The sequence below is a fragment of the Pseudomonas sp. FG35 genome (assembly GCF_057809295.1).
Genome location: NZ_JBMDJR010000005.1, coordinates 114082 through 171752, shown reverse-complemented (window position 1 = coordinate 171752; position 57671 = coordinate 114082). Strand labels below are relative to the sequence as shown.

Here is a 57671-nt window from a genome sequence, read left to right as displayed (position 1 = left end):
TGGAAACCGGAGCAACCAATGGCCCGGCAGAAGCGCACGATGGTCGGCTCGCTGATGCCGACGCTGTGGGCCAGGTCGGCCATGGAACTGTGCATCACCGCCGCAGGGTCAAGCAGCACGTGGTCGGCGACCTTGAGCTCCGACTTGCGTAACAGGTGACGTGACTGGGCGATGTGTTGCAGCAGATTCAAGGGGCTGGACTCTTGTTATGGAAAGATGTGCTTTGGCCAGATGCCGGGGATGTAGCAAGCTTGTAGTTATACTACATGAATCGGCTTTTTGCCTGCTCAATGCGTAACTGGATCCCCCCGGATCAGGCGACATGCGCTGCATGTAGCCCTTTACAGCGGTTTTTCCTGTTCACGCAGCAACGCGGCAAGGCCGACCGCCTCCACCGGACGGCTGATCAGATAGCCCTGCACCTCGTCGCAACCTTCAGCTTTCAGAAACGCCAGTTGCTCGGAACGCTCGACACCTTCGGCGACAACTTTCAGTGACAACCCGTGAGCCATCGCAATGATCGCCCGGGTGATCGCCGCGTCTTCGCTGCCCTCGCCCAATCCACGGATAAAGGCCTGATCGATCTTCACGTAGTCCACCGGAATCCGTTTCAGATAGCTCAGCGATGAATAGCCGGTACCGAAATCGTCGATGGCCAGCTTCACCCCCAGATCCCGCAACTGCTGGAACGTGGCGATGATGTGTTCGACGCTGTCGAGCAACTGGCTTTCGGTCAGCTCCAGTTCGAGGTAGTGCGGCGCCAGCCCGGTTTCCTCCAGCACCTGGCGCACCAGACTGACCAGTTTGCCCTGACGCAGTTGATGCACCGACAGGTTCACCGAAACCCGGATCGGCGCCAGCCCCTGACGCTGCCATTCGCACGCCTGCCAGCAGGCCTGGCGCAGCACGAACTCACCGATCGGCCCGATCAGCCCTGTCTCCTCCGCCAGACCGATGAAATCCCCCGGCGGTACCCGGCCCATGGTCGGGTGATCCCAACGCACCAGCGCTTCCGCCGCGTTGAGACGGCCGGTCGCCAGACACAGTTTCGGTTGATAGAAGACGTTGAGCTGCTTGTCCTCGATGGCTTTGCGCAGCTGGTTTTCCAGTTGCAGGCGCTCCAGCGTGCTGGCCTGCAGGCTGTCGGTGTAGAACTGGAAGTTGTTGCCGCCCAGGTGCTTGGCATGTTGCATGGCCATGTTCGACTGGCTGACCAGCGCGGAAATCTCCCGCGCATTGTCCGGCAGCATGCTGATGCCCATCGAGGCGCTGACCACCAGTTCATGCCCTTCGACCGTCAACGGCAGTCGCAGCTTGCTCGACAACCGGGTAGCGACCCGCGCCAGGCTCGACAGGTTGCCGTAGGCGTCGAACAGTACCGCGAACTCATCGCCGGACAGCCGGGCGATGGTGTCGGCTTCCGGAAGAGCATTGACCAGACGCCGGGACATCTTTTGCAGCAACTGGTCGGCGATCTCGTGACCGAGGCTGTCGTTGAGCAGCTTGAAGCGATCCAGATTGATGTGCAGCAACGCCAGACTCCGACGCCCGCCCTGTCGCACGCGCTGATGGGCTTCGTGCAGGCGTTCGCGAAACAGCGAGCGATTGGCAAGGCCAGTGAGCTCGTCGTAGTGGGTCAGGTAGCGCATGCGCTCTTCGGATTCGCGGCGCGCCGACAGATCGGCGAAGAAGCCGACGATATGGCTCACATTGCCCCGACTGTCGCGCACGGCATTCAGCTGCAGCCACTGCGGATACAGCTCGCCGTTCTTGCGGGTTTCCACCAGTTCGCCCTGCCAGCTGCCGTGCTGCTCCAGCGCGTGGCGGATCGCGACGTAGTGCCGACGGGCGTCGCGACTGCAAGGCAATTCGACGACGTTGCGCCCGAGCATGTCGCCGATGTCATAGCCGGTGACCCGACTGAAGGCCTGATTGATGGCGATCAGCGAATAATTCGGGTCGAGGATCACGATGCCTTCGCTGGCGGCCTCGAACACCGTCGCAGCCAGCTGCTGCTGGGCTTCCAGGCTTTTGCTGACGCTGATGTCGCGGCGGGTGCCGACCATGCGGATGACCCGACCGTTCTCGTCGCGCTCTACCGCCCGCCCACGGTCTTCGATCCAGACCCAGTGGCCGTCGCCGTGGCGCACGCGGTACTCGATCTGATAGTCCTCGGTGCGCCCCTTCAAGTGCTCGATCAACGCTCGCTTGAGCGGCGGCACGTCTTCCGGGTGCAGGCGTGGCCGCAGGTGCCTGAGCAGCCCGGTGACGTATTCCGGATCAATACCGAACAGTTCCTGAATCTGCGTGTGGTGAACTTCGTCGGTTTGCAGGTTCCAGTCCCACAGCCCCAGCTCACTGGCCTTCAACGCCAGGGCCAGGCGCGCCTCGCTCTTGCTCAGGGCCTGGTTGGCGACGTCCAGTTCCCGGCTGCGCTGGGCGACCCGGTCTTCCAGTTCGACCTGGGCTTCGCGCAGCTTGCTCTCGGCGCAGCGCCGGTGTTCGATTTCCTTCGCCAGCTCCTGATTGAGCTGTTCGCTGCGGGTTTGCGCTTGTTGCAGGTGTTCGATCAGGTGCTGGTTCTGGAAGCGCCGCAGCAAACCGCGATCGATCAGCCGATTGACCTGCCACGCCACCACGCTCAGCGAGCCGAGCAGGATCAGCCCGAGCCAGCCCCAGCCGCGCGCCAGTTCGTCACCGCCCCAGAACAGATAGCCGATGGCCGGCAACAGGCACGGCAAGGTAAAGGAAAGAAAGGCCGGAATGCTCACGGCGTAGGCCACGCTGGCCGACAGGGTCGCGGCGCCGATCAGGCCGAACACCCAGGCCTGCTGCATGAAGTTGTCGGCCGGAACCAAAGCGATGCCGGCACCGGCCAGGGTCAGACCGGTCATGGTCGAGCCGAGCAGGAACATCCGCCCCCAGATCGGCTGGGCCTGGCGATCGGGAATCGCCGAGTCGAACGCAGCGACCTGAATCACCCGCAACGCCACCAGCGACAACAGCCACACCAGCCAGACGCTGACCACAAAGTAACGCTGCGGGCTCCAGAGCAGGCCGGCGCAGACCAGACCATTGATCAACATGAACAGGGTGGGCAACAGCGAACCCTGATAAAGAAGGCGCGTGCGCTCGACCGCCATCTGGGTGGCGTAAAGCTTGCGGATCACCCGAGGCTCCAAGGAGGGGCCCGACAGGTCGAAGCTGAGGGTCATAGGCAACGTTCTTGTTCTTATAAGTGTGAGCATGCGCCCGGAAACGTGGACGGAGCATACACAAGCCGAACCACTTGCCAAACTGCCCCAGATCATAATTTCACCGAAACTTTTCCACCGCTCGTCACCCGCCAAAGCCCCGATGCCAGGCGGGCCAACGCCTGTAGCCGGTGACCGACCGGTCGTCATCGGCAGCACTTTCATCGGCTAATGCAAAGCTCGGTTTGCCCGGGCCTGCGGCGCACCCTAGAATGCCCCGATGCGCGATGATCTCTCCCTTCTGCTGAACTCCCTCAACGATGCCCAACGCCAGGCCGTAGCGGCTCCCGTTGGTCGTCAATTGGTCCTGGCCGGTGCCGGCTCCGGCAAAACCCGAGTGCTGGTGCACCGTATCGCCTGGTTGATCCAGGTCGAGAACGCCTCGCCCCACTCGATTCTGTCGGTGACCTTCACCAACAAGGCCGCTGCCGAGATGCGTCACCGCATCGAACAATTGCTGGGCATCAATCCGGCCGGCATGTGGGTCGGCACCTTCCACGGCCTGGCGCACCGCCTGCTGCGGGCGCACTGGCAGGAAGCCGGGCTGAGCCAGACCTTCCAGATTCTCGACAGCGACGACCAGCAACGCTTGGTCAAGCGGGTGATCCGCGAGCTGGGGCTGGACGAGCAACGCTGGCCGGCCCGTCAGGCCCAATGGTTCATCAACGGGCAGAAAGACGAAGGTCTGCGTCCGCAACACATTCAAGCCAGCGGCGATCTGTTCCTGGCCACCATGCGCGGCATTTATGAAGCGTACGAGGCCGCATGCCAGCGTGCCGGCGTCATCGATTTCTCCGAACTGCTGCTGCGCGCCCTCGACCTGTGGCGCGACCACCCGGGCCTGCTGGCGCACTACCAGAAGCGCTTCCGACACATTCTGGTGGACGAATTCCAGGACACCAACGCCGTGCAGTACGCCTGGTTGCGTCTGCTGGGCAAGGGCGGCGACAGCCTGATGGTGGTCGGCGACGACGACCAGTCGATCTACGGCTGGCGCGGCGCGAAAATCGAGAACATCCACCAGTATTCTTCGGACTTCCCGGACTCGGTGACCATCCGTCTGGAGCAGAACTACCGCTCCACGGCCGGCATCCTCAAGGCCGCCAACGCCCTGATCGCCAACAACACCGGGCGTCTGGGCAAAGAGCTGTGGACCGATGGCGGCGATGGCGAAGCGATCAATCTTTACGCCGCCTTCAACGAGCACGATGAAGCACGCTACGTTGTCGAAACCATCGAAAGCGCGCTGAAAACCGGCTTGGCCCGCAGCGATATCGCGATTCTCTACCGCTCCAACGCCCAATCGCGCGTTCTGGAAGAAGCCTTGCTGCGTGAACGCATTCCGTACCGCATCTATGGCGGCCAGCGCTTCTTCGAGCGGGCGGAAATCAAGAACGCCATGGCTTACCTGCGTTTGCTGGAAGGTCGCGGCAATGATGCGGCCCTGGAGCGGGTGATCAACGTCCCGGCGCGCGGCATCGGCGAGAAAACCGTCGAAGCGATCCGCGACCATGCCCGTCACAGCGATGTGTCGATGTGGGAAGCCATGGGCCAGCTGGTGGCCAACAAAGGCCTGACCGGTCGCGCCGCCGGTGCGCTGGGCGCGTTTATCGAACTGATCGAAAACCTGGCTGCCAAGTGCGCCGAGATGCCGTTGCACCTGATGACCCAGACCGTCATCGAGCAATCCGGACTGATCGCCTACCACGAAGCGGAAAAAGGCGAGAAAGGCCAGGCCCGGGTGGAAAACCTTGAGGAACTGGTCAGCGCTGCGCGCAACTTCGAGAACACCGAAGAAGACGAAGAACTGACGCCACTGGCGGCATTTCTCGGCCACGCTTCACTGGAGGCCGGTGACACCCAGGCCGACGAGCACGAAGACAGCATTCAGTTGATGACCCTGCACAGCGCCAAGGGCCTGGAATTCCCTTACGTGTTCCTGGTGGGCATGGAAGAAGGCTTGTTCCCGCACAAGATGAGCCTGGAAGAGCCGGGACGCCTTGAGGAAGAACGGCGCCTGGCCTATGTCGGCATTACCCGGGCGATGCAGAATCTGGTGATGACCTATGCTGAAACCCGACGCCTGTACGGCAGCGAAACCTACAACAAGGTGTCGCGTTTCGTACGGGAAGTACCGAAAGGCCTGATTCAGGAAGTACGCCTGTCCAACAGCGTCAGCCGGCCGTTCGGCGGTAACCAGTCGATGGGCGGCAGCAACCTGTTCAGCGGCAGCGAGATTCCGGAAACCGGCCTGAGCCTTGGCCAGGCTGTCCGTCACTCGATCTTCGGCGACGGCGTGATCCTCAACTTCGAAGGCGCCGGCGCCCAGGCCCGGGTGCAGGTGAATTTCGCCGAAGGCAGCAAGTGGCTGATGCTCGGGTACGCGAAGCTGGAAGCCATATAAGTCACCGTTCGTTCCCGCCCCCGGCGCGGGAACGAACACTGGAGGCAACGTCGATGGGCACTGGCTTCTTTTCCTCCTGGACATTCTGGGCCCTGCTCTCGGCCACCTTCGCCGCACTGACGGCCATCTTCGCCAAGATCGGCATCGAAAACGTCAACTCCGACTTCGCCACCCTGCTGCGCACAATCGTCGTATTGGTCAGTCTGGCCTTGATTTTGTACGCCACGGGCCAATATCAGTCCCTGGGATCGATCTCCGCCAAGAGCTACCTGTTCCTGCTGTTGTCGGGCCTGGGCACCGGCGCTTCATGGTTGTGCTACTTCCGGGCGTTGAAAGTCGGCCCGGCATCGCTGGTCGCCCCGGTGGACAAGCTCAGTGTGGTCTTCGTGGCGGTGCTCGGTGTGATCCTGCTGGGCGAGAAACTCGACCTGCGCCAGTGGGGCGGCATCGGCTTGATCACCGCCGGTGTGGTGATGCTGGCCTTGCGGCGCTGATCCATTTCCTGCTGAACCTATCTCCTTTTCCTACAGACAAAAGTACATGGCCTTATTGTCCTGACCGAGCTGAACGTAACCTGTCAGGCAAAAGCCCGAAACACTCTCTCGCTAGCCAGTAACACTTCACCTGTGCAACATGGCGCGCGTGTCTCCACAAACGGGAATTCCCTTTATGAAACGTTTTCTTAGCATCGCCATGGCGTTGTGCATCGGCCTGACGATGAGCCTCGACGCCAACGCCAAGCGCTTTGGTGGTGGCAAAAGCGCCGGCGCTGCGCCGACGCACCAGACCAGCCAGATGGCTCCTTCTTCCCCAGGCATGGGCGGCGCTGCGGCGACCGCTGGTGCTGCCGGTGCCGCGGGCGCTGCGGCCAAGGCCGGCGGTGCTTCGAAATGGCTCGGCCCTCTGGCCGGCATCGCGGCCGGTGGCCTGCTCGCTTCCATGTTCATGGGCGGCGGCTTCGAAGGCATGCAGTTCTTCGATATCCTGATCATGGCCGTGATCGCGTTCGTGATCTTCCGCTTCATCGCCGCCCGTCGCCGCAAGCAACAGGAGCAGTTCGCTCCGGCCGGCGCGCCGATGCAGCGTGAAGTGTTCGAACAGAAACCGGCAGCCATGGGTTCGATCTTCGGTGGTTCGGCCGCGCCTGCTGCCGCCCGTCCGGTGATCAACGCGCCGGCCTGGTTCAACGAACAGCGCTTCCTCGAAGCTGCCCGCAGCCACTTCCAGGCGCTGCAGCAGCACTGGGACGCCAACGAAATGGACAAGATCGCCGAGTTCGTGACTCCGCAGATGTTCGAGTTCCTCAAGCGCGAACGCGCGGAGCTGGGTGACGCCTTCCAGTCCACCTACATCGACAATCTCCAGGTGCAACTGGATGGCGTGGATGACCGTGCGGACAAGACCATCGCCACCCTGACCTTCAACGGCGTGTCGAAGACCTCGCGTTTCGACCAGCAGGGCGAAGTGTTCAGCGAAAGCTGGAACATGGAACGTCCACAGGGCGACAACCAGCCTTGGCTGGTCGCCGGTATCCGCCAGAACGGCTGATCACCTACGACGTTTTACGTGCAGCAATGAAAACCCCGGCCTCGGCCGGGGTTTTCTATTTCGCGGTTGCATCTATAGCGAGCTACTGTATAAACCGCCCCATATAAACCGCGCCATTCAAGCAAGAGGATCCCGGACGTGGAAGAAATCATCGAACAACTGCGCGAAGCCAACGAACCCGTACCGGTTCCTTTGGAGTTGCCCGACGAAGACCAGTTGGTGGAAATCGAAGAAGAACTCTTCATCAACATCCCGTTCGTCTTCAAAGAGTTTCTGCTGACCGTCAGCGACGTGGTTTACGGCAGCCTGGAGCCAGTGACCGTCACCGACCCGCAATCCCACACCTACCTGCCGGACGTCGCTGCCAACGCCTGGGATGCCGGCGTGCCGCGGGACCTGATCCCGATCTGCCAGGACGGTGACGACTACTACTGCGTCGAAGAAGACGGCACCGTGGTGCTGTGGTCGGGCGAAGAAGAACTGATCACCGAAGAGTCCTGGGAATCGGTCTGGCACTGGGCGCGGGACGTCTGGCTGGAAAGCTGACACGCCCGCCTTGATGGGTGGTCAGTGCCCCGACGACTCCTTGTGGTTGTCGAGGGTTTCCAGCAGGGCCACCTGCATCCGCGTGTGCACCCGGATGAACCAGCGCCAGAGCAGCGCCGCCACGGCGGCCGCGACCACGGCGATCAGCACCAGCAACTTGTTGGTCGGCAAGATACTGGCCGACAAGGCTGCCAACAGCAGGAAAATCACCAGCAGCGAGATGATCGGGATCACTTCGGCGATCACTCGGCGCACTCGCTGTGTGTGACGCCCGGCCATTTCCGGCTTCACACCCATCTCCGCCAGCAACATCGACAGCGCCTTGAGCTTGCGATAGGCCGCGATCAGGAACGGCAACGACACCAGCAACGCCCCGCCCCAGATCAACGCCTTCTGCCAGCTTGGGTCGCTGATCCATTCCTGCATCCAGATCGAGAGGCGCCCGGCAAAGAAAGCGCCGGCAAAGAAGATCGCGATCACCAGCGCCAGATTGACCCCGACCTGCAGCAGGATCCGCCGGATCATCGACGCCAGCATCGCGCCCTCACCCTGCGGCTGAATGCTACGCAGCCATTCGCCGTACATTCCGAACACTCGACCGAGGCGCTGCGGCATCGCGGCTGACAGCTTGATCGACAGCGGATCGGCAGCCCGGATCAGGTACGGCGTCAGCAACGTAGTAATCACCGAAACCGCCACGGCCACCGGATACAGGAAGTTGCTGGTGACCTGCAGGGTCATCCCCAGCGCCGCGATGATGAAGGAGAATTCGCCAATCTGCGAAAGCCCCATCCCGACCCGCAGTGAGGTGCGTCCGTCATTACCCGCGATAAAGGCACCCAGACCGCAGGACAGCATCTTGCCCAGCACCACGGCCACAGTGATCACCGCGATCGGCCACGCGTACTGCAGAAGAATCATTGGGTCGAGCATCAGGCCGATGGCGACGAAGAAGATCGCACTGAACAGGTCGCGAACCGGCTCGATCAGGCGCTCGATTTTCAGCAGTTGCCGCGACTCGGCCATGATCGCGCCGATCAGGAACGCCCCGAGCACCATGCTGTACTCGAGTTTGACCACCAGCAGGCAGAAACCGAAACACAGGCCCAGCACGGTGATCAGCAGCATCTCGTTGCTTTCGAACCTGGCGACGTAAGCCAACAGACGCGGCACCAGCAGAATGCCGACTACCAGGGCGACGATCATGAACAGCGAGAGCTTGCCGACCGTGGAAAACACTTCGCCGGAGCTCACCGTGCCGCTGACCGCAATGCTCGACAGCAAGGCGATGATGCCGATGCCAAGAATATCCTCGACGATCAGCACGCCGAAGATCAGCTGCGCGAAGCGCTCGTTTTTCATCTTCAGGTCGTTGAGCGCCTTGACGATGATGGTGGTCGAGGAAATCGCCAGGATCGCGCCGAGGAACAGCGAATCCATGGTGTTCCAGTCGAACCAGCGGCCGATTTCGTAGCCGATCCAGATCATCAGGACAATTTCCAGGAACGCCGCGATGAAGGCCGTGGCGCCGACCTTGAACAGCTTGCGCAGGCTGAACTCCAGGCCCAGGCAGAACATCAGGAAAATCACCCCCAGCTCGGCGAGGGTCTTGATGGTTTCTTCGTCGTGGATCAGGCCGAACGGCGGTGTGTGCGGGCCGATGATGAAGCCGGCGACGATGTAACCGAGCACTACCGGCTGCTTGAAGCGGTGGAACAGCACGGTCACCACACCTGCGACCAGCATGATCACCGCCAGATCCTGAATAAAGCTGATGGCATGCATGGTGTGGGCTCCTTGAATGACGAGGCTCACGCAGGCATGGGAAATGTCTGGGCGAGCTGAGTAAAAATCCGCTTTGGGTGTAGGAATCGCCCTTGGGGAGGCGCTTTTGCAGGGTAACACCGCGACTTCCGGCTGAAAGGCGGTGCAATATATGGAAACAGATCGCTTCGGGCGTGACGGCGACCAGCTGCCTGGCGTCCCGATATCGGTGCTTTTGAAAAGCGACCAGGCACCCGCAGAGGTGTTTCTTCCAGCAACCCTGCCTTGACCCGTGAGAACGTTATGGAACCCGGAAACGCCCAGCTGTCGATGACGGTACTGATGACCCCTGACATGGCCAACTTCTCTGGCAATGTCCACGGCGGCACCCTGCTCAAATACCTCGACGAAGTGGCCTATGCCTGTGCCAGCCGTTATGCCGGCCGCTACGTGGTGACCCTGTCGGTGGATCAGGTGATTTTCCGCGAGCCGATCCATGTCGGCGAACTCGTGACCTTCCTCGCGTCGGTCAACTACACCGGCAACACCTCGATGGAAGTCGGCATCAAAGTGGTGACCGAAAACATCCGCGAGCGCTCGGTGCGCCACACCAACAGCTGCTTCTTCACCATGGTCGCGGTGGACGATCAACGCAAACCCGCCGCCGTACCGCCGCTGCAACCGCAGAACAGCGAAGACAAGCGCCGCTACATGCAGGCACAACAACGCCGGCAGATCCGTCAGGAGCTGGAAAAGCGCTATCAGGAAATCAAGGGCGACGCCTGAGTGAAAGCACGCTCGCGGACGTGGTCCGCGAGCGCTGCAATGATCAGAGGCTGATCGGCGTAGCCTCGAACTTCACCCGCGGGTGCGCAATCCGGTCTTGCGCCCGCACCAGTTGCAGTTCGTAACTGGCGCAGGCCTGGGTTTCCAGCAGCACTTCATGCACCGCTGCTGCGGTGAATTCAAACGCCGCCACCAGGCTATCCCCGAGCAGCACGCGCGCCAGAAACAGTCCGGACGTCAGATCGCCCACTCCCACCGGCTGACGCGGAAACGCCAGCAGCGGACGCCGCAGATGCCAGCTGCCCTCGGCGGTCACCAGCAACATTTCAAAGCCATCCGCCGGTTTGCCCGGATAATCCAGATGTTTGACCAGCACCGCTTTCGGCCCACGAGCCAGCAGCGCCCGCGCCATCGCCAGGCAATCGAACAGCGACTGCGGCTTGCGCCCGGAGAAGCTGTCCAGCTCCAACTGGTTCGGGCACATGAAATCCGCAACGGCAGCGGCTTCTTCCAGCAGGAAGTCACTGACCTCGGCGGGAACGCTGCAACCCTTTTCCGGATGCCCCATCACCGGGTCGCACAGATAAAGGGCTTTCGGGTTGACTGCCTTGATCCGCTCGATGCCACTGAGAATCGCCCGGCCCTGCGCCGCGCTACCGAGATAACCTGACAGCACCGCATCGCAATTACCGAGCTCACCGATGGCGGCAATGCCTTCGACCAGTTCGGGGATCCGGTGCGGCGCCAGCACTTCGCCGGCCCACTGACCGTACTGCGTATGGTTGGAAAACTGCACCGTATTGAGCGGCCAGACATTCACCCCGACCCGCTGCATCGGAAAAACCGCAGCGCTGTTGCCGGCGTGGCCGAACACCACATGGGACTGGATGGCGAGCAGATGAGGCGTACGTTTCATTCGGGTTTTTCCGTAAAACGATTGAAATTCAAGCCGCGCAGTATGCGACGAAACGCAGCCTGTACGACAGACCGGCGACGCAGTTAAGCTGACGCCATCATTTGGAGTTTCGTGTTGATGCTCACCCTGGAAAACATTTTCGTGCTGATGCTGTTCGCCGTCGCCGGTGCGTGGCTCTGGCACAACCACGGCTTGCGCGAGCGGGCACTGGAGCGGGTCAAACAACATTGCGCGAATGTCGGCGTCGAGTTGCTCGACGGTAACGTGGCGCTGAAGAAGATCGGCCTGATCAAGGACGCCAGCGGTCGGCGACGCCTGGCCCGGGTCTACAATTTCGAATTTACCGTGACCGGAGAAACCCGGCACAACGGCACCATCACCCAGTTCGGTGCGCACAGCGCGCAGATCGAACTGGCGCCCTACCCGGCACCGTTCGATGACACACCGCCCGTGGTGGAAGTGACCAAGCCACGTGGTGAAGTGATCGAGCTGAGCCAGTGGCGCCAGGAACACACCAAGTGGAAGCCTTGAATCAGCCTGTGTGAAGCCGACACCTGGCAAGACCGGCCTGTAATTCACTGACCGCCTGCGGTTCGTCGAAAATCAGCTCGATCCGGGAATCCTTGCGCCATTCACTGGGCAGCCAGCTGAGCTCGGCATTATCCAGCGCATTGGCTGACTGCCAGCCGTCCGGTTGGTGAATCACCAGTTTGGCCCGGCGCCAGTTCAGGCTTTTCAGCCATTGGGTAATCCCCGATACATCGAATACCTGGCTCGGATGCCAGCGCCAACCGATGCTCCAGCCACTCTCCTGCGCCTGGCTCAGGCAGATCGGCAATGCCGGATCGCTCCAGATGGCCGGCATCTGCGCCAGCCCTTGGGGCACGATCAACTTATCCACACCGGCCTGCGCCTGCACCGTCAAACCCGGCAACTCGCTGAGCGGCAACATCGCCTGCTGCGTCCAGATCAGGCGGACAGGCGGCAACTGTCGGGTGATTCGCTCACGCGCGGGCTCGTCGAGGTTTTCTGCCTTGTTCAACAGCAGCAAGCCTGCACTGGACAAGGCTTCCTGCTGCGCGTCCGGCAGCGGTTTGCCCGCGGCGAGGGCCTGGGCGTCCAGCACCAGCACGCAAGGTTGTACGGCGAGTACGCCTTGCCACAGCGCCTCGTTCAGTTGCTTCAGCAACTGCGCCGGATGCCCGAGCCCCGAGGGCTCGATGAACAGGCGATCCGGCTGCGCCTTGCGCAACAAACGCCCCAGACCAATCTGGAACGGCGCACCGTTCACGCAACACAAACAGCCCCCGGCCACTTCGCCCAGTGCGATACCATCGGCTTCGCAGGTCAACAGCGCAGCGTCGAGACCGATCTGGCCAAACTCGTTGATCAGCACCGCCCAGCGTTCGCCCTCCGGTCTCTGGGCCATGAGCTGGCGGATCAGGCTGGTCTTGCCCGCGCCCAAGGGGCCGGCGATGACGTGGGTGGGAATGTTCTGCAACATGATCAAGGTTTCTGGAGGTCAAAGATGCGGTGGATGGGATGGTCGTTGCTGCTGACGCTGGTATCTGGCCAGGCATTGGCACAGGCCTGCGTGGTGCACAGCCAGGCGGAGCGGCTCGACGTGAAGGTCTGCCAGCAGAACCGCAACATCCCGGAAAAACTGTTCAGCGACGGCTTCTGCCAGCCGACCCTGGCCGGGCAGAAAGTCGAGGTTCAATACGTCGAGCAGTGCCCCGCCGGCGCGTTCGGCGTGTGCAGCAACGCGCAAGTCGCCAATATGCCTTATCGCCAAGATATCCACTATTACGGCGTGGCCACCGATGCGGCGTATTTGCAGCCCTATTGCGAGACTCAGAGCCAGGGGAAATGGCTCAAGCCCTGAGGCGCTATCCGAGCCAGTCGAGGGTCAGCATCAGCCGCCGCTCACCCGGCGCCGGTTGCGGCGAGCGATGGATCAGGCCGAAACCTTCGTTGCCGTGCCATTTCTCGCCCTTTAGCAACGCCACTTCGCCCCGATTCAATTGCTGAATCCGTGAAGTTTCCTGCGGCTCGGCTTGCGGCTGTCCCAGTTGCCGACGGTCCATTTCCCCTTCCCTGAGCCATTCGCTGCCAACGCCTGAATAGGTCGTGATCAACCGCACCGGCACATGATCGACGTGAAAACGCGGACACATGGCCTTGTCCAGCACACGCAGGCGCAAGCCGATCCGCCGCGCGCCGAGCAAGCAGGCGAAGGCACTGACCAGCCATTTCAAGTCGCTGATAAACCCTTCGTAGCCTTCCAGATCGCGAAAGCCGCTGGCCAGCCCCGTGAGATCCGGTTCGGCGTCTTCGTCCGGCAATTCCAGGCAAAGCGCCTCGGCGTAAGGCTCGTTCAGAGACAACAACAAATCAGCGAACTCGGCAATGTGCAGCGGAATCTGGCGCTGCCAGACCGCGAGGTTGGTCTCGTCGTCGAGAATGTTCGCCAGTGCCTGCGGGGTCTGGCCGAAAGACTGATGACGAATGCTGCCTGGCAGCGATTTCAGGGCGAGCATCAGGCGACCTCGTCGTGCCATGAGCCAAACGGATCGCGTAGTTGTAGCCAGCCTTGAGTACCGAGCGCCATTTCGTCATCGGTCAGCAGGCAATCATCCAGTTCCGACGACAGCTGTGCGAAATCGATGTTCTGTCCGATAAACACCAGCTCCTGGCGACAATCGCCTACGCTGGCGATCCAGTTTTCCATGATCGCGGCGGTACTTTCCTGATCCTGCGGCCACTGTTCCTTTGGCACGAAGCGCCACCAGCGCCCGGCGAAACCGTGGCGCATCAGGCCACCTGCCTGAGACCAGCTACCGGCGTCGGTGGGTTTGCTGGCCAGCCAGAAGAAGCCTTTGGAGCGCAGCAATTTGCCGTTTACCCAAGGACGATCGATGAAGTCGAAGAAACGCTGCGGATGAAAGGGCCGGCGCGCCCGATAGGCCGTGGATGCGATGCCGTACTCATCGGTTTCCGGCACATGTTCGCCACGCAATTCCTGCAACCAGCCTGGGGCCTGGGCGGCCTTTTCAAAATCGAAACGACCGGTGTTGAGAATTTTCTCCAGCGGTACCTCACCCATGACCATCGGGATGATCTCGGCCTGAGCGTTGAGGCGTCTGAGAATGGCCATCAGCTCTTCCCGCTCGCGGCTGCTGATCAGGTCGATCTTGCTGATCAACAGGACGTCGGCGAATTCGATCTGCTCGATCAGCAGATCGGTGATCGAGCGCTCATCTTCTTCACCAAGAAATTCGCCACGGGAGGCGAGGTTTTCGGCGGCCTGGTAGTCCGGCAGGAAATTCATACCGTCGACTACAGTGACCATGGTGTCGAGGCGAGCGATGTCGGTAAGGCTTTGCCCCTGTTCATCACGGAAAGTGAACGTCTCGGCGACTGGCAACGGCTCGGAGATTCCCGTGGATTCGATCAGCAAGTAATCGAAGCGGCCTTCGCGGGCCAACTGACTGACCTCTTCAAGCAGGTCTTCGCGTAACGTACAGCAGATACAGCCGTTGCTCATTTCCACGAGCTTCTCTTCGGCACGGTTCAGACTGACATCACGCTGGACTTCGCTGCCATCGATATTGATTTCGCTCATATCGTTGACGATAACGGCGACGCGCAAATCATCTCTGTTACGTAGTACGTAATTCAAAAGTGTACTTTTTCCGGCACCGAGAAAGCCGGACAAAACGGTCACGGGAAGTCGGGAAGACATTGGATAAACCTCATCAGACGGTCGCTAAACAGCGCTGGAGGCTCTCGAGGCGAGCGTTCTTGGGCTTCGATGGGGTCACCAGGGAAACGGACGCTTGAAATGGAAGCCACGGAAAGCCTTGTCCGACTAATGTTATAGTATAACAACAAAATCAATCCACTCTCTTCTTGCTCAAAGTGACAAAGGGCTGGAAGCTGCAATCAATTCATCGCCGAGTCACATCATGAAAACCGCGCTGAAATACTCGTTTATCTGCCTGGCATTACTGACGCTGAAAGCCGAAGCACAAGTGCCGGGACTCGCCAATTGCACGCGCAGCGCAAACCTGTTGGCGTGCATTGATGGCAACGGCAACGCTTATAGCGTCAACACCGTCGGCAGCACGATTTACCTGCGCGGATTCGAGAAAGCGGGAAACCGCTATTGGGCGCAAACCAACAGCCGCTACGGGCAACTGACCTTTTTCACCGGCATCGCTTCCGATGGTGAAGCCTGGGTTGGCTACAACCGCCGCGTGGGCTGGACGACGATCAATCGGTTCTCCAGCTCAGGCGGCAGCAGTGCAAAGTTCACCTGCAGCCGGATCACTGGCTGCTAAACCGGCGATCCTTCCTGCTCTTGTTGCCATGCCATATAGCTGTCGACAGGTGGATTCTTCTGGAAATAACGCTGCAACCCCTCAAACAAACCGTCTGCCACGGCTTGCTGATGACGCGCCGTCCCCAGACGCTGACTGTCCCGTGCGTTGGAAATGAACCCGGTTTCCACCAAGATTGACGGCACATCCGGCGATTTCAGAACGGCAAATCCAGCCTGTTCCACGCGCTTTTGGTGCAGCGTGGTGATGCCAGCCAGGCTGCCCAGCACTGTGTTTCCGAGTTGCAAGCTGGCGGCGATGGTTGCGTTCATCGACATGTCGAGGATCACGCCAGCGAGCATCGGATCCTTGTCTTTGAAATTGAGCAGGCTGGTTGCACCGAGCAGATCCACACCGTTCTCACGCTGCGCCATGAACCGCGCGGTGGCGGACGTCGCGCCGCCTTCCGACAGGCAATACACCGACGCCCCGGAAGCGGTCAGACGCGGCGCAGCATCGGCGTGCACCGAGATGAACATGTCAGCCTTGTGCTGACGCGCGATTTCCACACGCTTGCGTAACGGGACGAAGAAATCTTCGTTACGAACCAGCTTCACATCAAAGCCTTTCTCACGTTTAAGCCGACGTGCGAGCAGTTGCGCGATGGACAGCACCACATCCTTTTCTCGCTCGCCTTTGGCGCCGATTGCACCCGGATCTTTCCCGCCATGACCTGGGTCGACCACCACCATGATGTCGCGCTTGGGGTGAGATTTTTCCTGGAGTGTTTCACGTGGAACGCTCGCCGGGACTCCTGCTGATGCGCTCATCAAGTCCAAAACCAGGCGATGTCCTTGCCCATCCTGAGGCGCCAACAAGAATGAATTGAGCTGAACCGGACTGCTTAAATCCAGCACGATCCGTGTGTTCCCTTGGCCAAAATGGCCGGAGCGGATCGAATGAATAGGGGTGCCGGATAACGTCAATTGGCTGAAGTCCCCAATCAGGCTGGCGCCGTTCAAATCGATGATCAACCGCTCTGGTGCACTCAAGGTAAACGTCTTGTAGCTCACGGAACCACTCAGATCGAACACCAGCCGAAGCTTGTCATCCGAACGCCAAAGACGCGCATTGCGTATCTGCGTGGCGGACACCGAAAAAGGCAAAACAAAGGCCGCGCTGGCCAGCATCAGGTTGAGCAAGTGGCGTCTGTGCATATGAAAGCCTGTTCATGAAAAAGGCATCGTGGTTTGAATTGTTATAATGTAACATCAAATTCAATTACCATGATGGAACTGCTCATGAACACGCTGACTTTGCCGGATGTCGCGGCTCAAGCCGCCCGCCAGGCCCTGCCTCTCGAATGGGTGGGGATGTGCGGCATCGCATTACCTGTGTTTATCGAAGGCCAACGCTTGGCTGCCAAAGCGGATGCAGGCGTCAGCCTGGATGATGGAGACGCACGCGGCATTCACATGTCGCGGCTCTATCTGGGGCTGGAAGCGATGGAGCAGCAGAACCTTTCTCCTGCCCTTTTACGACAAGTTTTGCAGCGCTTTCTCGACAGCCACGAAGATCTGTCCGAAGCCGCCTATCTTAATATCCATATTGATTTGCTCCTCAGAAGGCCCGCGTTGGTCAGCCCTTTGGCAGGATGGAAAACCTACCCCGTCACTGTTTCAGCCCACCTGAAAAGCAAAATGTTCCACGTGGAACTGAAAATGGAGGTGGCTTACTCGTCGACTTGCCCGTGTTCTGCAGCGTTGGCGAGGCAACTGATCCAGCAACAATTCATCGACGACTTTGCCAACAAACCGCTGCAGCACGCCGACGTGTTGGCGTGGTTGGGTTCGACCCAAGGCATCGTGGCCACACCTCACAGCCAACGCAGTACCGCCCAGTTGCATCTGCATCTGGACGAATTCGTCGACGAACTACCGCTGACGTCCATCATCAACGACGCCGAAGCAGCCCTCGGCACCGCCGTGCAAACCGCTGTGAAACGCGCCGACGAACAGGCCTTCGCCCTCGCCAACGGCCAGAACCTGATGTTCTGCGAAGACGCTGCTCGACGCCTGAATCTGGCCCTGCGTCGTTCACCTGGTATCAGCGAGTTTCACGTACGAGTCATCCACGCCGAAAGCCTTCATGCTCACGACGCCGTCGCCGAGAGTCATTGGCGCCGGGAGCAGCCATGATTCGCTGCCACAACCTGAGCTGGGGAATACCCGGCCAACCGCTCACTGCACCGCTCAGCCTAAGGCTGGAAAGCGGCAGCATGACGGCAATCATCGGCATCAACGGCAGTGGCAAAAGCAGCCTGCTCAAAGTCATCGCAGGTTTGCAGCGACCGTTGGCCGGCAAGGTCGAGTTGGGTGTCCCACGCCAAAGCGGTTTGTCCTTCCTGCCTCAGCAACAGCATCTGGATCGACAGTTCCCGATCAGTCTTCAAGAGTTGGTGGCAGCCGGTTTCTGGGGACGCCGACTGTCGTCGCAACTGAGAGCCCAACGTCTCGAATCCGCACTGGAAGACTGGCACCTGAGCGGACTGGAACATCGTCCCCTGATGGCCCTCTCCGGCGGGGAACTGCAACGCGCCCTACTCGCCCGATTGAGTCTGGCCGACACACCGTTGCTGCTGCTCGACGAACCCCACGCCGCGCTCGACGAACTGGGTCAGACATTGTTGTGGCAACACCTGCACGCCTGGCATGAACAAGGACGAACCCTGGTCGTGGTTTGCCATGACCTCGCCGCCGTGCGCCAACACATTCCACAGACCTTGCTGATCAAACCGAGCGGCTGCGCATACGGCAGCAGCATCAATCTCATCCAGCAAACGCCTCACACGCAGGTGGCCTGATGCTCACGCTGAGCCATTTATGGCAACCGTTCCACGAGTTCGTCTTCATGCGTCGCGCCCTGCTCGGCGGTCTGGTATTGGCGTGCAGCACGGCACCACTGGGCGTGTTTCTGATCCTGCGCCGGATGAGCCTGATCGGCGACGCCGTCGCCCACGGCATCCTCCCCGGCGCCGCGTTGGGGTTCTGGTTCGCCGGGTTGAGTCTGCCGGCGCTGACCCTCGGCGGACTCGGTGCCGGTCTGAGCATGGCCGGACTCGCCGCGTGGATTACCCGACGCACCGGCCTGCGCGAAGACGCCAGCCTCGCCGCGATCTATCCCATCTCGTTGGCCAGCGGTGTGCTGATTCTGGGGATCGCCGGCAAGCGACTCGATTTGCTGCACCTGCTGTTCGGCTCCGCACTGGCGGTGGACGGCGCGACCCTCCACGGCATGTTGTGGGTATCGGCGCTCAGCCTGATGGCCATGGCGCTGATCTATAAACCGTTGCTGCTCGACACGCTCGATCCGTTTTTCCTGCGCACGGTCAGCCGACTCGGCCCCGTCGCCCATGGCGTGTTCCTGACGCTGGTGGTGCTCAATCTGGTAATCGGTTTCCAGGCGATCGGTGCCTTGATGGTGGTCGGCCTGATGATGCTGCCCGCCGCCGCGTCTCGCTTCTGGAGCCGACGCCTGCCGATCCTGATCGCCATCGCCGCGCTCATCGGTTGCGCCTCGGTATGGCTTGGACTGTTGCTGTCGTTCTACTACTCGCTGCCCAGTGGCCCGGCCATCGTGCTGGTCGCCGGTGCCGGCTACTTGTTGTCCGTGGTGTTCGGACCGGTTCACGGTCTGTTGCGCCGCCCGCCTTTGCTCACATCCCAATGAGGTGTTTCCCGATGCGCGCTCTACTCGTGCTGTTCAGCCTGATGCTGTCGATGTCGTTATCGGCGGCGGAAAAACTGCCGGTGGTCACCAGTTTCAGTATCCTTGCCGACATGGTGCATCAGGTCGGCGGCGAGCATATCCAGATCACCAACATGGTCGGCCCTGACGCCGATGCCCACACTTACGAACCGACGCCGGATGACGCCAAGGCCCTGCTCAAGGCGAAACTGATCGTAAAGAACGGGCTGGGTTTCGAGCCCTGGCTGGATCGGCTGGTCGCCAGCACCGACACCAGAGCCCCGGTGATCAGCGCCAGTCGCGGCGTGATTCCGCGCTCGCTGGATGAGGACGGCGAAACCGTCCCCGACCCTCACGCGTGGCACAACCTGGCGAATGCCGAGCTGTACGTCGCCAACATCACCAAAGCGCTGATCGCTGCTGACCCGGCCAACAAAGCTGACTACGAGCGCAACAGCCAGGCTTACCTGAAACAGATCTACGCCCTCCTCGCCCAAGCGAAAGCCAAGCTCGGTTCACTGCCGCCGGGCAACCGCAAGATCGTTACCAGCCACGACGCCTTCGGTTATCTCGGTCAGGCCTACGGCATCGACTTCATGGCGCCACAAGGTCTGTCCACCGAACGCGAACCCTCCGCTGCCGAAGTCGCCGCGCTGATCACCCAGATTCGCCAGGCCAAGGTCAAAGCGGTGTTCATGGAAAACATCAAGGACGCGCGCCTGCTGAAACAGATTGCCGACGAAAGCGGCGCACACATCGGCGGCACGCTGTACTCCGACGCCCTCGCCGCCAGCGGCCCGGCCAGCACCTTCACCGGGCTGTTCGAATACAACCTCAACACCCTTTACCAAGCCCTGAGCCAACCATGATCCGTAAAAATCCTTCCGGTGATTTGCCACAGATTGCCGAGTCTGCCTACGTCGATAAAACCGCGATCATCTGCGGCAAAGTGGTGATCGGCGAAAACGTGTTCGTCGGCCCGTACGCGGTGATCCGCGCTGATGAAGTGGACGCCACGGGCGAGATGGAACCGATCACCATCGGCGCCAATTCGAACATCCAGGACGGCGTGGTGATCCACTCCAAATCCGGCGCGGCGGTGACCATCGGCGAATTCAGCTCGATCGCCCACCGCTCGATCGTGCATGGCCCGTGCACGGTCGGCGACCGGGTGTTCATCGGTTTCAACAGCGTTCTGTTCAACTGCGTGGTCGGCAACGGTTGCGTAGTGCGCCACAACTCGGTGGTCGACGGTCGGGATCTGCCGGACGCGTTCTACGTGCCCTCCACCACCCGCATCGGCCCGGGCACCGACCTCTCACAATTCCCGCCAGTGAGCGTCAGCGCTTCGGAGTTTTCCGAAGACGTGGCGCGCACCAACGTCGACCTGGTGCGCGGCTACAAAGCCCTGCAGAACGAGTTCTGAATCATGAGCAGTGTGCTGATTCGCAATGCGCGGCTGGTGAACGAGGGGCGTGAGTTCGACGCCGATCTGTTGGTCAGCAACGGGCGCATCGTCAAGATCGCCGGCAGCATCGAAGGTGAAAACGCGACCCGGGAAATCGACGCCAACGGCCAATGGCTGCTGCCGGGAATGATTGACGACCAGGTGCATTTCCGTGAGCCGGGTGCGCCGGCCAAGGGCAGTATCCACACCGAATCCCGTGCAGCCGTGGCCGGGGGCATCACCAGTTTCATGGACATGCCGAACACCAACCCTGCCACCCTGACCCTTGACGCGCTGGCCGACAAAAAGCGCCGGGCAGCGATCAGCTCGGTGGCCAACTACGGTTTTCACTTTGGCGTCAGTCACGACAATCTGGACACGGTCGCAGCACTCAACCCGAGCGAAGTGGCCGGGGTCAAAGTGTTCATGGGCGCGTCCACCGGCAACATGCTGGTGGACGACCCGCACACCCTCGAGCGCCTGTTCGCTGAAGTGCCGACGATTCTGCTGGCCCACTGTGAACACACACCGAGCATCGAGGCGAATGCCACAAACCTGCGCGAACGCTTCGGCAACCAACTGCCGCCCGATGCCCACGCGCAGATCCGCAATGCCGACAGCTGCTTTCGTTCATCGTCTCTGGCGGTGGATCTGGCCCGACGTCACGGCACTCGCCTGCACGTCCTGCACCTGACCACGGCCCGCGAGCTGGCCCTGTTCGAAGATAAACCGCTGACGCAAAAACGCATCACCGCCGAAGTCTGCCTGCACCATTTACTGTTCGATGACCGTGACTATCCGAACCTCGGCAACCTGATCAAATGCAACCCGGCGATCAAATCCCAGAGCGATCGTGACGCTCTGCGCCAGGCACTGCTGAGCAATCGACTGGACGTGATCGGCAGCGATCACGCACCGCATACCTGGGCAGAAAAACAGCAAGCGTATGAGCAGGCACCGTCCGGGCTGCCACTGGTGCAGCACGCTCTGCCGGCGTTGTTGGAACTGGTGGCGGATGGCGTGCTGCCGATCACCACGCTGGTGGCCAAGATCAGTCACCGGGTTGCGGATCTGTTTGCCATTCCGGATCGAGGCTATTTGCGTGAGGGGTATTGGGCGGATCTGGTGTTGATTCAACCGGAGCCAAAAGGTGTCGCGGTTTCACGCCAGCTGGTTCTGTCGCAATGCGGCTGGACGCCGTTCGCTCAGCGCAGCTTTCGGCATAGGGTCAGCACGACGATAGTGTCGGGGCAGATTGCATGGCATGACCAACGGATCCATGACAATTGCCAGGGATTGCCGCTGCGGTTCATGCGCTGAAAAAAAACCGCCTCCACTCGATGTGGAGGCGGTTTCGACAGTGACGTTACGCTCGCGGTTTGACTGTGCCGCAATCCTGACCCAACCAGACTGCCCGGGTTTCCAGACTGCCCTTCTGGTTGATCCCGATGGCATTGAAAGTACCGTTGGCGACGGTGGTGAACTCACGGTCACTGAGGAACGTCGCGACGCCGGTGCCCTGGGCTTTCGGGCAACTGAAGCGGAATTTCCACTGGTTGCCGACACGCTCGGTGATCTGCTGTTTGCAGCCCGACTGCGGATCCGCCAGCGGAATATCGTTGGTCGCCACCTGCTGCGGCGTCAGGCAGGCGCGGATGCCCTTGCCGCCGATGTTGATCCCCTGCTTCTCCAGTTCAGCCCGCTGCTGCGGGGTGATCTGGCCTTGAATCTGACCGAGGATCGATTGCACATCCATCACCTGATCGTCGACCTTCACATTGCTCGACGTCATTTCCCACAATCCCGGCTGCAGCATTTGCGCCTGAGCAACCACCGGCAAGGCCAAACCCAGGCCCAGCGCTAAACCCAGCAGACGAACGTTCATTGAAAAACTCCTGATCAGTAGTGGCCGTTAGACGCCGGCCGTCTGTTTCGGTTCATGACCGGCGCTGGCAGCTTGAAAACAAATAGCGACAATCGCCATGGAACATGGTCTGTTAAGCATTGAATCTTCAGGAGCAAGGTTGCCCCATGGATTATTTCGGACCGCACATTTTCGGTTATCTGATCGCCCTGATACACACCCTCGGCTCGATCGCCGCGATCCATGCCGTATTGACCGTCCGCACCGCCCAAGGCTCGATCGCCTGGGCGCTGTCGCTGATCTTCATTCCCTACCTCACCCTGATTCCTTATCTGGTGTTCGGCCGCAGCACCTTCGATGGCTACATCAAGGCCCGCCGCCAGGCCAACGAACAGATGCGCCAGGCGATTTCCGAACTCAACTGGCGGCCGTGGGTGGAAGAAGCCCTGACCGCCCGCGCCTCGAATGCTTACGACTCATTGCGAGCGATGCCGAAGCTGGGACGCATGCCGTGCCTGGCCAACAATGAAGTGCGATTGCTGATCAACGGTGCCGCCACCTTCGAGGCGATTTTCCACGCAATCGACCAGGCGCGGGAAGCGGTGCTGATCCAGTTTTTCATCATTCACGACGATCGTCTTGGTCAGCGCCTACGCGACCTGCTGCTGAAAAAAGCGGCCGAAGGCGTGGTGATTCATTTGCTCTACGACCGCATCGGCAGCCACGCCCTGCCCCACAGCTACGTGCAAGCGCTGCGCGATGGCGGTGTCGAGGTCAAGGCGTTCGCCACCCGCAGCGGCTGGCTCAATCGTTTCCAGGTGAATTTCCGCAACCACCGCAAGATCGTGGTGGTCGACGGGCTGATCGGGTTTGTCGGCGGGCACAACGTAGGCGACGAATACATGGGTGAAAAGCCACCGCTGGCACCGTGGCGCGACACTCACGTTCAGGTGCGCGGCCCGGTGGTGGCGTGCATGCAGGAGTCATTTGCCGAAGACTGGTTCTGGGCCGCGCGGTCATTGCCGCCGCTGATCCTGCCGGACGCGTACCCAGAGGACGGCGTGCTTTGCCAATTGCTCGCCAGCGGCCCGGCGGATGCTTACGAAACCTGCTCGCTGTTCTTCGTTGAGGCCATCCACGCCGCCACCGAACGCGTGTGGATCACCAGCCCCTACTTCATTCCTGACGAAGCCGTGTTCGCGGCGTTGCGCCTCGCAGTTTTGCGCGGGGTCGACGTGCGCCTGTTGCTGCCTTCGCGTCCCGACCACCGCATCGTCTACGCAGCCTCCAGCCTGTACGCCTTCGAAGCGGTACGCGCCGGCGTGCGGGTATTCCGCTATGAACCGGGTTTTCTGCATCAGAAGGTGGTGTTGATCGACAGTGAAATCAGCGCCATCGGCAGCGCCAATCTGGACAATCGTTCGTTCCGGCTTAATTTCGAGGTGATGCTGCTGACCGTCGACAGCGAATTCGCCGCCAGCGTGGAACAGATGCTCAACGACGACTTCGCCCAGGCCTACGAGGTCGCCAAAGAAGAAAGCCGGGAGATCCACCGCCTGCAACAGGTCGGCATGCGGATCGCCCGGCTGATTTCACCGATTCTATAGGTTCAAGGGTTGTAGATGTCGTCCCGGGTCCATGGCAGTTCATGGCTGCCGTCGGCATGGGCCTTCACGGCGAGGATCTGGTGCAGATTGATCCAGCCGCGAGCGAACGCATAAGCGCAGCCCGCCAGGTACAGACGCCAGATGCGCAGCGCCTGATCCGGCACCAGTTTCGCAGCGGCTTCGAGGTTGTCCTCCAGCCGTTCGCTCCAGTGGTCCAGGGTACGCGCGTAATGCAGGCGCAGACTCTCGACGTCGACGATCTCCAGACCCGCTTCGCTGATCTCAGCCGAGATCATCGCCAAATGCGGCAACTCGCCGTTGGGGAACACGTACTTCTCGATGAAATCCCCGGCACCGCGTCCCACCGGGCGGCCATCGGTGTGCTTGGCGGTGATGCCATGGTTCATCACCAGACCGCCCTCTTTCACCGCGCCGAACAGGGTTTTGCAGTATTCGGCGAGGTTGGCGTGTCCGACATGTTCGAACATGCCGACGCTGACCACTTTGTCGAAACGCCCGTCCTGGGGCAGATCGCGGTAGTCGAGCAGTTGCAGTTCGATCTGATCTTCCAGCCCCTCGGCTTTGACCCGCTCGCGGGCCAGGGCCAGTTGCTCTTTGCTCAGGGTGATACCGAAGACCTTGGCGCCAAACTCTCGGGCGGCGTACCGCGCCAGCCCGCCCCAACCGCAACCAACGTCCAGCAGATAGTCGCCGGGCTGCAGGCGCAGCTTGCGGCACAGGTGCCGGAACTTGGCTTGCTGGGCTTGCTCCAGGGATTCGCTGCCGGTTTCGAAATACGCGCAGGAATACGCCATGTCGCTGTCCAGCCACAGCTGGTAGAACGCGTTGGACAGGTCGTAATGGTAGGAAATGGCTTTGGCGTCGGTTTCCTTGTCGTGGAGCGTGCGCACCGGCTGACTGTCATCGTCTTCATCGAGTAGCGCGGAGCTCAGCTCATCGCACACCCGGATGACTTCGCTGATCGAGCCCTCCAGCTCGAGCTTGCCCTCGACGAACGCCGCCCCCAGCGCGTCGAGACTTGGATGAGTCAACTGGGACACCATCAACGGGTCCTTGACCACGATGGTGACACTGGGCGTCGGGCCCAGATTGAATTCATGGCCGTCCCAGAGTCGCAGGCGAAGCGGAAGCTGCAGATTCTGTAAGGCCGGTGGAAGTTGCGCGAGCATGGAATATCCCCCTGGTTTCAGACGTCTGATCTGAGGGTAGACCATCCTTGAAAATTAGCAGGCTATCGATTTGATAGTCGCCGACTATCAGCCGCAGTGGCTTTAATGGCGCTGTCATCCCTGGTTCAGTGCGCCTTCTCAAATGACTGCGAGAGCGGCGCACAGTTCGAAAATTGATCAGTCCGACACTTTCAGCTTCAGCAGTGGTTCCTGAAAACGCAGCAGGCGTCCGGCATTGCCCAGCACCAACAGCGTGCTCAGGTTGTGCAGCAATGCGGCGATCATCGCCCCCGCCGCACCGAGCCAGCCGAAAGCAGCGAACACCACGATGGCCAGCGTCCAGCCCAGACCGATGATTACGTTAACTTGTAAAGTCCGTCGGCACTGACGACTCAGGCGCACGCAGGTGCCGAGCCGACGCAGGTCACTGCCAATCAGCACAATGTCGGCGGACGCCAGCGCGATGTCTGCGCCGCCCGCGCCCATCGCCACTCCGACCACGCCCGCCTTGAGCGCCAGCGAATCGTTGATCCCGTCGCCGACCACCATCGGCCGGAAGCCGTTGTCGATTTCCTTGAGCACTCGGTTGAGTTTGTCTTCGGGCAACGCCTGGGCTTCGACTTCGTGCAGGCCTACATCCTTGGCCAGTGTCTGCGCGACGCTTTGCCGGTCGCCGGTCAACAGCAGTTGTCGTCCCAATCCGAGGTCACGCAGTTCACTCAGGGCAAATCGAGCTTCCGGTTTGACGGTGTCGGCCAGCAACAGCCAGGCAAGGAATTCGCCGTTCAGCGCCAACCCGGCAATCGGGCCATCGTGTTCGGGGATCGCCGTGGTCGGGATGCCCAACTGTGCAAACAGCTCCGGGCGCCCGAGCGCTGCTTCACCTTGCGCGGTCTTGGCCACTACGCCCAACCCCTGCCGCTCATGAATATCGGTCAGCACCAGCACCTCTTCCGCGCTGACCAGTCCGGCCAGCGCGCGGCTGACCGGATGGCTGCTCGCCGCACCCAGGCTTGCAGCCAGCGCCATCACCGACCCATGATCCGCTCGCGGGCTGTTGATCGACTGCAAGCGCAGCGTGCCGTACGTCAGGGTTCCGGTCTTGTCGACGACCAGCGAAGTGAGATCCGCCAATTCCTCAAGGAATGCCGAACTGCGGATCAGGATCCCGTGCCGCGCCGCCACTGCCACCCCGGCAATCGCCGTGGCCGGCGCCGACAACACCAGCGCGCATGGGCATGCCGCCACCAGCACCGCGAGCATCGCCTGTGCATCGTTGGTGATAAACCAGGTCACCGCCGCGAGCAACAACACCAGCACCATGTAACTGCCGGCATAGCGTTCGAGCAAACGCGTAATCGGCGGTTTGGAGCGTTCAGCGTTCTGCATCAGCGCGATGACTTTGCCGAGGGTCGATTCATCCCCGGTACGGGTCACTTCGATTCGCAACAGCCCGTCGAGGTTGATCGCACCGCCGAACACCGCCATGCCGACACCCGCCTCCACCGGCACCGATTCACCGGTGATCGACGCCGTGTCGAGGCTGGCCTGGCCGGATAAAACCCGACCGTCCGCCGGCACCCGATCCCCGGCGCGCACTTCCACTTTGTCTCCAGCTTTGAGCGTGCCGTTGTCGACCTCGATGATCGAGCCGTCCGCCTGCACCTTGCGCGCATGGCTGCGCGTCAGTTGGCCGAGGGCATGAATCGCTTCCTGGGAGCCGATCACACTGCGCTCTTCCAGCACGTGGCCGAAGATCATGATGATCGGCAACAGCGCTGCGGTGAGCAGATCGCCCGTGGCCCAGGCCCCTATCATCGCCAGGGCGATCAACTGATCGGTGATGCCGTGCAGGCTCGGATAACGCAGGCTGAACCAGGCCGAACGCATTACCGGCACCGCGACTAATAAAGAAGCGAATCCGAGCAACAACTGACTGACGCCCGACTGTTCCGGCATCAACCAGCGCCAGATCAACCCCAGACCAAGCAAGCCGAGGGCGAGCATCGCCAGGGTCAACTGGCGGGCGGCGCGGCGTTGTTCGGCCGAGGACAACAGGCTCGGAGCTGAGGTAGTGGCAGTCATTTACTGGCTCCCTGAATGATCAGGCGGGAATCGTCTTTCGGATCGACCGTGGTGACCGAACCGGCCTGCCCGAGAATCTTCGGCATCCGCTCACGGTACAGACGCAGCAGCATTTGCGGGTCCGTACCCTGCTGTTGCGCCTTGGCCAGGCTCAACACCGTCGCCGTGTCGGCGGAGGCCTTGGCCAGGCGCTCACCGGCCTGGGCGTGGGCGACTTGCAGGGTGCGGTCGGCCTGTTCGTTGGCGGACTGGGTAAGTTTCTCGGCCTCGGTGCGGGCATTGGCAACCGCCTTGTCGGCTTGCTGGCTGGCAGTGAGGACGGCGTTGAACGCACTCACCGCCGGTTCCGGCAGACTCGATTGCACATCGACCCGCGCCACTTCGATGCCGATGCCCTGCCCGCTCGCCTTCAACTCGGCGAGACGTCGGTTGATGCCTTGCACCAGATCACCGCGCAACCGTTCGCGGCGTTCGGCCGCCTGATTGTCAGCGCCGATCAACTCCGGCCGCGCCACCAGAATGGTGTCCAGATCCCGCGCCGCCGTCAGTGCGACTGCGCTGCGCGTTACCACTCGATCCAGCGCCGGCAGCACATGTTCGCCTTGCAGTACGAAGTCATAGGGATCGGTGACCTTGTAGAACACCCGCACATCCAGCTGCACGACACCGGCATCACCGGTGAGCAGATAACCGGAGCCGGCCAGCGCATCGCTCAGCGGCGTAGCGAAGGTTGCAACGCGATCTGCCTGCACGGCCTGATCACTGCGCAGCAGATTTTCCACCCGCCGCTCGATGACCCGATCAGCCGCCGGCAACAAAACCACCTGTTCGAACGGCTGCGGCCAGGCCAACAACAAGCCGGCATTCTGAATGCGATCCAGCGCTCCGAAATGCAAAACCACCGCGCGGTTTTGCGGATCGATCTGCCGGACATTGGAAAATGCCCAAGCTAATGCCGCCAGAACGGTTACCGCGTAAAGGGCAAAGAATGCCAGACGCCCCGCTTGAATCCACGGACTGTTCAGCGAATGTGTTCCACGTGGAACTTCATTCATGGCTGCAATCCGCTCTTGCTGTCGAGATTCGGCGGACCGTCGACCAACACCCGGAATGGCGCGGCGTCGGTGCGCAGGATCAGTTTGGTGTCTGGCGAAACGATAGTGCCGAGGGTGTCCAGCGAGCGCAGCAAGTTGTACAGCTGCGGCGAACCGCCGTAAGCACGCCCATAAATCTGCGCCGCTTCCACTCGCGATTGGGCTTCGATATCGGCGGCTTTCACCGTGGCATCGGCTTGCACGATGCGCGCATCGCGTTCGGCGGCGGAGCGGATTTGCGCTGCTTCACGTTTGCCAATGGCGGTGCGTTCGGTGGCGATGGTTTCACGCTCGGCGCGCATCCGGTCGACCGTTGCGGTCAGGGTCACCGATGGCAAGGTCAGCCGTTCGATGCCCACCTGCACCACGCGCACGCCGTAAGTCGCGAGCAGTTGCTGATCGATTTGCTGACGCAACTGCGCTTCAAAATCGGCGATTCGAACCTGACTGGCATCGGTATTGACCAGATTGGCCAGATCAAAACTGCTGGCCGTGGTTTCCAGTGCCGAGCCGACAAACGTGCGAATCTGCCGCGCCGCTTCGTCCGGCTGGTTCTGCACCGCGCGCATGAAGCGCTGCACGTTGTCGGGATCGCCCTGCACCTGCCAGGCCACGTACGCCTGCACGATGATGCGCAGACCGTCGCGGGTGCCGACATCCTGCAAGCCGCTGGAGGTCGTGCGCAAACGCAGGTCCACCGGAATCGCTGCTTCGAACGGCGCCGGCCAACGCCAGCTCAGCCCCGGTTCCAGCAACACGCGGGACGGGTTGCCGAACCGGGTGATGACCGTGGCTTCACCGGAGCGCACTTGCACCAGGCTCGCCGCCGCGATGGCGAACGCCACCAGCAATCCCGCCCAGCCCATGCGTTTCCACGGAAAAGGCCCCGCGTCTTCCGGCGCACCGTGGTGATGGTGATGATGCCCGTGATGGTGATGACCGCTGCCATGAGCATGATCGTGGCCGCTGTGGTCATGGTGATCGTGAGTGTGCGACTGGCTCAATGGCTGGCTCCTGGCTGAGCGGTGGTGCGCGCCGGATCTGCCGGCAGCGTGAACGTACGCAGGTCGATGGTCGGTGCGTTACTGCTGCCGCCCAGACGATGGTCGAGTACCAAAAGTTTGGCTTTGCTCAAACCCTGGCTGAGTTGGCTGAGGTATTGCTCCAGCAGGAAGGCCTGGCCTGCGCTGGCGTAAGCCTTTTGTTCAGCGCTGAATTTCAGATCCGCCGCCCGGGCCGTGGCGTTGATTTCATGGGCGTTGGCACTGGCCTGATCCCGAGCGAGGCTGGCCTGCAACTGCGCCTGATTACTCGCTTCGGCAGCGGCACCGCGCTCGCGGGAGATCAACGCCTGAGCACCGATCTGAGCCGCCTGCACGCTGTGATAGGCATTGGCCGCCCCGGCCGGCGGGTGAATCGCTTCGACCACCGTGGCGAGAATTTCCACACCGCTGTCGAGCTTCTGCAGGTCGCTTTGCACGGCGCGGCCGATTTCTTCGGCGAGCCCGGTCCTGTCCTCGCCGAGCAATCCGTCGAGGGTACGCGAGGCAAAGTCATGCACCAGAATCCGGCTGGCGGTGCTGCGGATCAGCGTGGGCACATCGGCGCTGTTGTAAGTGGCGGCCAGCGCGGCTTGATCGCTCAGGCCGATGCGGTAGACGAAGCGCACATCCATGTTGACGATCTGAAAGCTCTGCTGATCGCCCCGGCTGCTGGCGATCACCTGTGACTTGTCATTGACGTGGCTGGCGTCCCACAAACGGTTGGCGGTGAGTGGCGCCGGGCCTTCTGCCGGGTCCAACTGCACGGGCGCCGGGTTCTCGCCGACGCTGGTCGCCAGTTCATGCACCACGCCGTTTTCAACACTCAGCACCCGCCCCAGCGGCCAGGGCAAACCGGCGTGCAGCCCCGGCCCGAACACCTGCACCGGTTTGCCGAAACGCTCGTAAATGCCACGGCTTTGCATCGGAATTTCGTGAAGGCCGGTGAGCAACCAGCCTACCGCTGCCACCAGTACCAACACCGGCAAGAACGCGCGACGCATGTAACTGAAGGCCCAGATCTGACGCAGATCGATGCCGAAGCGGTTATGCAACTCATGCTGCAACGCGAGCAACGGTTGTGGCGGCCAGCGCAGCAGATCGGCGACGAAACTGCGCGCCAGCAGCACCGGTTCGAGTTGTTCACGGCGCGGGCTGAACAACGACAGCAGCGCACGCAGCAGCAATTCCAGGGCAACCAGCCCCGGCAAAATGCCAATCAACACTGCCAGCCGCACCGGCCAGATTGCACTGTCACTGACGAACAACAAACACAACGCGCCCAGCACCAGACTGATGATTGCCACTCGAGTCAGCTGCGCCAGCGCTCCGGCCTCGGGCCATTGCGCCGGATTTTCCTGGGCCAGCTGTCGCTCCAGCACCAGCAGACCGAACGCCAAGAGCAACGCGATGGCCGCGCCGACCGTGGCGGACACCCCCACACCCGCCGCCGGCAGCGTCAGATTCCACGTCTGTTCGACGCTCAGCAGCACCAGCAACGACCACCCGCCCAGCCACAACGTGGCTGCGCCGATCTGCCCGAGCAGTTGCAGACTGCGCTGGCTCATCCGATCCAACAGTCGCTCGTACCAGCCTTCTGGCGCAGGTTCTTCAGCAGCCGTCATCGGCACGACGGGATTGATCACCCGCGCCCGCCATTGCGTCACCCACCACGCCGATTGCAGGCTAGCCACCAGCAACAGCAACGCCGCGCTCTGATTGACCAGCAGCGCGGGCCACAGCGATTGCGGCGCAAACAGTCCGACAAAAAACGCCAGCACCCACCCTGCCCCGGCCAACGCACCCAGACCGATCGCCAGGCGACGCAAACGCCGGCCCTGCGTCGCCGCTTGCTGAAAGCGCGGCAACCCGGTGACCGGCGTGCCTTCATCCAGATCGACTTGCATATCCCCCCAAAACACTTGGCTCACTGCACATATCGTTACGATATAACGAAAGTCGTGAAATATTTGTACTCATTTGCATCATTCAAAGATGCGCAACCTGTCGCTTGCCTGAAGCCTTGACCGAAATGTCGGGAAACGCTCATATTACGTTCGTAATTTTTAGCACGAACTACTTTTACTGATCCGCATCCTTCAGCCAGGAGCAAGAGCATGAGCAACTATGACGTGGTGATTCTGGGCGGTGGCCCCGGCGGTTATAACGCAGCGATCCGCGCCGGCCAGTTGGGCCTCAAGGCCGCGTGCGTCGAGGGCCGCGCCACGCTGGGTGGCACCTGCCTGAACGTCGGCTGCATGCCGTCCAAGGCGCTTTTGCATGCGTCAGAGCTCTACGAAGCGGCGCTGGGCGCGGAGTTCGCCAACCTCGGCATCGAAGTCAAACCCACGCTCAACCTTGCGCAAATGATGAAGCAGAAAGACGAAAGCGTGAGCGGCCTGACCAAAGGCATTGAATTCCTGTTCCGCAAAAACAAGGTCGACTGGATCAAGGGCTGGGGCCACATCGACGGCCCCGGAAAAGTCAGCGTGACCGGTGATCAGGGCAGCCGCATCGAACTGACGGCCAAGGACATCGTCATCGCCACCGGCTCCGAACCCACTCCCCTGCCCGGCGTGGAGATCGACAACAAGCGCATCCTCGACTCGACCGGTGCGCTGTCCTTGAGCGAAGTGCCCAAGCATCTGGTGGTGATTGGTGCAGGCGTGATCGGCCTCGAACTCGGTTCGGTCTGGCGCCGGCTCGGCGCGCAGGTGACGGTTGTGGAATACCTCGACCGCATCTGCCCCGGCGTCGACGGCGAAGCCGGCAAAACTCTGCAACGCTCGCTGAGCAAACAGGGCATCAGCTTCAAGCTGAGCTCGAAAGTGACCAGTGCCACTTCATCGGCCAACGGCGTACAACTCAGCGTGGAGCCCGCCGCTGGCGGCAGCGCGGAAATCCTTGAAGCCGATTACGTGCTGGTGGCCATCGGTCGTCGTCCGTACACCCAGGGCCTGGGCCTGGAAAACGTCGGCCTGAGCACCGACAAACGCGGCATGCTCGCCAATAAACAGCATCGCACTGAAGCGCCTGGCGTGTGGGTGATCGGTGACGTGACCTCCGGGCCGATGCTCGCGCACAAGGCCGAAGACGAAGCCATGGCCTGCATCGAACAGATCGTCGGCAAGGCCGGCGAGGTCAATTACGACCTGATTCCCAACGTGATCTACACCCGCCCCGAGCTGGCCAGCGTCGGCAAGACCGAAGAGCAGCTGAAGGCGGAAGGCCGGGCGTACAAGGTCGGCAAATTCCCGTTCACCGCCAACAGCCGGGCGAAGATCAATCACGAGACCGAAGGCTTCGCCAAAGTCATCGCCGATGAGCGCACCGACGAAGTCCTCGGCGTGCACCTGGTCGGCCCGAGCGTCAGCGAAATGATCGGCGAGTTCTGCGTGGCCATGGAGTTCAGCGCCTCGGCCGAGGACATCGCGCTGACCTGTCACCCGCATCCAACCCGCTCCGAAGCGTTGCGTCAGGCAGCGATGAATGTCGAGGGGATGGCGACGCAGATGTAAGCACTGTGCGAATACTTCCCGCGCAATGCGGGAAGTATCAGGACGGCAGATGCCCCAGCGGCAACGCGCCGGGTGTCTTCACCGTGTGGATCGCAAAATTGCTGCGGATATCGCTCACTCCCGGCAGCTTCAACAGGCAACCGGTGAGAAAGCGGTCATAGGCGCGCAGATCCGGCACCACCACTTGCAGCAGAAAGTCCGATTCCCCGGACACCAGAAACGCCGAAATCACCTCCGGTAACGCCGTGACCGCCCGATGAAACGCCTCGGCCTGTTCGTCGTTGTGCCGCTCGACCTTGACCCCGACAAACACCGTCAGCCCCAACCCCACTTCATCACGATCCAGGTTGGCCTGATAACCGCGAATCACCCCGGCCTCCTCCAGCATTCGCACCCGGCGCAGGCACGGCGATGCCGACAGACCGATTTCGTCGGCCAACTGCACGTTGCTCAGGCGCCCGTCCCGTTGCAGCGCGGCGAGAATCTTGCGGTCGAAGGCATCGAGTTTCATGGTTGGCAGATCCTGATGGTTTACGCGGTGAAAGAGCGCAGATTATGCCAATTCAGAGGCCTTTAGAAGCTGACTACGCAACCACCTGCCCTGCCTTTCGGCCCTAGACTGAGGCGACCGAATCGACAACGAAAGGGGTGCGACATGGCAAGTCTCTGGCTGTTTTTCCTGGCGCTGGCAGTGGTCTTTCTGTTGCCCGGCCCGGACATGATCCTGCTGTTGCAGACCGGTGCCCGTCAGGGACGCGGCGCAGCGCTGGCCACGGCGGTGGGTCTTGCGATTGCCCGAGGTTGCCACGTCGCGTTAGCAGCATTGGGGCTGGCGGCGCTGTTCAAGGCGGCGCCGTGGACGTTCGATGCCGTGCGGATTGCCGGCGCGGCGTACTTGCTGTGGATCGGCATTCAATGCCTGCGCACCACGTTGCTGCCGGATCTGAACGCCGGCACCCTCACGGACAGTCATGCGCAGTGGTACGCCGCCATCCGTCGCGGCCTGTTGACCAACCTGCTCAACCCGAAAGCGTTGCTGTTCTGCTCGGTGTTGCTGCCGCAGTTCATCGTGGCAAATGGCGCACCGGTGCTGACGCAATTCGCCGTGCTTGGCGCGATGCTGGTGGGCGCCGGTCTGTTGTTCGACAGCGCCTACGCCCTGACCGGCGCTGCGCTGGGCCGCTGGCTGAAACACAGCCCGACGGCCCAACGGGTGCAACAGTGGCTGTTCGGCAGCCTGTTGATCGGCTTCGCCGTGCGCCTGACCTTCGTCCAGCAGGCTTAGGCTTTGCGGGCCTTGCGCTGGCGGCGGGTGATCAGCAACAACGCCACAGCGGTGAGGGCTACGATCGCTCCGATCTGAACCGGCCACTTGTACGGCCGCAGTGTCGAACGCACCGAGTCGGTCACCTGAGTGACGTAGCGCTTGTCGGCACTTTCGAAGTCCGGATAAGGACACTGATGGCCGAAATCTACGGCCCACGGCACGTACGGCCCTTCGTCGACATAGCGTTTGTACAAGGCGCTCTGCTCTTCCAGGCTGCTGTTCCAGCCCGCCGCCGAGCACAACACAGCGGCGAACGCCTGGCTGGTGTGCGGCAGATTGTCTGCCGCACGGCTGGCCAGCGCCGTGGCGACAAACCGATAGTGATAACGCTCATCCGGCTGCGCTTCACTGGTCTTCTGACGTTGCACTTCGGCTTCGCTGACCAGCGGGCCGACTTTCAGCTCGGTCTTTTCCAGGCTGTAGTTGCCGCCGAAGGTCGCGTAATCCGGGGCCATTTCGTAGCCCAGGATGTCCATGCCCCACTCACGGGCCGTCCACGCGGCATTGAACAGCGCGCTGGCACGCTTGGTCGGCCACCAAGCCGAGTCGGCCTTGAGGCGTTGCTGGCCATAGAGCCGGGCCTTGTTCTGCAGATCAGCATTGTCGAAATAACCGACCGCTTCTTCGTAATGCCCCTCACGCAACAGGCGCCGACCCAGCAGATTGCGCAGGCTGGCGGCCACTGGCAGTGGCACGTAATTGTCGCGATCCTGCTGGCTCAGCGCGGGCGGTGCCGGGACGTTGGTATCGACATAGTTTTTCAGCTCATCGACCGTCAGCACTCGCTCGGCCACGGTCGCGGCGTCGAACCAGTAAATATGCTGGCTGCGATACAACTGGTCGAAAGCCTGCAGGTACTCGCCACGTTGCAGCGCAAGAATTGCGCTTTCACCTTCGACCCGGCATTTGGGCTGCACGGTTTCGAGATTCCAGTCGGCGGTGCGCCGCTCGCCCCAGGATTCGTCCTGCGGGAACGCTTGCGCGGCCTTCGCGTAGGCCGCAGCCGCTGCGTTCCTGTCGCCATCGCGCACCGCCAGTTTTGCCCGCAGCCACCACGCCAGACCGCTGTCGCCAGCGTGTTCAAGGAACGCCTTGGCGCTGGCGTAATCGCCTTGCTGATAATTCATCGCCGCCAGGCGATCAGCGTTGTCGAGGCTGCCTCGGGTACTCGCTTGCAGCGCTTTGACCAGCTTCTTCTCGTTCGGCGGTTCATCGCCGAACGACCAGCCAATGCGGCTAATCAGCGAGGCGGTCACCAGTTGCTGCACCGCTTCGCGGCGCAGCAATTTCGCCAGCCGATCTTCGGGCTCCTCGGCCAGTTCGTTCATCAACTGCTTCAGCGAGGTGTAACCGACGTTCGAGCCGTGCAGGTTTTGCGCGGCATACAGCTTGATGGCGTTGTTCCAGTCACCCGCCATGCGCAGCGCCCGCGCCTCTTCGCCGAGGCTGGCCACGCCCAGCTCCAGCGGATCGCTGAAGCCGTCGATGCTCAGTTGCCGCGCCTGGCGGAACGCGTCGATAGCGTTTTCCCAGGCTTCGAGCGCGTCGCCCGCTTCGCTGCTCATGGCAAAGTACGCTCGGCCCAGAGAATAGGCAGCCCAGGTGCTGCGCAACGCCCGCTGATCGGCCGGCAGCGCCAGCAACTGACGGAAATACTCGACCGCCAGTTGATGGTCACCGGCGCCGAACGCCACCGCGCCCGCCACATACAGACGCAGTTCCGCCGGCAGGCTCGCGCCCTGCACGTCAACCTGATGCGCATCGGTCAGGCTGCGCAGTTGCTTGACCAGCGCTTGCTGTTCAGGGGTCAGGCCGATCTGCTCGGCCTTGTCGCGCACCTCGGCGGGTTCTGGCGCCTCGGCGTAGATGTCATCCGGATTGTGGGTGGCGGCGGTAACGTTCTTCAGCCCGGCAATGGTTTTGCCGAGGCGACTGATCTCGAACCTGAAGTTGCCCTCCGGCAGTTCCGCCAGCGATTGTCCGCGATCGTCGAGCAGACGCATCGGGAAATCCGGACCGCAGGCCAGCGCCGACCCCAGCGGCAGGCTGAGGCTCAGGCAAAGCAGATGGCGGGGCCAGTTACGGGTCAACATGCGAACCTCCTTGATCAATATTTGCGCAGCGTGCCCAACCGATCGCACGCTGCCCGCCCGCCGGCAGGCGGCCGTCGCGCAGGCGGGTGAAGGTAAGCAGATCCGCCGTCTGTTGCAACGCATAACCGGCGAGCGCGTCAGCCCCTTCGCAGCCCCGGGCCTTGAGGGTGATGCGGGCGGGCCAGGCGCTGTCGAGGTTACCGACATTACGCAGGGCGATGTCTTGCAGGCCATTCTGATTGGTGAACGTCAGGCCGAGCTGGCTGCTCAATGCATCGCCTCGGGCGACCGCACGCAGCGTGCTCAGGCTCCAGGCTCTGCGGTCGTTGGCCAACGGCAGGCGAAACCAGATCAGACCGGCCAGATGCGCCGGGCGATCCTCGCGAAGTTCAATGGCCAGCCGGCCCAGTTGTTGCGGATCGGCGAGCAATTCGCGCCGCTGGCCACCGCGCTCGAGCGGCACTTCGCTTTCCACCACCGGGGCGCCATCGGCCTCCGGCAACAACGCCACGCCATAAGCCGGCAGCGCCAGATAAAACGGTTTGTCGGTCACCCGCCCCCAGGCCTTGGCCCAGCGCCGCGCCTGCTCGGGATCGAACAGACCGCGACGCGGATCGCTGACGGCATGCACCTGCAACACGCTGCTGTCGACGGTCGCCAGCAGCGCCGGCAACTGCGGACTGTCGAGCCAGGCGGGCAACGCAGTGATGCTCAAAGGCAAGCTGGCCGGCAATGCGCCGCGCAAGTGAGCGAGGAATTCGGCATAGTCCGACAGTCGGGCACTGCCGGCGTCATGATCGATCTCGACCCCGGCCAGCGTGAGCCCCTGCCCTTGCCAGTCAGCAAGCACTTGAAGGACTTGCGCCGTAACCGCTTGCGGGTCGAGCGCCTTGAGCTGGCCGTCGAGGCGAATCACCGCGATCAACGGCCGGGCATCGTGTTTCAGCAGCGCGGTATCGATTCGTGCCCGGCTCCATCCGGCATTCGGGAACGCCTGCAACGCCAAGACCCGCAACGTCGAAAAGTCGCTGCGACTGTCGTTCAGCGCAGGTTCATGGGCCGGCGTCCATTGCCGTTGCCAGACGTAAAGCTGCTGGTCGAGCGGCACTGCGTCCTGTCGTTCACAAGCACACAGCAACAACATAGCGACCAGGGCTGCCCACCCGATGATAAAGCGCATACCTTGCAGATCCCTGAGACATCAGGCTGCAAGGTTACACAAAAGCGTTCAGGGCTTGCGGGCAATGATGACCTGACTTTTCGCCACCACCGCATCCAGCGCCTGCTTGATCTGCGCACCGCGCGGCGAGTCGAGCACCGCTTGCCAGGTATCGGCCCAATGATTGAGCAGCGGATGATCCGGGTTGCTGAATTCGACCTTGGCCTCCCAGAACAGCATCATCCACATCGACCAGTAAAAGCCGTACTGACTGTGGCTGATGATCTCGAGTCCCGCCTCACTGACCATCGCCTTGAACTGCTCTTCGCTGATGATGCGAATGTGGTTGGGCTTCTGGAAATACTCCGGCGCGGCGATGTCCTTTTGCAGGTCTTCGGAGCTGGGGTGCGGCACGCTCAGCAAATACAGCGCGCCGGACTGGCCGACACGCACCAGTTCGGCCAGGAACTGCGCCGGGTCGTCGACGTGCTCGATGACTTCAGTGGACACCACGCGAGTGGCGGTGCCATCGGCGATCGGCAGCGGATTGCAGTCGGTGACATGGCATTCGACCCCACGCGCCGGCGTATCGCTCAGGCGCTGGCGGGTCGCTTCGACCTTGGCGCCATCGATATCGGCAATGATGATCTTCGCCCCGCGCATGCCGCAGAAATGCACGTTGCCACCGTCGCCGCAGCCAACGTCGAGCAAGGTGTCATCGGCGGTTACCGGGAAGCCTTTGAACAGCTCACCGGTTTGCTGGTTGAACCAGCCGCTGAGCATCGCGTCGTGCAGGCCGAGCATATAAGGGTCGACCTTGTCGGCGACCGGTGCGACAGCTTGTGCGGGGGCCGGAGCCGCCGTGAGTTTTTTCAAAAGGCTCAGCATGAGGTGGCTCCAGAGGACGAGACGACGGTTCGCGAGGTGCCGAGGCGTTTCACCAGCGTGGCGCCTCGATTGCGCATGGGCATTTCGATCAAGCGGTAATTGAGTTCGCTGAGCAGCACGATCAGGCCACCGGCAATCAGTAGCGTCACGATCGGATGCCCCGCCGGGCTCGGAAGATCGGCGCTCTGCAAACGAAAGGTCAGTTCCCGCACCAGTTGATAGGCCGGGATGTGGATCAGGTAAATGCCGTAGGAGCGGCTGCCGATCCAGGCCATCAGTCGTTGCAGGCCACCGGCCGGCAGCAGGTAATTGCGGTCGTACGAAGCGATCCACACCAGCACGGCGCTGAGCACGGCGATAGACCCGATGCGGTAACCGGCAAAGGTGAAACGGTCGGTGGCCATGAAGCTCAGCAGCGCTGCGAGGCCGATCAGCGCCAACACTCCGGCCCATGGCCGACGCAGGAATACCGGCTCCCAACGGCAGTAACCCGGCTGCACGCTCCACATCGCCAACAGCACGCCCAACGCCAGCGCATCCGTGCGAATCACCATCAGCAGCGGCGTACGCACCGTGAACAACTGCACCGCCACCAGTGCCAGCAATGCCCACACCAGATGCTTGCGGCACAGCAGGATCAATAGCGGGAACAACAGGTAGAACTGCTCTTCCAGCGCCAGACTCCAGTAGACGAAACTGCTGCCGTACTCGTAATGAAAGAACGCATCGGCAAAGCGGAAGTTGGCGTACTGCAGCACCCCGGCCAGAGTGGCCTGGACGTTGGCGGACCACGTGCCGAACGCCCCTGATCGATTGAGAAACACGCACGCCAGCAGCATCAGCGCCAGCCACAGCCAGGCCGAGGGCAACAGACGAAACGCCCGACGCAGCCAGAAATTGCGCGTCTGCTCCCAGTATTCCCGGCGGTTGCTGCAACCGCGCAGCGCCGGGATCAGGCTGCGGGCGATGACAAACCCCGAGATCGCAAAAAACAGGTCAACGCCCCACCATGGCTGCGCCCAGGCATGGATCCTTTCAAGCAGCGGCACCGGGTCGGTGAACAGGCTGCCTTGCAAGTGATGAAACAGCACGCCGAGTACCGCAATAGCCCGCAGCACTTCGATGTCCATGATCCGCTTGCCGCTCATGACACTCGTCCTGCATCGAGCGGTTTGCGGGCGATGATTACCTGACTCTTGGGCATGAACCGGTCCAGCATCTGTTTGATCGCCAAGCCATCGGGCTGCGCCAGCAAGTCCTGCCAGGTTCTGGCCCAACTCTCCATCAACGGTGGATACGGCGCCTGGATCCGGTCGCGCACGGCGCCACCGAGGTCACGGCCGGCAGCGCGTTCGCTGGCCCAGAAAAAAATCATGCCCATGACCCAGAAAAACCCCGTGGCCTGACGATGCTCGATCACCAGACCGGCCTCCTCCACCAGTGCCGCGAAGCGTTCCGGGGTAAAGATCTGCACATGATTGGGTGACTGGTAATAACCCGCCGGGGCAATGCCCTGCTGCAAATGCTCGCCGACCGGCGCCGGCACACTGAGCAGGTACAGCGCACCGGGCCGGCCCATGCGTACCAGCTCGGCCATGAACGGCTCGGGCTGGTCGATGTGTTCCAGCACTTCCATGCACACAACCTTGCTCGCACAGCCGTCGCTCAGCGGCAATGGCAGGCTGTTGCTGACCAGACCGAGGCTGGCGTTGCGGCTCTGCGCCTCGACTTGCCGGGCGAGATCGCGGACTTTGTCGTGCTCGCTGTCGGTGAAGATCACCGAGGCCCCCTGGCGCACGGCGAACAATGTCGCCACGCCCTCACCGCACCCCACGTCGAGCAGGGTGTCGTCCGCGTCAATGGCAAAGCCCTTGAGCAACTCGCCACTGTCGCCGTGAAACCACCCGTCGAGCATGGCATCGTGCAGGCCGACGTCCCGCGGCGACACGCTGACGGACACAGGATCCGGCAGAGAGTCCGGCACCGATGGCGCAACCGGACGCAAACGCCTCAGCCATGCGCGGATCATGCGCCCGTGACTTCCGTTGCAGCGATAGCGCGGAGTTCGTGCACTTGAGCGAGAAAATCGCGCAAACGCTGCTCGGCCACCGCCTGACTGCAGAACGCCTGGAGACTGGCAACGGCTTGCGCCGACATTTGCGCATAACGCCCGGGATCGTTCTTCGCCACCTCATAGCTGTCGCGATAGGCCACGCAGACCGATGCCCAGTTGGTCATGTAGCGCAACGTGCGGAATGCCCTGCGCGGGTCGTGCGGCCAGGCCGTGAGTTCATCGGTGGACTCGACCAGGAAGGCGTTGTCGGTGCTCAGGTAATCGATCATCGCCGTGGTACGCGGCGCCACGGCCGGTTTGCCGCAGGACATGAATTCCATCAGCGGCAGGCACTGGCCCTCGCCGTAGGAAGTGTTGACCACGTAACGGGTGGCCTGTACCAGACGCTCGTAGTCGGCGTCCGCGAGGTAGCCGTAAATCAGCACGATGCGGCAGCGGTAGGTCTGGTTTTTATACAGGTGATGAAGAATGTCGCTGAGCGCTTCTTCGGCATCGTGATGCGTGAGCTTGAGTACCAGCGTCGCGTCTTCGACGTCGCGGAACGTCACGCAGAAGGCGCTGAGCATGTCTTCCCAGTTCTTGCGGCCGTCACCTGGATTGAACACCGACGTGTAGACGACACCGTCCAGCAACAACTCCTGCTCACGCACCGGCGCCTGGAAATCGATGCCCTGGCCACGGCGCAAATGTTTCGGGCCAAACGCGTCGAGATCGAGCTGACGACTGTCAGCGATCAGCCCCTTGATCGTCAGGCGCACGGGCCCAGTCGAGGACTGGCCCTGTAGCTGCGCGCCCCGGGCCGCGAAGCGATCCCACACCGGCGCCGGCACCGCGACAATCGGGTAATCGGCGCCCATGGCCTCGCGCACGGCGTTGACCGTGTAGGTGGAATGGGTGATCGCCGCGCCGCAGGCCCGCAGCACCATGCGCCAGTCATTGCGCGGCTCGTTGTCGAAGGGTTCGTTGGGGATGGTGCTGAATTCCCAGGCGAACACCGGCAACGTCGGGCATGCCAGGTGGATCGGCGTGCGGTGCGGCGGCGAGAACGACAGGAACACGCACGGCTCGCCACGGGACAGGCACTCCAGGTACAGCGCATCGACTTCGCGCGCCGGATCGACGACTTCCACCACACGCCCAAGGCGTTCCAGCACCGGCCGGTATTCCTTGAGCACGAAGTAATAGCTGTACTCCGAACGACCGAGGTTCTGCGCGATGGTGTGCTGGTTGGTTTCCGAGTGAATGATGATCAGCATGAGGCATTGTCCGTCACGGGGGCGGCATCGACGGTCAGTGGCGCGAGGCCGAAAAAGTCCGCCATGCGCTGCTGCACTGGGGCAAACGCGCAGTAGTCGTGCATGCGCTCGACAGCAGCGGCAGACATCCGCGCGTACTCCTGCGGCTGCGCCTTGGCCATCCGGTAGCTGTTCTCATAGGCGCTTTTGAGCGAAGCCCAGTCCGGCCGATAGCGCAAAGTGCGGTAGATGATGCGGGTGTCCTGGGGCCAGATCGTCAGCTCTTCGCTGGACCGGACGACGAAGGCCACGGTGTCGTCGATGTAGTCTTCCATGGCCGTGTGATCCGGGGCGATCACCGGTTTGCCGCTGGACATGAACTCCATCAACGGCAGGCACAGGCCCTCGCAGCGTGAAGCGTTGACGTAAAAACTGGCGGCCTGGTAAAGCCGCGCGTATTGCGCATCGTCCAGGTAACCGTGCATCACCAGCACCCGGCAGGCGAACGGTGTCAGTTGTGCGAGCAGGGTCATCAGTTCGCTGTAGTAGGACGCCAGATCGTTCTGGGTAATCTTCAGCACCAGCGTCGCGTCAGGCGTTTCGCGAAAGGCCCAGCAGAAAGCGGTAACCAGATGATGCCAGTTCTTGCGGCCGTCCCTGGGGTTGAACACGGTCACGTAGATCACGCCTTCTACCATGGCCTCGACCACCGAGGACGTGTCCGGCAGATCCAGCGGTGGTGGCTCGACCACAACTACCGCATGCGGAGCGGCGATGGCCGGGAAGCGCTTTTCAAGCCAGGCGTGTGCGCTGTCCGGCAGCAGATCCTGCACACCTTCCCAGTACCAGTGGTGCAGGAATTTCACCCGTTCTTCACCCGCGCCCAGCATCCACAGACGCAGATAGTGGCGGGCAATCACCAGGCGTCGTTTGACCGTCAGCGGTGGCGGGCGCAGTGCCTCAATTTCAGCCAATTGTTCGGCGGTCAGCGGTTTGGGCAGCAAATCGTCGGCAGACAGTCCCAGCGTGCGGCTGTCGAAAATGCAGCCCTTGATCGCCAGGGTCGCGCCGGGATTGATCGGCGCACTGACGTGCTGCTCACGAATGGCGGAGAAGTTTTCCCACAAGGGCGTCGGCAGCACGAGTACCGGAAAGTCCTCGCCCATGGCGCGGCGAATCGCGCGGGCGGTGTGGCTCGACAGCGTAATGACCCGTCCCTGTCGGGCGAGCATCTGCGTCCAGTCGTGGCGCGGATCATCGTCCCACGACTCGTCGGGGATCGAATCGAACTCCCATGCGATCACGCAGATCGTCGGGCACTCAAGATCGGTCGGGGTATTTTGTGGCGGCGTGAAGGACAGGAAAACGCTGCTTTCACCGGCGGCGAGCAGTTGCCGATAGAGTGGATCAACCTCGGCGCTGGTAGACACCACATGCACCCGCCCCAGGCTTTCCAGCACCGGGCGATAGGCCTTGAGCACGAAGTAGTAGCTATATTCGGGACGCCCCAGACTCTGGCTGATGGAGCGGTCGTTGACGTCCGAGTAGAGAATGAAATTCATGGCATCCCACGGTGCAACCGCCATCCCGGCAGCTTCACGCTATGACGGCCGGGCGTCGGATCGAACCGGCATCAGCGCGGTTCGTCCTGCATCATCGGGCACGTCTCTGTTCTTGTTTTAATGGTCGGTTTTACCCTGTCGCACGATCCTTGCGAGAAGCCGCCGGGGATCGCGACGAGGGGCATTCTAAACACATCCGTCGCGCATTCGGGAACCGCCCGGCGAGAAAAAACCGACTACTCTGACGAGAACTGACCGGTCACGATTTGCCCTGTTGAAATTGCTGCGCAATTGGCACAGATTGGCAACCAAACAACTACAACAACGACTTCACCTACGGTTCTGCCGAATTATTCCTACGATCCGACAGCACATTCCCTTTAAGCCTGTGGGAAAGGTGAACGTTAAAGACCAAGGGGTCGCTGTTTGAAAAAAAGTCTGTTCATCACGGGTCTCAGTGGATTCGTGGGACAACACATCCAGTCACGCCTGCAGGGGGAAGACGCGTCGTGGGAGCTGCTGTCTGCCGCCTCACCCTACGACCTGACAAACCCGGACAGCCTCATCGACCTTTGGCCGCAACTGCCCGATGCGGTCATTCATCTCGCCGGCCAGACCTTTGTCCCTGAAGCGTTCCGCGATCCGGCACGTACCTTCGACATCAACCTGCTCGGCACCCTGAACCTGTTGCAGGCCCTCAAGGCGCGCGGCTTCAAGGGCACGTTCCTGTATGTCAGCTCGGGCGATGTCTACGGCCAGGTCGAAGAACCCGCGCTGCCGATCACCGAACAACAACCACCCTGCCCGCGCAATCCTTACGCCGTGAGCAAACTGTCGGCGGAATTTCTCAGCCTGCAATGGGGGTTGAGCGAAGGCTGGCCGGTGCTGGTGGCGCGTCCGTTCAATCACATCGGCACCGGGCAGAAGGACAGCTTCGTCATCGCCAGCGCCGCACGGCAGATCAACCGCATCAAGCAGGGGCTGCAAGCGCCGCAACTGGAAGTCGGCGATATCGATGTCACCCGCGATTTCCTCGACGTCGGCGACGTGGTCTCGGCCTATTTTGCGCTGCTGGAAAAAGGTACGCCGGGACAGGTCTACAACATTTGCTCAGGTCATGAGCAAAGCATCCGCAGCCTCATCGAACAGATGGGCGACCTGGCCCAGGTCAAGCTGCAACTGGTTCAGGATCCGGCACGCATGCGCCGCGCGGATCAGCGTCGCGTCTGCGGCAGCCACCAACGGCTGGCCCGGACCACAGGATGGACGCCGCAAATCACTACACAACAATCCCTGCGGGCGATCCTGTCCGACTGGGAGAAGCGAGTACAACAATGACAAAAAGTGCATTGATCACCGGGATCACCGGCCAGGACGGCGCGTATCTGGCCAAGCTGTTGCTCGACAAGGGTTACAAGGTTCACGGCCTCGTGGCACGGCGCAGCAGCGACTCGCGCTGGCGTCTGCGCGAGATGGGCGTTGAAGCCGACATCGTTTACCTGGACGGCGACATGGCCGACGCCTGCTCGGTGCAGCGCGCGGTGATCAAGTCGGCGCCGGACGAGGTGTATAACCTGGCGGCCCAGAGCTTCGTTGCCGCCTCCTGGGACCAACCGGTAACCACCGGCATCGTCGATGGCCTGGGCGTGACTCACCTGCTCGAAGCGATCCGTCAGTTCAGCCCGCACACGCGTTTCTATCAGGCGTCCACCAGCGAAATGTTCGGTCTGATCCAGGCCGAGCAACAGGATGAGAACACCCCGTTCTACCCGCGCAGCCCGTACGGCGTGGCCAAACTCTATGGCCACTGGATCACCGTCAACTACCGTGAAAGCTTCAACCTGCACGCCAGCAGCGGCATTTTGTTCAATCATGAATCACCCCTGCGCGGCATCGAATTCGTGACCCGCAAGGTCACCGATGCCGCCGCCCGGATCAAACAGGGCAAACAGCAGGAGCTGGCCCTGGGCAACATCGATGCCAAGCGCGACTGGGGCTTCGCCGGTGACTACGTCGAGGCCATGTGGCTGATGCTGCAACAGGACAAGCCCGACGATTTCGTGGTCGCCACCGGCGTCACCACCACCGTGCGCGAGATGTGTCGCATCGCCTTCGATCACGTCGGCCTCAACTATCGGGATTACGTGAAGATCGACCCGGCGTTTTTCCGCCCGGCCGAAGTCGAAGTGCTGCTCGGCAATCCGGCCAAGGCCCAGCGCGTGCTGGGCTGGAAACCGAAAACCGACCTCGACACCCTGATCCGCATGATGATGGATGCGGACATGAAACGCGTCGCCAAGGAGTAGGCCATGCTGATCCCCGTGATTCTGTCCGGCGGTGCCGGCACCCGTTTGTGGCCGGTGTCCCGGGAGGGCCATCCCAAGCCGTTCATGACCCTGCCCGACGGCCAGTCGCTGCTGGGCAAGACCTACCGGCGCGCCGCCGCGCTGCTGGACGGCTGGGGCGACATTGTCACGGTGACCAACCGCGAGTATTACTTCCAGAGCAAGGATCACTATCAGGCCGCGCACCTGTCCCGCCATCGCGGGCACTTCCTGCTTGAGCCCACCGGGCGCAACACCGCGCCGGCCATTGCGGCGGCGGCACTGTCGCTGCAAGCCCTGCACGGTGATGCGGCAATCATGGTGGTGATGCCCGCCGACCATTTGATCGTCAATGAAGAGGCGCTCAAAAGCGCGGTCGAACACGCGGTCAATCTGGCGAAGGACGGCTATCTGGTGACCTTCGGCGTGGTGCCGACCGCCCCGGAAACCGGTTTCGGTTACATCGAGACCGGCGCACCGCTCAACGACCGGGGCGCGGCCAAGGTGCAGCGTTTCGTGGAAAAACCCGACCTGCAAACCGCCACCCATTACCTGGAAAGCGGCAACTTCCTGTGGAATTCGGGGATGTTCTGCTTCTCCACCGCAACGGTGATTGCCGAACTGGCGCTGCACGCCCCCGAGTTGCTGGAACAGACGCGCGCCTGCATGGCCGCCAGCGAACCGGTGGAAACCGCCGGTTGTCTGCAACAGGAGTTGTCCACGCAGCTGTTCGCCGAGATCACCGACATCTCCATTGACTACGCCTTGATGGAACGCTCGGAGAAAGTCGTGGTGGTACCCGCCGGTTTCGACTGGAGCGACATCGGATCGTGGAGCGCGGTCGCCGCGCTGGTGCCGGCCGACACCGATAACAACCGAGCCAGCGGCGAGGCGATCTTCATCGACAGCCGCAACAACTTCGTTCAGAGCGAAGGCCGGCTGGTGGCCGCCGTCGGTGTGGAAGACCTGATCGTCATCGACACCGCCGACGCGGTACTGGTAGCCCACGCCGACCGTGCGCAGGATGTGCGGCGGGTGGCCAAGCAGCTCAAGGACAAATCCCACGAAGCCTATCGCCTGCACCGCACGGTCAGCCGTCCGTGGGGCACCTACACGGTGCTCGAGGAAGGCCCGCGCTTCAAGATCAAACGCATCGTGGTCAAACCCGGCGGCAAGCTGTCGCTGCAGATGCACCATCACCGCAATGAACACTGGGTGGTGGTCGAAGGCATGGCCAAGGTCACCAACAATGGCAGCGGCACGACGCTGGTGGCGAAGAACGAATCGACGTTCATCGCCGCCGGTCACAAGCACCGTCTGGAGAACCCCGGCGTGATCGACCTGGTGATCATCGAAGTGCAAAGTGGCGAATACCTGGGAGAGGACGACATCGTCCGCTTCGAAGACCAATACGGCAGGACGGTGTGAATGCTGCTTTCCCTGTACCGCTCGCTGCACGACTATCGGGGTTTCATCCTCGGTAGCGTCAAGCGGGAGTTTCAAGCGCGGTATCGCAATTCGCTGTTCGGCGCGCTGTGGACGGTACTCAACCCGCTGTCGATGATCATCGTGTACACGGTGATCTTTTCCCACATCATGCGCGCCCGTCTGCCCGGCGTCGACGACGGCATGGCCTACAGCGTCTACCTGTGCGCCGGGCTGCTGACCTGGGGCCTGTTCTCGGAAATCACCCTGCGCAGCCAGAACATGTTTCTGGAAAACGCCAACCTGCTGAAGAAAATCAGCTTCCCGCGCCTGTGCCTGCCGGTGATCGTGCTGCTCAATGCCGGAATCAACTTCGCGATCATCATCGGCCTGTTCCTCGGCTTTCTGTTGATCACCGGACGCTGGCCGGGCATGGCCCTGTTGGCACTGGTGCCGTTGCTGGCGCTGCAAGTGCTGTTCTGCGCCGGATTGGGGATGATCCTCGGTGTGCTCAACGTGTTCTTTCGCGATGTCGGGCAATTGTTCGCCATCTGTCTGCAATTCTGGTTCTGGCTGACGCCGATCGTGTACCCGCTGAGCATCCTGCCCGAGTGGGTGCAGCGCCTGTTGCAGCTCAATCCGCTGACCAACCTGATCGGCAGTTACCAGAATCTGTTTCTCTATGGTCAGTGGCCGGTATGGAGTTCGCTGCTGCCGATCTTCGTGATCGGCCTGCTGTTGTGCGCAGTCGGCCTGCGCCTGTTTCGCCGGCGGGTCGGCGAAATGGTGGATGAACTCTGATGGGGCACATACGCGTCACTGGCCTGGGCAAGGCCTACAAACAGTACCCAACTCGCTGGAGCCGCCTGGCGGAATGGCTGATTCCGTTTTCGCCGATGCGCCATCGCCAGCACTGGGTGCTGCAGGACGTGAATTTCGAAATCGCCCCCGGTGAAGCGGTGGGCATTGTCGGGGTCAACGGCGCCGGAAAAAGCACCTTGCTCAAGATGATCACCGGCACCACCCAACCGACCTGCGGCCAGATTCAGCTCGAGGGCCGGGTCGCGGCGCTGCTGGAACTGGGCATGGGTTTTCATCCGGACTTCACCGGTCGGCAGAATGCAGTGATGGCCGGGCAACTGCTGGGCATGCAGGTCGAAGACATCGAAGCACTCATGCCGGACATTGAACGCTTCGCGGAAATCGGCGAGGCCATCGATCACCCGGTGCGCACCTACTCCAGCGGCATGCAGATGCGCCTGGCCTTCAGCGTCGCCACCGCGCGACGCCCGGACATTCTGATCGTCGACGAAGCGCTGTCGGTGGGCGATGCCTACTTCCAGCACAAGAGCTTCGACCGCATCCGCAGCTTCCGCAAGGCTGGCACCACGCTGCTGATCGTGTCCCACGACCGCTCGGCGATCCAGTCGATCTGCGACTCGGCGATCCTGCTCGAAGGCGGCCACATGGTGATGCACGACAAGCCCGAAGCGGTCATGGATTACTACAACGCCCTGCTTGCTGAACGCGAAGGCCAGACCGTGCGCCAGGAACTGCTCGACGGCGGACAAGTGCGCACCGTGTCCGGCACCGGCGAGGCCGGGATCCTCAGCGTACGCCTGCTCGATGAACGCGAACGTTCCATCGACGCTGCCGAAGTCGGTCAGCCGGTGACCCTGGAAGTCGAGGTAGAGATTCGCCAGGACATCGAGCGGCTGGTGCTCGGCTTCATGATCAAGGATCGCCTGGGCCAGGCCATGTACGGCATCAATACCCACCGCCAGAATCAGGCGCTGGAAGACCTGCGTGCGGGCGAGCGCATCACCTATCGCTTCGCGTTCGTCATGGGCCTGGGCAAGGGCAATTACTCCGTGGCCCTGAGCCTGTCGCGACTGGACTCGCACCTGGACCGCAACTTCGAATGGCGTGACTACGGGCTGGTGTTCCACGTGATCAACAACCGTCAGGAAGATTTCGTCGGCTGTTCCTGGCTGGGCGCCAGCACCTCGATCACCCGCCACGCGGACAGCCTCGCGGAGCGTGCGCCATGACCCGCCTGCTGGTCGAATGCACCCACGTGTTCAAACACCCGAAGGTCAATTCGGGGATTCAGCGGGTGGTGCGCAACGTCATCAAACAGCTGCCGCCGAGCGCCGAAGGGGTCGAATGCGTGCCGGTGGTTCTGCTCAAGGGCCAGTTGTACCGAGTGAAGCGTCTGGCGCCGCTGGATTCGCCGCTGTTCAATGCCATCGTCACGTTTGGCGAGCGTCTGGAACGGCTGGCTCATCGTTTCTGGCAGCTGCATCAACGGCTGGACACCCGTTGCCGCACAAAACTGGCACGACGCGTGTTGTACGTCGGCTATCGCCTGACCTCGTTCGGTGCATTCGGGCTACCGCTGCGGCTGGTCGGGCTAGTCAATCGCTATCAAATGCCCCAACGCTGCGAGCCGCTGCAACACCAGCCGGGCGATCAACTGGTGCTGCTGGATTCGTCCTGGCATTCCGACTTTTTCCTGCATGCCGAGCGCCTCAAACAGGAAGGCATGGGCATCGTTGCGGTGATCTACGACCTGATTCCCTTGTCCCACCCGCAGTTCTATGACACGCGGCTGGTCGAGGTGTACAGCGAGTGGTTCGACTGGATCGCCCGCAACGCCGACGGCTTCATGGCCATTTCCGCCACCGTGCGTGATCAGCTGCGTGCAGAAATGCAGCGTCGCCTCGGGTCGGCACAAGTCGGCAAACGCTGGTTCGACTACTTTCACCTCGGTTCGGAGCTGGATCTGCAGAGCGTCGAGGCCGCCGTCGAACCACGTTTGCAACAGCTGTTCGCGACACCGGAGCCGATGTTCCTGATGGTCAGCACCATCGAGCCACGCAAGAACCACGACTATCTGCTGGATGCCTTCGACCATGCCTGGACGAACGGCTCGAACGCCCGGTTGTGCATCGCCGGGCGCATTGGCTGGAAGTGCGACGCACTGCTGGCCCGGATCCATCATCATCCCGAACTGAACCGACGCCTGTTCATGTTCAACGACTTGAGCGACACCAGCCTCGAACACGCCTACGCCCATGCCAGCGCGCTGGTGTTTCCCTCGTTCGTCGAAGGTTTCGGCCTGCCGCTGGTGGAAGCCATGCAGCGCGGGCTGCCGGCGATGGGCAGCGATATCCCGGTGTTTCGCGAGATCGGTGGCGAGTTCATGGCGTATTTCGACCTGCAGTCGCCACAAAGCCTCGCCGATCTGCTGCAGAGCTTTGAGCGCAGCGGTCGATTCCCCGCCGCCCGCGATGTCAGCGACTGGCAATGGATTGGCTGGCGTGAAGCCAGCGCGCAACTGGTCGAGCGTACCGCGCGCCATGTACTGGAGGCACCTCAGGTGCCGGCGAGGCAACATGCACATAGCCCTTAACGCCCGCATTCTCCAGGCACCACGCACCGGTATCGGTCATTACGTGGCCGAACTGGTGAATGCCTTGCACGCTGAAACCGATATCGAAGTGGCGCTGTTCCACGGCTGGGGCTGGAGCTCGCAACTGCCGGAAGCGGCGATGCCCGGTTATTCGCGCCTGACGCCGCTGCTGCGGCGGATCCCCGGCGCCTATCAGGCCCGCCGGTGGCTGGAGCAGAAACGCTTTGATCAGGGCCCTGCGCAGCCGGTCGATCTGTATCACGAACCGAGCCTGTGGCCGCTGGCTTTCGATGGCCCGACCGTGATTACCCTGCACGATCTCACACACCTGCATTTCCCCGAGACTCAGCCGCCGGCACGGCTGCGGGAAATCGAACGGCGGCTCGCCGACGGCGTACGCCAGGCGCGGATCATTCTGACCGACTCGCAAGCCATCGCTGACGAGGCCCGGGACTATTTCGGACTGCCTGCCGAGCGCTTCGTGGTCGCGCCGCTGGGTGTTGCCGCGCGTTTCCATCCGCGCGATCCGCAAGACATCGATGCGGTGCTCAAGGCCCATGCGGTCGAGTATCGGGAGTATTTCCTCTGCGTCGGCACTCTGGAGCCACGCAAGAACCTGAACCTGGCCCTGCGCGCCCACGCGCTGTTACCGGACCCCGTGCGCCAGCGTTTCCCGCTGTTGATCGTCGGCATGGCCGGCTGGCAGCGCGACCAGTTCAGTGAGGAATTGAATCAGGCCCTGGCTTGCGGGCACGTGTGCCTGCTCGGCTATCTTCCCGATGAGCAAGTCGCGCAATTGCTGGCCGGTGCCCGGGCGCTGATTTTTCCGTCGCTTTATGAAGGTTTCGGCCTGCCGGTGCTGGAAGCGATGGCCAGCGGCACGCCGGTGGTGCTCACCCGTTCTTCGGCCATGCCGGAAGTGGCGGGAGACGCCGGCAACTATATTGAAGCTGACGATGCAGACGGCTTGTGTAATGCGATGAGCCGACTGATCGATGATCAAGCGCACTGGCAGGCATGCCGGGAAGCCGGATTGCAGCAGGCACGGCTTTTTTCCTGGAAGCGTTGCGCGCAGGCCACGGCCAGCGCCTACCACCAGGCCATGGGAGGTTGAATGCGAGTTCTTCATTTCTTCAAGACGTACCTGCCTGACTCGGTCGGCGGTATCGAACAAGTCATCTTTCAACTCTGCGAGAGTGGCGCCCAACACGGTATCGAAGGCCAGGTGCTGACCCTGAGCGCCCATCCAGAACCTGCGGTGGTGCGTCTCGGCCAGCACGAGGTGCATCGGGCAAAACTGGATATCCAGTTCGCCTCTACCGGTTTTTCCTGGAGCGTGTTCAAACAGTTTCGCGAACTGGCCGCCGAAGCCGACGTGATCAACTACCACTTCCCGTGGCCGTTCATGGATCTGGTGCATTTCGCCAGCGGCGTAAACAAACCGACGGTGGTGACGTATCACTCGGACATCATTCGCCAGAAGCACCTGCTCAAACTCTATCGCCCGCTGATGAACCGTTTTCTCGCCAGTGCCGACCGGATTGTCGCGGCCTCGCCAAACTATCTGCACACCAGCGATGTGTTGCAGCAGTTCCAGGACAAGACCCGGGTCATTCCCTACGGTTTGAACAAGGCCGGTTATCCACAGCCCGACGTCGAACGCATGAACCGTTGGCGGCAGCAGCTTGGGGATAAGTTTTTCCTGTTTGTCGGGGTGATGCGTTATTACAAAGGCCTGCACATCCTGCTCGATGCCTTGAAAGACGTCGATTACCCGGTGGTGATCGTCGGCGCCGGCCCGCTGGAGCAGGAACTGCACGCCCAGGCCGCCGCGCTGGGCCTGCGCAACCTTCATTTCCTCGGTCGTCTGAGCGATGAAGACAAGGTCGCCCTGCTGCAACTGAGCTACGCCATCGTCTTCCCGTCGCACCTGCGCTCGGAAGCATTCGGCATTTCGCTGCTCGAAGGCGCGATGTACGGCAAACCGATGATCTCCAGCGAGATCGGCACCGGCACCAGCTTCATCAATATCCACAATGAAACCGGATTGGTGGTGCCACCGAGTCATCCACAGGCGTTTCGCGAATCGATGCGCACCCTGTGGGAAGACCCGGCCCTCGCTGCCGAAATGGGCCTCAAGGCCGAGGCCCGCTATCGGCAGTTATTCACAGCCGATGAAATGGGCCGCAAATGGACCGAGCTGTATCAGGAGCTGCTGGAGGAAAAGGCGTTGTCCTACGCCTGATCCGTTACAGATCCAGCACCAGCGGCTGGGCACTCTGGGCCGGCACCGCGCAGCAGATCAAAACCTGCCCTTCCTCCGGTACTTCAGCCGGAGGCTGTGGATAATTCACCGCGCCGCTGATCAGCCGCGTCTTGCAGGTGCCGCACGAACCACCGCGACAACTGAATTCCGGACGCAGGCCGCGGCTTTCCGCCAGCTCCAGCAAACTGCCGCCGTCGGGCTGCCAGCGCGCTTCCTTGGCCGAACGCTCGAACAGCACCGGCACCGACGTGGTCGCAGCCGGCGGTTGTTCCATCACGATCGCGTCCGGATCGGCTTGGCGCTTGAGGGTCGAAGGGCCGAAGGTTTCGGCATGGATCTGCCCGTCCCGCACATTCAGTTCGCGCAAGATGTCGTAAATACCCTGGGTAAAACCGCCGGGACCGCAGAGCACGAAGTCGACCTGATCGAAGTCCTCGTCGGTCAGCAGATTGCGCAACAGATCGCCATCGATACGACCACGCAGGTCGAAGTCTTTTCCTTCTACCAGATCGTCTTCCGGCTGACTTAGCACTCGCAACACTTTCACGGCATCACCGGCATCCTCCAGCAACCGATCCACCTCTGCGCGGAACGGCTGGTCGGCGAGGCTGCGGGAACTCTGAACAAACAGGGTCGGACGAATCCGTCGCGTCCGCAGGCCCTGATACACCACCTCACGCAGCATCGACAGCAACGGCGTGATGCCGACGCCGGCGGCGAGCAGCACCAATGGCTTGCGCTCCAGTGCCGCGACGGTGAAATGTCCTTGAGGCAAGCGCGCCTCCAGCACATCGCCTACGCGAATCTGCTCATGCAGGTGCGTCGACACCCGTCCTTCGCGCTTGACACTGATCCGGAAAAAATCGTCCGACGGCGCGCCGGACAGGCTGTAGGTGCGGATGTGCACCTCGCCATCAAGGGTGAACCGCAGCGGCAGATGCTGCCCGGCGAGAAACACCGGCAGTCCTGCGCCATCGTTCGGCTCCAGATAGATCGAGCGGATGTGACGGCTTTCCATTTCGACTTTTGCCACGCGCAATGGCCGCCAGCTGTCCCCCAATGCCTTGGCCTGCAATCGTGCATCGGCCTGGGCCCAGTTACCGGTCAGCAGGCTGGTGGGTGACATGCCGTCGAAGCGCCAGCGAAGAGCCAGCGCTGCCGGACGCCGAACCAGTTTTTCCACCTCGAAAGTCCACAACCGTTCGGCGCCCTGGAAGGCCTCGATCTGCGGCGCGTCAAGAATGATCTCGGTGCGACCGCTGAGCTGCAACACATCGCCTGTGGAAAAGTCGATGAAAAGCAACCCGGCCAAGGGATTGAGCAGCAGATTGCCCAGCGTGTTGAAGTGCAGGTTGCCGGCAAAATCAGGGATCGTCAGGCGATTACCCTCGATTCGCACAAAACCGGGCTGACCGCCGCGGTGGGAAACATCCACCGAACGCTCGCCGTCGACGTCGACGTAACTGGCGACGAAGAAAGTATCAGCGCTTTCAATCAGCGCAATGGCGGCGGCGTCGAGGCTATCACGGTGTTCGGCTTTGCGGGTCTGCGGATCCGTCAGCGGCACTCGCTGAAACTGGCGCAACTGAATGTACTGCGGGCAGTTGCCGAACGACTGATCGACCGTCAGCCCGAAGCCGTTCGCGTCGAGATTATCGATGTGGCCATTGAGCCGATTGCGCCGGCGGGTGTGCAGTTCGATCCCAAGCAGACCGATCGCTGCGCCAGCCTGTAACTGTGCCGGATCGTCGGCAGCCGGCAGACTGGCGAACTGCAGTTGCGTCGGCTCGGGAGAGTGAGCAAAGCCCGGCTCCCCCTCCAGCACACTGGCCCAGGGGCGACCTTCGGCATCCACCGCGCCGTACAGCATGAAAGGCAATTGCTGATAGAACTGGCGGTGTTGATCCGGCATCCAGGTGCGAATCACCTTACGACCGAATTCCTCCATGCGCTCGGCAACGCCGACATGGGCCTGCAACTGTTGCTCGCCAGCGTGCCACGGTGAACGTTCCATCACGGTCTCTCCCCTGCGCCGTCGGCGCAGATTGAATGTCAGACGGTGGTTTGCAGGCCGGCAACGGTGCGCGGCATGCCGACAAAACCGGGCAGCGCTTCGATACGCGAGAGCCAGGCGCGAACGTTAGCGTAGTCGTCCAGCGATACATTGCCTTCCGGCGCGTGGGCGATGTAGCTGTAGGCCGAGACATCGGCAATGGTCGGCTCAGTGCCCGCCAAATACGGGGTTTTGCCCAGTTCCAAGTCCATCACCTTGAGAAAATTGTGCGCGCGGGTGATGACTTCCTCAGCGTTGAACTTCGCCCCGAACACCGTGATCAGGCGGGCGGCGGCAGGACCGAAGGCAATCGGCCCGGCGGCTGCCGACAACCAGCGCTGCACATGCGCGGCGCCGACCGGATCGCTTGGCAGCCAGCGGCCATTGCCGTATTTCTGTGCCAGGTAGACGAGAATCGCGTTGGAGTCGGCCAGTACCACGCCGTTGTCATCAATGGCCGGTACTTGCCCGAAGCTGTTGATCGCCAGGTAGCCGGGCTGTTTGTGCTCGCCTTTGGCCAGATCGACAAAGATCAGCTCGGTCGGCAGTTGCAACAGTGACAACATCAGCTCGACACGATGGGCGTGGCCGGAACGCGGGAAGTTGTAGAGTTTGATCGCTTGCATGGTCGACTCCGCTGGATGATGGCGCCGTTCAGGGTGGACGGCGGCCGTGGGAGCCATCTTCCACCTATCGTGAAAACAACAGAATCACCAGCAAATGCAATCCATTATTTCTCTGGATGAAATAAAGCGGCATTTTTCAAGGCGGGATGCTCACGCAATGCGTTCACCATGAAGTCGACAAAACTGCGCACCCGAGCCGGCGCCTTGCGCCCGCCCTGATACACCACGTGGATCGGCAGCGCAGGCAGTTCGAACTCGGCGAGGACGATTTCCAGTTCGCCGGAGGCGACCTTGCTGGCCACCTGATAAGACAGTACCCGGGTCAGCCCCAGGCCTAGCGACGCCGCCGTGATTGCAGCCTGATTGGCGGTGACCACCAGACGCGGCTCCGGTTTTACCCCAATCAGTTCACCGTGCTCCATGAACGGCCAACTGCGCTGCTGGCCGATGGCCGACGTCGCCACCACCGGCGCCCCGGCCAAGGCCTGCGGATGGGCAGGCCGACCATGGACCGCGAAGTATTCCGGCGAGCCGCAGATCACCCGCCGCACCTCACCGACCCGGATCGCATGCTGATTGCTGTCCGGCAACTCGCCGATTCGCACCGCGACGTCGACGCCCTCCTCGACCATGCTCACCACCCGGTCGAGCAACAGGGCATTGATGGAAACGTCCGGGTATTGCGTCAGATAACGCGCCATCACCGGCGTGACAAACAGTTCACCGAATAAAACAGGCGCCGTCACCGTCAACTGCCCGCGGGGCTGGGCATGACTGCCGGCAGCGGAATCCTCCGCTTCCTGCACCTCGGCGAGAATTCTCCGACAGTCTTCCAGATAACGCAGGCCCGCTTCGCTCAAATGCACACTACGAGTGGTGCGGATCAACAACTGCGTACCGATCCGCTGCTCCAGCCCCGCCACCGCCCGGGTTACGCTGGCTGCCGACAAACCCAGGCGCCGCGCGGCAGCGGAGAAGCCCTGCTCCTGGGCGACGATGGCGAAAACCTGCATTTCCTGGAAGCGATCCATGGTGCCCTCGATCCGGATAAAAAAATCGCAGCCGAAGCTGCGATTTTATGGGGTGATCTTAAACAATTAAGTCAGTCTCGTCGGCTCGCGTAGCTTGGCGTCTGTAGGCCGCCACTTTGAGTTTTAAAGTCAGTCTCGCGAAACCGCCAACCTGGGTTTACGCCTCGCAAAAATAATTAGGTCAGTCTCGCCTGAAGAAAAAGCGGCCGGGGGCCCAAAGGGTGAACAGACATTTCAAAATCAGCAATAATGGCCTACCGCTACCAAGGAATGCGTAGACCATGGCACGAAAAACCACCTCTGTTACACCTCCGCAGCCGAAGCTGAGACTGACATCTCAAGAGATCGATCGTGGCCTTGCTCGACTATCTGAACGAATTGCAGAGCTTCGCGCTTTTGACCTCAATACCGTCCGGGATGGGAATACACCCGAGCTGAAGGCTTTGGAGGTTGCCATCAAGGATAGTCTGACCAGATGCTTCGGGGAGGACACCAGCGCCTATCGCACTTACGCTGCCGCCACTGACCTCACGTATTACCCGATGATGATTAGTAGCGGACAGCGGATCGATTACCACTCGCCAATTCAACGCCGGGTGCTGAACTCTATTGCTTTGCTTGAGCAAGCACAAAAAAGCTTGAAGGAGGACTTGGCAGATCTCCCAGCATCGGAGGATGTCGAGACCGCCTCGGCCCCTGAAAATAAAACTGTCCATTCAGATCGAGTATTTGTGGTTCACGGCCATGACGAGGGAGTTAGAGAGTCGGTGGCTCGATTCCTTGAGAAACTTGGTCTTGAGCCAGTCATTCTCCACGAACAGGCAAATCGTGGTCGCACCGTAATCGAGAAAATTGAAGGACACCGAGACGTCGGATTTGCGGTGGTGCTGCTCACGCCTGACGACGAAGGCTGCGTAAAGGGCGGACAATTGGAGCCACGTGCCAGGCAAAACGTCCTGTTGGAGCTTGGCTATTTTCTTGGCTACCTAGGTCGTGACCGAGTCTGTGCACTGAATCGTGGCCAGATTGAAATTCCAAGCGACTTCGCAGGCGTGGTGTGG

General features: G+C 61.6%; 51 protein-coding genes (2 of these 51 only partly in view). 26 read left to right on the top strand and 25 right to left on the bottom strand.

The window, feature by feature from the left end:
• Together hexR and ACODTD_RS12110 are read right to left on the bottom strand one after the other, a co-directional pair.
• Positions 1-191, bottom strand: the start of a protein-coding gene (hexR, locus tag ACODTD_RS12115) for a transcriptional regulator HexR (protein ID WP_007954250.1). The gene continues 676 nt to the left of window position 1, outside the view; only the first 191 of its 867 coding nucleotides appear in the window; the start codon lies at positions 189-191; its stop codon lies off the left edge, out of view.
• 150 nt (positions 192-341) lie between these two features.
• Positions 342-3215: a putative bifunctional diguanylate cyclase/phosphodiesterase gene (locus ACODTD_RS12110; RefSeq protein ID WP_041475470.1), complete on the bottom strand. Its 2874-nt coding sequence runs from the start codon at positions 3213-3215 to the stop codon at positions 342-344.
• A gap of 259 nt (positions 3216-3474) precedes the next feature.
• Here ACODTD_RS12110 and uvrD point away from each other — a divergent pair, with 259 nt between their 5' ends.
• The 4 genes from uvrD to ACODTD_RS12090 all read left to right on the top strand — a co-directional run bounded on the left by uvrD (position 3475) and on the right by ACODTD_RS12090 (position 7752).
• Entirely contained in the window at positions 3475-5658 is a 2184-nt protein-coding gene (uvrD, locus tag ACODTD_RS12105; protein WP_011336640.1) for a DNA helicase II, read from the top strand.
• A gap of 53 nt (positions 5659-5711) precedes the next feature.
• Positions 5712-6152, top strand: a complete 441-nt coding sequence (locus ACODTD_RS12100) for an EamA family transporter (RefSeq protein WP_011336641.1) — start codon at positions 5712-5714, stop codon at positions 6150-6152.
• A 175-nt stretch (positions 6153-6327) separates the two neighbouring features.
• Positions 6328-7206, top strand: coding sequence for a Tim44 domain-containing protein (locus tag ACODTD_RS12095; protein ID WP_007954246.1), 879 nt, complete (start codon positions 6328-6330; stop codon positions 7204-7206).
• A gap of 138 nt (positions 7207-7344) precedes the next feature.
• Complete coding sequence (locus tag ACODTD_RS12090; protein WP_007954245.1) at positions 7345-7752, top strand: SMI1/KNR4 family protein; 408 nt, start codon at positions 7345-7347, stop codon at positions 7750-7752.
• 21 nt (positions 7753-7773) lie between these two features.
• Here the strand turns inward: ACODTD_RS12090 and ACODTD_RS12085 are convergent, their stop codons facing one another.
• Entirely contained in the window at positions 7774-9537 is a 1764-nt protein-coding gene (locus ACODTD_RS12085) for a cation:proton antiporter (protein ID WP_011336642.1), read from the bottom strand.
• 282 nt (positions 9538-9819) lie between these two features.
• Here ACODTD_RS12085 and ACODTD_RS12080 point away from each other — a divergent pair, with 282 nt between their 5' ends.
• Positions 9820-10302 carry an acyl-CoA thioesterase gene (locus ACODTD_RS12080; RefSeq protein WP_003229693.1) on the top strand — a complete coding sequence of 161 codons (483 nt, stop codon included), beginning with the start codon at positions 9820-9822 and terminating at the stop codon, positions 10300-10302.
• 43 nt (positions 10303-10345) lie between these two features.
• Here ACODTD_RS12080 and pdxY read toward each other — a convergent pair whose 3' ends face one another.
• Positions 10346-11218: a pyridoxal kinase PdxY gene (gene pdxY, locus ACODTD_RS12075; RefSeq protein WP_085686046.1), complete on the bottom strand. Its 873-nt coding sequence runs from the start codon at positions 11216-11218 to the stop codon at positions 10346-10348.
• A 117-nt stretch (positions 11219-11335) separates the two neighbouring features.
• On the opposite strand from pdxY, the gene ACODTD_RS12070 reads away from it, so the two are divergent.
• The gene (locus tag ACODTD_RS12070; RefSeq protein ID WP_011336644.1) at positions 11336-11749 is read left to right on the top strand and encodes a DUF3301 domain-containing protein; all 414 of its coding nucleotides are present in this window, start codon (positions 11336-11338) and stop codon (positions 11747-11749) included.
• Position 11750: 1 nt separating this feature from the next.
• Here the strand turns inward: ACODTD_RS12070 and ACODTD_RS12065 are convergent, their stop codons facing one another.
• On the bottom strand, positions 11751-12722 hold the full coding sequence (locus ACODTD_RS12065; protein ID WP_489104882.1) for a CobW family GTP-binding protein: 972 nt from the start codon (positions 12720-12722) through the stop codon (positions 11751-11753).
• 24 nt (positions 12723-12746) lie between these two features.
• Here ACODTD_RS12065 and ACODTD_RS12060 point away from each other — a divergent pair, with 24 nt between their 5' ends.
• Positions 12747-13103: an NADH:ubiquinone oxidoreductase gene (locus tag ACODTD_RS12060; protein WP_201819750.1), complete on the top strand. Its 357-nt coding sequence runs from the start codon at positions 12747-12749 to the stop codon at positions 13101-13103.
• 4 nt (positions 13104-13107) lie between these two features.
• Here ACODTD_RS12060 and ACODTD_RS12055 read toward each other — a convergent pair whose 3' ends face one another.
• Positions 13108-13758: a DUF1826 domain-containing protein gene (locus tag ACODTD_RS12055; RefSeq protein ID WP_201819747.1), complete on the bottom strand. Its 651-nt coding sequence runs from the start codon at positions 13756-13758 to the stop codon at positions 13108-13110.
• Complete coding sequence (gene zigA, locus ACODTD_RS12050) at positions 13758-14963, bottom strand: zinc metallochaperone GTPase ZigA (protein ID WP_285354271.1); 1206 nt, start codon at positions 14961-14963, stop codon at positions 13758-13760. The genes ACODTD_RS12055 and zigA overlap by 1 nt, the downstream gene beginning before the upstream one ends.
• A gap of 223 nt (positions 14964-15186) precedes the next feature.
• On the opposite strand from zigA, the gene ACODTD_RS12045 reads away from it, so the two are divergent.
• Positions 15187-15561, top strand: coding sequence for a hypothetical protein (locus ACODTD_RS12045; RefSeq protein ID WP_011336649.1), 375 nt, complete (start codon positions 15187-15189; stop codon positions 15559-15561).
• On the opposite strand, the gene ACODTD_RS12040 is transcribed toward ACODTD_RS12045, so the two are convergent.
• Positions 15558-16757, bottom strand: coding sequence for an N-acetylmuramoyl-L-alanine amidase (locus ACODTD_RS12040; RefSeq protein WP_201819739.1), 1200 nt, complete (start codon positions 16755-16757; stop codon positions 15558-15560). The two genes, ACODTD_RS12045 and ACODTD_RS12040, sit on opposite strands and share 4 nt — an antisense overlap.
• A gap of 84 nt (positions 16758-16841) precedes the next feature.
• On the opposite strand from ACODTD_RS12040, the gene folE2 reads away from it, so the two are divergent.
• Genes folE2 through ACODTD_RS12010 form a run of 6 tightly spaced genes read left to right on the top strand, consistent with a single transcriptional unit; the run spans position 16842 to position 22054 of the window.
• Complete coding sequence (gene folE2, locus ACODTD_RS12035; RefSeq protein WP_489104881.1) at positions 16842-17738, top strand: GTP cyclohydrolase FolE2; 897 nt, start codon at positions 16842-16844, stop codon at positions 17736-17738.
• A complete protein-coding gene (locus tag ACODTD_RS12030) occupies positions 17735-18403 on the top strand; it encodes a metal ABC transporter ATP-binding protein (RefSeq protein WP_011336652.1) in 669 nt (222 codons plus the stop codon). The genes folE2 and ACODTD_RS12030 overlap by 4 nt, the downstream gene beginning before the upstream one ends.
• The gene (locus ACODTD_RS12025; RefSeq protein WP_201819735.1) at positions 18403-19269 is read left to right on the top strand and encodes a metal ABC transporter permease; all 867 of its coding nucleotides are present in this window, start codon (positions 18403-18405) and stop codon (positions 19267-19269) included. The genes ACODTD_RS12030 and ACODTD_RS12025 overlap by 1 nt, the downstream gene beginning before the upstream one ends.
• A gap of 11 nt (positions 19270-19280) precedes the next feature.
• A complete protein-coding gene (locus tag ACODTD_RS12020) occupies positions 19281-20156 on the top strand; it encodes a metal ABC transporter substrate-binding protein (protein WP_201819733.1) in 876 nt (291 codons plus the stop codon).
• Complete coding sequence (locus tag ACODTD_RS12015) at positions 20153-20713, top strand: gamma carbonic anhydrase family protein (protein ID WP_011336655.1); 561 nt, start codon at positions 20153-20155, stop codon at positions 20711-20713. The genes ACODTD_RS12020 and ACODTD_RS12015 overlap by 4 nt, the downstream gene beginning before the upstream one ends.
• A gap of 3 nt (positions 20714-20716) precedes the next feature.
• Complete coding sequence (locus ACODTD_RS12010; RefSeq protein WP_201819731.1) at positions 20717-22054, top strand: dihydroorotase; 1338 nt, start codon at positions 20717-20719, stop codon at positions 22052-22054.
• Between the two features lie 46 nt (positions 22055-22100).
• On the opposite strand, the gene ACODTD_RS12005 is transcribed toward ACODTD_RS12010, so the two are convergent.
• Entirely contained in the window at positions 22101-22619 is a 519-nt protein-coding gene (locus ACODTD_RS12005) for a DUF3617 domain-containing protein (RefSeq protein ID WP_007954220.1), read from the bottom strand.
• Positions 22620-22765: 146 nt separating this feature from the next.
• Between ACODTD_RS12005 and cls the strand changes: the two genes are divergently transcribed.
• Positions 22766-24205, top strand: coding sequence for a cardiolipin synthase (gene cls, locus ACODTD_RS12000; protein ID WP_011336657.1), 1440 nt, complete (start codon positions 22766-22768; stop codon positions 24203-24205).
• Between the two features lie 2 nt (positions 24206-24207).
• Here the strand turns inward: cls and cfaB are convergent, their stop codons facing one another.
• The 5 genes from cfaB to hflK (ACODTD_RS11975) all read right to left on the bottom strand — a co-directional run bounded on the left by cfaB (position 24208) and on the right by hflK (ACODTD_RS11975) (position 31521).
• On the bottom strand, positions 24208-25395 hold the full coding sequence (gene cfaB / locus ACODTD_RS11995; RefSeq protein WP_011336658.1) for a C17 cyclopropane fatty acid synthase CfaB: 1188 nt from the start codon (positions 25393-25395) through the stop codon (positions 24208-24210).
• Between the two features lie 177 nt (positions 25396-25572).
• The gene (locus ACODTD_RS11990) at positions 25573-27480 is read right to left on the bottom strand and encodes a heavy metal translocating P-type ATPase (protein ID WP_011336659.1); all 1908 of its coding nucleotides are present in this window, start codon (positions 27478-27480) and stop codon (positions 25573-25575) included.
• Positions 27477-28535, bottom strand: a complete 1059-nt coding sequence (gene hflK, locus ACODTD_RS11985; protein WP_011336660.1) for a protease modulator HflK — start codon at positions 28533-28535, stop codon at positions 27477-27479. Before hflK (ACODTD_RS11985) ends, ACODTD_RS11990 begins: the two co-directional genes overlap by 4 nt.
• Positions 28532-29578, bottom strand: a complete 1047-nt coding sequence (gene hflC, locus ACODTD_RS11980) for a protease modulator HflC (RefSeq protein WP_011336661.1) — start codon at positions 29576-29578, stop codon at positions 28532-28534. Before hflC ends, hflK (ACODTD_RS11985) begins: the two co-directional genes overlap by 4 nt.
• Positions 29575-31521, bottom strand: coding sequence for a protease modulator HflK (hflK, locus tag ACODTD_RS11975; protein WP_489104916.1), 1947 nt, complete (start codon positions 31519-31521; stop codon positions 29575-29577). Before hflK (ACODTD_RS11975) ends, hflC begins: the two co-directional genes overlap by 4 nt.
• Before the next feature lie 210 nt (positions 31522-31731).
• Between hflK (ACODTD_RS11975) and lpdA the strand changes: the two genes are divergently transcribed.
• Entirely contained in the window at positions 31732-33132 is a 1401-nt protein-coding gene (lpdA, locus tag ACODTD_RS11970) for a dihydrolipoyl dehydrogenase (RefSeq protein WP_011336663.1), read from the top strand.
• Positions 33133-33169: 37 nt separating this feature from the next.
• On the opposite strand, the gene ACODTD_RS11965 is transcribed toward lpdA, so the two are convergent.
• Positions 33170-33643: an Lrp/AsnC family transcriptional regulator gene (locus ACODTD_RS11965; protein WP_007954205.1), complete on the bottom strand. Its 474-nt coding sequence runs from the start codon at positions 33641-33643 to the stop codon at positions 33170-33172.
• A gap of 144 nt (positions 33644-33787) precedes the next feature.
• Between ACODTD_RS11965 and ACODTD_RS11960 the strand changes: the two genes are divergently transcribed.
• The gene (locus ACODTD_RS11960) at positions 33788-34417 is read left to right on the top strand and encodes a LysE family translocator (protein WP_285354262.1); all 630 of its coding nucleotides are present in this window, start codon (positions 33788-33790) and stop codon (positions 34415-34417) included.
• On the opposite strand, the gene ACODTD_RS11955 is transcribed toward ACODTD_RS11960, so the two are convergent.
• From ACODTD_RS11955 to ACODTD_RS11925, 7 genes are read right to left on the bottom strand one after another with little or no spacing between them, the layout of a single operon-like run.
• Positions 34414-36552, bottom strand: coding sequence for a tetratricopeptide repeat protein (locus ACODTD_RS11955; protein ID WP_489104880.1), 2139 nt, complete (start codon positions 36550-36552; stop codon positions 34414-34416). The two genes, ACODTD_RS11960 and ACODTD_RS11955, sit on opposite strands and share 4 nt — an antisense overlap.
• A complete protein-coding gene (locus tag ACODTD_RS11950; RefSeq protein WP_489104879.1) occupies positions 36539-37732 on the bottom strand; it encodes a DUF3142 domain-containing protein in 1194 nt (397 codons plus the stop codon). Before ACODTD_RS11950 ends, ACODTD_RS11955 begins: the two co-directional genes overlap by 14 nt.
• A gap of 48 nt (positions 37733-37780) precedes the next feature.
• Positions 37781-38599, bottom strand: coding sequence for a class I SAM-dependent methyltransferase (locus tag ACODTD_RS11945; protein ID WP_011336667.1), 819 nt, complete (start codon positions 38597-38599; stop codon positions 37781-37783).
• On the bottom strand, positions 38593-39747 hold the full coding sequence (locus ACODTD_RS11940; protein ID WP_285354260.1) for an acyltransferase family protein: 1155 nt from the start codon (positions 39745-39747) through the stop codon (positions 38593-38595). The genes ACODTD_RS11945 and ACODTD_RS11940 overlap by 7 nt, the downstream gene beginning before the upstream one ends.
• Positions 39744-40628, bottom strand: coding sequence for a class I SAM-dependent methyltransferase (locus ACODTD_RS11935; RefSeq protein WP_011336669.1), 885 nt, complete (start codon positions 40626-40628; stop codon positions 39744-39746). Before ACODTD_RS11935 ends, ACODTD_RS11940 begins: the two co-directional genes overlap by 4 nt.
• Positions 40625-41929, bottom strand: a complete 1305-nt coding sequence (locus ACODTD_RS11930; RefSeq protein WP_489104878.1) for a glycosyltransferase — start codon at positions 41927-41929, stop codon at positions 40625-40627. The genes ACODTD_RS11935 and ACODTD_RS11930 overlap by 4 nt, the downstream gene beginning before the upstream one ends.
• A complete protein-coding gene (locus ACODTD_RS11925; RefSeq protein WP_489104877.1) occupies positions 41923-43470 on the bottom strand; it encodes a glycosyltransferase in 1548 nt (515 codons plus the stop codon). Before ACODTD_RS11925 ends, ACODTD_RS11930 begins: the two co-directional genes overlap by 7 nt.
• A gap of 426 nt (positions 43471-43896) precedes the next feature.
• Between ACODTD_RS11925 and ACODTD_RS11920 the strand changes: the two genes are divergently transcribed.
• The 8 genes from ACODTD_RS11920 to ACODTD_RS11885 are packed head-to-tail and all read left to right on the top strand — an operon-like array spanning position 43897 to position 52879.
• The gene (locus ACODTD_RS11920) at positions 43897-44808 is read left to right on the top strand and encodes a GDP-mannose 4,6-dehydratase (RefSeq protein ID WP_011336672.1); all 912 of its coding nucleotides are present in this window, start codon (positions 43897-43899) and stop codon (positions 44806-44808) included.
• Positions 44805-45776: a GDP-mannose 4,6-dehydratase gene (gene gmd / locus ACODTD_RS11915; protein WP_011336673.1), complete on the top strand. Its 972-nt coding sequence runs from the start codon at positions 44805-44807 to the stop codon at positions 45774-45776. Before ACODTD_RS11920 ends, gmd begins: the two co-directional genes overlap by 4 nt.
• A 3-nt stretch (positions 45777-45779) precedes the next feature.
• Positions 45780-47222, top strand: coding sequence for a mannose-1-phosphate guanylyltransferase/mannose-6-phosphate isomerase (locus tag ACODTD_RS11910; RefSeq protein WP_011336674.1), 1443 nt, complete (start codon positions 45780-45782; stop codon positions 47220-47222).
• Complete coding sequence (locus ACODTD_RS11905) at positions 47223-48020, top strand: ABC transporter permease (RefSeq protein ID WP_011336675.1); 798 nt, start codon at positions 47223-47225, stop codon at positions 48018-48020.
• On the top strand, positions 48020-49270 hold the full coding sequence (locus ACODTD_RS11900; RefSeq protein ID WP_011336676.1) for an ABC transporter ATP-binding protein: 1251 nt from the start codon (positions 48020-48022) through the stop codon (positions 49268-49270). The genes ACODTD_RS11905 and ACODTD_RS11900 overlap by 1 nt, the downstream gene beginning before the upstream one ends.
• On the top strand, positions 49267-50634 hold the full coding sequence (locus tag ACODTD_RS11895; protein ID WP_201819699.1) for a glycosyltransferase family 4 protein: 1368 nt from the start codon (positions 49267-49269) through the stop codon (positions 50632-50634). The genes ACODTD_RS11900 and ACODTD_RS11895 overlap by 4 nt, the downstream gene beginning before the upstream one ends.
• Positions 50618-51748 (top strand): glycosyltransferase family 4 protein, encoded by a 1131-nt coding sequence (locus ACODTD_RS11890; protein ID WP_201819696.1) that lies wholly within the window; start codon positions 50618-50620, stop codon positions 51746-51748. The genes ACODTD_RS11895 and ACODTD_RS11890 overlap by 17 nt, the downstream gene beginning before the upstream one ends.
• Positions 51749-52879: a glycosyltransferase family 4 protein gene (locus ACODTD_RS11885; protein ID WP_489104876.1), complete on the top strand. Its 1131-nt coding sequence runs from the start codon at positions 51749-51751 to the stop codon at positions 52877-52879.
• 4 nt (positions 52880-52883) lie between these two features.
• Here ACODTD_RS11885 and ACODTD_RS11880 read toward each other — a convergent pair whose 3' ends face one another.
• The 3 genes from ACODTD_RS11880 to ACODTD_RS11870 form a co-directional block, all read right to left on the bottom strand.
• Positions 52884-54914, bottom strand: a complete 2031-nt coding sequence (locus ACODTD_RS11880) for a 2Fe-2S iron-sulfur cluster-binding protein (protein WP_011336680.1) — start codon at positions 54912-54914, stop codon at positions 52884-52886.
• Positions 54915-54952: 38 nt separating this feature from the next.
• The gene (locus tag ACODTD_RS11875; protein ID WP_041475473.1) at positions 54953-55579 is read right to left on the bottom strand and encodes a glutathione S-transferase family protein; all 627 of its coding nucleotides are present in this window, start codon (positions 55577-55579) and stop codon (positions 54953-54955) included.
• A gap of 104 nt (positions 55580-55683) precedes the next feature.
• Positions 55684-56610, bottom strand: coding sequence for a LysR family transcriptional regulator (locus ACODTD_RS11870; RefSeq protein ID WP_285354253.1), 927 nt, complete (start codon positions 56608-56610; stop codon positions 55684-55686).
• 281 nt (positions 56611-56891) lie between these two features.
• Between ACODTD_RS11870 and ACODTD_RS11865 the strand changes: the two genes are divergently transcribed.
• Positions 56892-57671, top strand: the 5' portion of a protein-coding gene (locus tag ACODTD_RS11865) for a TIR domain-containing protein (protein WP_489104875.1). It continues 96 nt past the right edge of the window; the window shows 780 of its 876 coding nt (coding positions 1-780); its start codon is at positions 56892-56894; the stop codon falls past the right edge of the window.

Bases quoted from the DNA above. Each gene is read 5' to 3' on its own strand.
- ACODTD_RS12025 (WP_201819735.1), top strand. From the start codon at position 18,403: ATGCTCACGCTGAGCCATTTATGGCAACCGTTCCACGAGTTCGTCTTC.
- ACODTD_RS12005 (WP_007954220.1), bottom strand. From the start codon at position 22,619: ATGAACGTTCGTCTGCTGGGTTTAGCGCTGGGCCTGGGTTTGGCCTTG.
- ACODTD_RS11965 (WP_007954205.1), bottom strand. From the start codon at position 33,643: ATGAAACTCGATGCCTTCGACCGCAAGATTCTCGCCGCGCTGCAACGG.
- ACODTD_RS11990 (WP_011336659.1), bottom strand. From the start codon at position 27,480: ATGACTGCCACTACCTCAGCTCCGAGCCTGTTGTCCTCGGCCGAACAA.
- ACODTD_RS11955 (WP_489104880.1), bottom strand. From the start codon at position 36,552: ATGTTGACCCGTAACTGGCCCCGCCATCTGCTTTGCCTGAGCCTCAGC.
- ACODTD_RS11935 (WP_011336669.1), bottom strand. From the start codon at position 40,628: ATGATCCGCGCATGGCTGAGGCGTTTGCGTCCGGTTGCGCCATCGGTG.
- ACODTD_RS11875 (WP_041475473.1), bottom strand. From the start codon at position 55,579: ATGCAAGCGATCAAACTCTACAACTTCCCGCGTTCCGGCCACGCCCAT.
- folE2 (WP_489104881.1), top strand. From the start codon at position 16,842: ATGAACACGCTGACTTTGCCGGATGTCGCGGCTCAAGCCGCCCGCCAG.
- ACODTD_RS12010 (WP_201819731.1), top strand. From the start codon at position 20,717: ATGAGCAGTGTGCTGATTCGCAATGCGCGGCTGGTGAACGAGGGGCGT.
- ACODTD_RS12060 (WP_201819750.1), top strand. From the start codon at position 12,747: ATGCGGTGGATGGGATGGTCGTTGCTGCTGACGCTGGTATCTGGCCAG.
- ACODTD_RS12015 (WP_011336655.1), top strand. From the start codon at position 20,153: ATGATCCGTAAAAATCCTTCCGGTGATTTGCCACAGATTGCCGAGTCT.
- ACODTD_RS11910 (WP_011336674.1), top strand. From the start codon at position 45,780: ATGCTGATCCCCGTGATTCTGTCCGGCGGTGCCGGCACCCGTTTGTGG.
- ACODTD_RS12040 (WP_201819739.1), bottom strand. From the start codon at position 16,757: ATGCACAGACGCCACTTGCTCAACCTGATGCTGGCCAGCGCGGCCTTT.
- ACODTD_RS12095 (WP_007954246.1), top strand. From the start codon at position 6,328: ATGAAACGTTTTCTTAGCATCGCCATGGCGTTGTGCATCGGCCTGACG.
- ACODTD_RS11900 (WP_011336676.1), top strand. From the start codon at position 48,020: ATGGGGCACATACGCGTCACTGGCCTGGGCAAGGCCTACAAACAGTAC.
- ACODTD_RS12080 (WP_003229693.1), top strand. From the start codon at position 9,820: ATGGAACCCGGAAACGCCCAGCTGTCGATGACGGTACTGATGACCCCT.
- lpdA (WP_011336663.1), top strand. From the start codon at position 31,732: ATGAGCAACTATGACGTGGTGATTCTGGGCGGTGGCCCCGGCGGTTAT.
- ACODTD_RS11945 (WP_011336667.1), bottom strand. From the start codon at position 38,599: ATGCTGAGCCTTTTGAAAAAACTCACGGCGGCTCCGGCCCCCGCACAA.
- hflK (WP_011336660.1), bottom strand. From the start codon at position 28,535: ATGAATGAAGTTCCACGTGGAACACATTCGCTGAACAGTCCGTGGATT.
- ACODTD_RS11950 (WP_489104879.1), bottom strand. From the start codon at position 37,732: ATGCGCTTTATCATCGGGTGGGCAGCCCTGGTCGCTATGTTGTTGCTG.
- ACODTD_RS11925 (WP_489104877.1), bottom strand. From the start codon at position 43,470: ATGAATTTCATTCTCTACTCGGACGTCAACGACCGCTCCATCAGCCAG.
- ACODTD_RS11895 (WP_201819699.1), top strand. From the start codon at position 49,267: ATGACCCGCCTGCTGGTCGAATGCACCCACGTGTTCAAACACCCGAAG.
- uvrD (WP_011336640.1), top strand. From the start codon at position 3,475: ATGCGCGATGATCTCTCCCTTCTGCTGAACTCCCTCAACGATGCCCAA.
- ACODTD_RS12110 (WP_041475470.1), bottom strand. From the start codon at position 3,215: ATGACCCTCAGCTTCGACCTGTCGGGCCCCTCCTTGGAGCCTCGGGTG.
- ACODTD_RS11940 (WP_285354260.1), bottom strand. From the start codon at position 39,747: ATGAGCGGCAAGCGGATCATGGACATCGAAGTGCTGCGGGCTATTGCG.
- ACODTD_RS11905 (WP_011336675.1), top strand. From the start codon at position 47,223: ATGCTGCTTTCCCTGTACCGCTCGCTGCACGACTATCGGGGTTTCATC.
- ACODTD_RS12100 (WP_011336641.1), top strand. From the start codon at position 5,712: ATGGGCACTGGCTTCTTTTCCTCCTGGACATTCTGGGCCCTGCTCTCG.
- gmd (WP_011336673.1), top strand. From the start codon at position 44,805: ATGACAAAAAGTGCATTGATCACCGGGATCACCGGCCAGGACGGCGCG.
- pdxY (WP_085686046.1), bottom strand. From the start codon at position 11,218: ATGAAACGTACGCCTCATCTGCTCGCCATCCAGTCCCATGTGGTGTTC.
- ACODTD_RS11960 (WP_285354262.1), top strand. From the start codon at position 33,788: ATGGCAAGTCTCTGGCTGTTTTTCCTGGCGCTGGCAGTGGTCTTTCTG.
- zigA (WP_285354271.1), bottom strand. From the start codon at position 14,963: ATGTCTTCCCGACTTCCCGTGACCGTTTTGTCCGGCTTTCTCGGTGCC.
- ACODTD_RS11930 (WP_489104878.1), bottom strand. From the start codon at position 41,929: ATGCTGATCATCATTCACTCGGAAACCAACCAGCACACCATCGCGCAG.
- ACODTD_RS11880 (WP_011336680.1), bottom strand. From the start codon at position 54,914: ATGGAACGTTCACCGTGGCACGCTGGCGAGCAACAGTTGCAGGCCCAT.
- ACODTD_RS12020 (WP_201819733.1), top strand. From the start codon at position 19,281: ATGCGCGCTCTACTCGTGCTGTTCAGCCTGATGCTGTCGATGTCGTTA.
- ACODTD_RS11885 (WP_489104876.1), top strand. From the start codon at position 51,749: ATGCGAGTTCTTCATTTCTTCAAGACGTACCTGCCTGACTCGGTCGGC.
- ACODTD_RS12065 (WP_489104882.1), bottom strand. From the start codon at position 12,722: ATGTTGCAGAACATTCCCACCCACGTCATCGCCGGCCCCTTGGGCGCG.
- ACODTD_RS12055 (WP_201819747.1), bottom strand. From the start codon at position 13,758: ATGCTCGCCCTGAAATCGCTGCCAGGCAGCATTCGTCATCAGTCTTTC.
- cls (WP_011336657.1), top strand. From the start codon at position 22,766: ATGGATTATTTCGGACCGCACATTTTCGGTTATCTGATCGCCCTGATA.
- ACODTD_RS11890 (WP_201819696.1), top strand. From the start codon at position 50,618: ATGCACATAGCCCTTAACGCCCGCATTCTCCAGGCACCACGCACCGGT.
- ACODTD_RS12045 (WP_011336649.1), top strand. From the start codon at position 15,187: ATGAAAACCGCGCTGAAATACTCGTTTATCTGCCTGGCATTACTGACG.
- hflK (WP_489104916.1), bottom strand. From the start codon at position 31,521: ATGCAAGTCGATCTGGATGAAGGCACGCCGGTCACCGGGTTGCCGCGC.
- cfaB (WP_011336658.1), bottom strand. From the start codon at position 25,395: ATGCTCGCGCAACTTCCACCGGCCTTACAGAATCTGCAGCTTCCGCTT.
- ACODTD_RS11870 (WP_285354253.1), bottom strand. From the start codon at position 56,610: ATGGATCGCTTCCAGGAAATGCAGGTTTTCGCCATCGTCGCCCAGGAG.
- ACODTD_RS12030 (WP_011336652.1), top strand. From the start codon at position 17,735: ATGATTCGCTGCCACAACCTGAGCTGGGGAATACCCGGCCAACCGCTC.
- ACODTD_RS12085 (WP_011336642.1), bottom strand. From the start codon at position 9,537: ATGCATGCCATCAGCTTTATTCAGGATCTGGCGGTGATCATGCTGGTC.
- ACODTD_RS12070 (WP_011336644.1), top strand. From the start codon at position 11,336: ATGCTCACCCTGGAAAACATTTTCGTGCTGATGCTGTTCGCCGTCGCC.